General features: G+C 36.2%; 49 protein-coding genes, 2 tRNA genes and 2 pseudogenes. 24 read left to right on the top strand and 29 right to left on the bottom strand.

Translation table 11 applies throughout. The features are described 5' to 3' along the window. Positions 1–492: hypothetical protein (locus tag ABMA79_RS05120; RefSeq protein ID WP_393090798.1), on the bottom strand; the 492-nt coding region annotated here is incomplete at its 3' end. Positions 493–680: 188 nt separating this feature from the next. Between ABMA79_RS05120 and ABMA79_RS05115 the strand changes: the two genes are divergently transcribed. Together ABMA79_RS05115 and ABMA79_RS05110 are read left to right on the top strand one after the other, a co-directional pair. Next, positions 681–1,406, top strand: coding sequence for a YebC/PmpR family DNA-binding transcriptional regulator (locus ABMA79_RS05115; RefSeq protein ID WP_021266654.1), 726 nt, complete (start codon positions 681–683; stop codon positions 1,404–1,406). Beyond that, the gene (locus tag ABMA79_RS05110) at positions 1,407–1,811 is read left to right on the top strand and encodes a hypothetical protein (protein ID WP_393090796.1); all 405 of its coding nucleotides are present in this window, start codon (positions 1,407–1,409) and stop codon (positions 1,809–1,811) included. Positions 1,812–1,860: 49 nt separating this feature from the next. Here ABMA79_RS05110 and ABMA79_RS05105 read toward each other — a convergent pair whose 3' ends face one another. Next, positions 1,861–2,694 carry a hypothetical protein gene (locus ABMA79_RS05105; RefSeq protein ID WP_393090793.1) on the bottom strand — a complete coding sequence of 278 codons (834 nt, stop codon included), beginning with the start codon at positions 2,692–2,694 and terminating at the stop codon, positions 1,861–1,863. Positions 2,695–2,711: 17 nt separating this feature from the next. Continuing rightward, entirely contained in the window at positions 2,712–3,620 is a 909-nt protein-coding gene (locus ABMA79_RS05100; RefSeq protein WP_393090791.1) for a hypothetical protein, read from the bottom strand. 168 nt (positions 3,621–3,788) lie between these two features. Between ABMA79_RS05100 and ABMA79_RS05095 the strand changes: the two genes are divergently transcribed. From ABMA79_RS05095 to ABMA79_RS05085, 3 genes are read left to right on the top strand one after another with little or no spacing between them, the layout of a single operon-like run. Continuing rightward, positions 3,789–5,711, top strand: coding sequence for a hypothetical protein (locus ABMA79_RS05095; protein ID WP_393090788.1), 1,923 nt, complete (start codon positions 3,789–3,791; stop codon positions 5,709–5,711). Further along, complete coding sequence (locus ABMA79_RS05090) at positions 5,711–6,811, top strand: hypothetical protein (protein ID WP_393090786.1); 1,101 nt, start codon at positions 5,711–5,713, stop codon at positions 6,809–6,811. Before ABMA79_RS05095 ends, ABMA79_RS05090 begins: the two co-directional genes overlap by 1 nt. Beyond that, positions 6,808–7,302, top strand: a complete 495-nt coding sequence (locus ABMA79_RS05085; protein WP_393090783.1) for a hypothetical protein — start codon at positions 6,808–6,810, stop codon at positions 7,300–7,302. The genes ABMA79_RS05090 and ABMA79_RS05085 overlap by 4 nt, the downstream gene beginning before the upstream one ends. A 3-nt stretch (positions 7,303–7,305) precedes the next feature. Here the strand turns inward: ABMA79_RS05085 and ABMA79_RS05080 are convergent, their stop codons facing one another. Beyond that, a complete protein-coding gene (locus tag ABMA79_RS05080) occupies positions 7,306–8,667 on the bottom strand; it encodes a sensor histidine kinase (RefSeq protein WP_393090781.1) in 1,362 nt (453 codons plus the stop codon). 230 nt (positions 8,668–8,897) lie between these two features. Between ABMA79_RS05080 and ABMA79_RS05075 the strand changes: the two genes are divergently transcribed. Beyond that, positions 8,898–9,398 (top strand): TlpA family protein disulfide reductase, encoded by a 501-nt coding sequence (locus ABMA79_RS05075; RefSeq protein WP_393090778.1) that lies wholly within the window; start codon positions 8,898–8,900, stop codon positions 9,396–9,398. 22 nt (positions 9,399–9,420) lie between these two features. Here the strand turns inward: ABMA79_RS05075 and ABMA79_RS05070 are convergent, their stop codons facing one another. Then, positions 9,421–9,966: a TetR/AcrR family transcriptional regulator gene (locus ABMA79_RS05070; RefSeq protein ID WP_393090776.1), complete on the bottom strand. Its 546-nt coding sequence runs from the start codon at positions 9,964–9,966 to the stop codon at positions 9,421–9,423. Between the two features lie 808 nt (positions 9,967–10,774). On the opposite strand from ABMA79_RS05070, the gene ABMA79_RS05065 reads away from it, so the two are divergent. The 3 genes from ABMA79_RS05065 (at position 10,775) to ABMA79_RS05055 (ending at position 13,422) form a co-directional block, all read left to right on the top strand. Then, entirely contained in the window at positions 10,775–11,338 is a 564-nt protein-coding gene (locus ABMA79_RS05065) for a hypothetical protein (protein WP_393090773.1), read from the top strand. Between the two features lie 8 nt (positions 11,339–11,346). Beyond that, positions 11,347–12,453, top strand: coding sequence for a hypothetical protein (locus ABMA79_RS05060; protein ID WP_393090770.1), 1,107 nt, complete (start codon positions 11,347–11,349; stop codon positions 12,451–12,453). A 174-nt stretch (positions 12,454–12,627) separates the two neighbouring features. Continuing rightward, positions 12,628–13,422 (top strand): hypothetical protein, encoded by a 795-nt coding sequence (locus ABMA79_RS05055; protein WP_393090768.1) that lies wholly within the window; start codon positions 12,628–12,630, stop codon positions 13,420–13,422. 41 nt (positions 13,423–13,463) lie between these two features. On the opposite strand, the gene ABMA79_RS05050 is transcribed toward ABMA79_RS05055, so the two are convergent. From ABMA79_RS05050 to ABMA79_RS05005, 10 genes and pseudogenes are all read right to left on the bottom strand, one after another. Continuing rightward, complete coding sequence (locus ABMA79_RS05050; protein WP_393055896.1) at positions 13,464–13,865, bottom strand: c-type cytochrome; 402 nt, start codon at positions 13,863–13,865, stop codon at positions 13,464–13,466. Positions 13,866–13,874: 9 nt separating this feature from the next. Continuing rightward, positions 13,875–14,324 (bottom strand): universal stress protein, encoded by a 450-nt coding sequence (locus ABMA79_RS05045; protein WP_392860951.1) that lies wholly within the window; start codon positions 14,322–14,324, stop codon positions 13,875–13,877. A gap of 88 nt (positions 14,325–14,412) precedes the next feature. Then, entirely contained in the window at positions 14,413–15,087 is a 675-nt protein-coding gene (locus ABMA79_RS05040; protein ID WP_393090766.1) for a DUF2459 domain-containing protein, read from the bottom strand. 44 nt (positions 15,088–15,131) lie between these two features. Next, positions 15,132–15,656, bottom strand: a complete 525-nt coding sequence (locus ABMA79_RS05035) for a hypothetical protein (protein WP_393090763.1) — start codon at positions 15,654–15,656, stop codon at positions 15,132–15,134. Between the two features lie 190 nt (positions 15,657–15,846). After that, positions 15,847–17,028: a hypothetical protein gene (locus ABMA79_RS05030; protein ID WP_393090760.1), complete on the bottom strand. Its 1,182-nt coding sequence runs from the start codon at positions 17,026–17,028 to the stop codon at positions 15,847–15,849. A 133-nt stretch (positions 17,029–17,161) separates the two neighbouring features. Beyond that, a pseudogene (locus ABMA79_RS05025) lies at positions 17,162–17,209 on the bottom strand (hypothetical protein); the annotation flags it as partial. A gap of 151 nt (positions 17,210–17,360) precedes the next feature. Beyond that, positions 17,361–17,498 (bottom strand): annotated as a pseudogene (locus ABMA79_RS05020) (VOC family protein); the annotation flags it as partial. A gap of 18 nt (positions 17,499–17,516) precedes the next feature. Next, entirely contained in the window at positions 17,517–18,635 is a 1,119-nt protein-coding gene (locus ABMA79_RS05015; RefSeq protein ID WP_393090757.1) for a Fic family protein, read from the bottom strand. A gap of 276 nt (positions 18,636–18,911) precedes the next feature. Next, a tRNA-Cys gene (locus ABMA79_RS05010) sits at positions 18,912–18,988 on the bottom strand. A gap of 130 nt (positions 18,989–19,118) precedes the next feature. Continuing rightward, positions 19,119–19,424, bottom strand: a complete 306-nt coding sequence (locus tag ABMA79_RS05005) for an HU family DNA-binding protein (RefSeq protein ID WP_021266755.1) — start codon at positions 19,422–19,424, stop codon at positions 19,119–19,121. A 283-nt stretch (positions 19,425–19,707) separates the two neighbouring features. Here ABMA79_RS05005 and ABMA79_RS05000 point away from each other — a divergent pair, with 283 nt between their 5' ends. Beyond that, entirely contained in the window at positions 19,708–21,417 is a 1,710-nt protein-coding gene (locus ABMA79_RS05000; RefSeq protein WP_393090756.1) for a hypothetical protein, read from the top strand. A gap of 2 nt (positions 21,418–21,419) precedes the next feature. Here the strand turns inward: ABMA79_RS05000 and ABMA79_RS04995 are convergent, their stop codons facing one another. From ABMA79_RS04995 to queA, 7 genes are all read right to left on the bottom strand, one after another. Next, positions 21,420–22,109 (bottom strand): hypothetical protein, encoded by a 690-nt coding sequence (locus ABMA79_RS04995; protein ID WP_392860969.1) that lies wholly within the window; start codon positions 22,107–22,109, stop codon positions 21,420–21,422. Next, complete coding sequence (secF, locus tag ABMA79_RS04990) at positions 22,096–23,022, bottom strand: protein translocase subunit SecF (protein WP_392860970.1); 927 nt, start codon at positions 23,020–23,022, stop codon at positions 22,096–22,098. The genes ABMA79_RS04995 and secF overlap by 14 nt, the downstream gene beginning before the upstream one ends. Before the next feature lie 15 nt (positions 23,023–23,037). Next, on the bottom strand, positions 23,038–24,747 hold the full coding sequence (secD, locus tag ABMA79_RS04985) for a protein translocase subunit SecD (RefSeq protein ID WP_392860971.1): 1,710 nt from the start codon (positions 24,745–24,747) through the stop codon (positions 23,038–23,040). A 122-nt stretch (positions 24,748–24,869) separates the two neighbouring features. After that, positions 24,870–25,193 carry a twin-arginine translocase TatA/TatE family subunit gene (locus ABMA79_RS04980; RefSeq protein ID WP_392860973.1) on the bottom strand — a complete coding sequence of 108 codons (324 nt, stop codon included), beginning with the start codon at positions 25,191–25,193 and terminating at the stop codon, positions 24,870–24,872. Between the two features lie 2 nt (positions 25,194–25,195). Next, entirely contained in the window at positions 25,196–25,534 is a 339-nt protein-coding gene (yajC, locus tag ABMA79_RS04975) for a preprotein translocase subunit YajC (RefSeq protein ID WP_021267106.1), read from the bottom strand. A 26-nt stretch (positions 25,535–25,560) separates the two neighbouring features. Continuing rightward, positions 25,561–26,679 carry a tRNA guanosine(34) transglycosylase Tgt gene (tgt, locus tag ABMA79_RS04970; protein ID WP_392860975.1) on the bottom strand — a complete coding sequence of 373 codons (1,119 nt, stop codon included), beginning with the start codon at positions 26,677–26,679 and terminating at the stop codon, positions 25,561–25,563. Positions 26,680–26,685: 6 nt separating this feature from the next. Beyond that, positions 26,686–27,741 carry a tRNA preQ1(34) S-adenosylmethionine ribosyltransferase-isomerase QueA gene (queA, locus tag ABMA79_RS04965; protein ID WP_392860977.1) on the bottom strand — a complete coding sequence of 352 codons (1,056 nt, stop codon included), beginning with the start codon at positions 27,739–27,741 and terminating at the stop codon, positions 26,686–26,688. 123 nt (positions 27,742–27,864) lie between these two features. Here queA and ABMA79_RS04960 point away from each other — a divergent pair, with 123 nt between their 5' ends. The 6 genes from ABMA79_RS04960 (at position 27,865) to ABMA79_RS04935 (ending at position 33,987) form a co-directional block, all read left to right on the top strand. After that, positions 27,865–28,908, top strand: a complete 1,044-nt coding sequence (locus tag ABMA79_RS04960; protein ID WP_393090754.1) for a trypsin-like serine peptidase — start codon at positions 27,865–27,867, stop codon at positions 28,906–28,908. Continuing rightward, positions 28,871–29,485, top strand: coding sequence for a 3'-5' exonuclease (locus ABMA79_RS04955; protein ID WP_392860981.1), 615 nt, complete (start codon positions 28,871–28,873; stop codon positions 29,483–29,485). Before ABMA79_RS04960 ends, ABMA79_RS04955 begins: the two co-directional genes overlap by 38 nt. Positions 29,486–29,561: 76 nt before the next feature. After that, positions 29,562–29,816, top strand: a complete 255-nt coding sequence (locus ABMA79_RS04950) for a hypothetical protein (protein ID WP_392860983.1) — start codon at positions 29,562–29,564, stop codon at positions 29,814–29,816. A 72-nt stretch (positions 29,817–29,888) separates the two neighbouring features. Beyond that, the gene (locus ABMA79_RS04945) at positions 29,889–31,403 is read left to right on the top strand and encodes a hypothetical protein (protein WP_393090752.1); all 1,515 of its coding nucleotides are present in this window, start codon (positions 29,889–29,891) and stop codon (positions 31,401–31,403) included. A 37-nt stretch (positions 31,404–31,440) separates the two neighbouring features. Continuing rightward, positions 31,441–32,835: an L-serine ammonia-lyase gene (locus tag ABMA79_RS04940; protein ID WP_393090750.1), complete on the top strand. Its 1,395-nt coding sequence runs from the start codon at positions 31,441–31,443 to the stop codon at positions 32,833–32,835. A gap of 111 nt (positions 32,836–32,946) precedes the next feature. Next, entirely contained in the window at positions 32,947–33,987 is a 1,041-nt protein-coding gene (locus ABMA79_RS04935) for a hypothetical protein (RefSeq protein ID WP_392860988.1), read from the top strand. Positions 33,988–34,023: 36 nt separating this feature from the next. Here ABMA79_RS04935 and ABMA79_RS04930 read toward each other — a convergent pair whose 3' ends face one another. From ABMA79_RS04930 to ABMA79_RS04910, 5 genes are all read right to left on the bottom strand, one after another. Then, entirely contained in the window at positions 34,024–35,391 is a 1,368-nt protein-coding gene (locus tag ABMA79_RS04930; RefSeq protein WP_393090748.1) for a hypothetical protein, read from the bottom strand. Next, on the bottom strand, positions 35,378–36,040 hold the full coding sequence (locus tag ABMA79_RS04925) for an ATP-binding cassette domain-containing protein (protein WP_393090745.1): 663 nt from the start codon (positions 36,038–36,040) through the stop codon (positions 35,378–35,380). Before ABMA79_RS04925 ends, ABMA79_RS04930 begins: the two co-directional genes overlap by 14 nt. Positions 36,041–36,141: 101 nt before the next feature. Continuing rightward, positions 36,142–36,564, bottom strand: coding sequence for a thioesterase family protein (locus ABMA79_RS04920; protein ID WP_393090742.1), 423 nt, complete (start codon positions 36,562–36,564; stop codon positions 36,142–36,144). Positions 36,565–36,613: 49 nt separating this feature from the next. Next, a complete protein-coding gene (locus tag ABMA79_RS04915) occupies positions 36,614–37,219 on the bottom strand; it encodes a hypothetical protein (protein WP_393090740.1) in 606 nt (201 codons plus the stop codon). A gap of 154 nt (positions 37,220–37,373) precedes the next feature. Then, on the bottom strand, positions 37,374–38,291 hold the full coding sequence (locus ABMA79_RS04910; protein ID WP_393090737.1) for an alpha/beta hydrolase fold domain-containing protein: 918 nt from the start codon (positions 38,289–38,291) through the stop codon (positions 37,374–37,376). A gap of 123 nt (positions 38,292–38,414) precedes the next feature. Here ABMA79_RS04910 and ABMA79_RS04905 point away from each other — a divergent pair, with 123 nt between their 5' ends. The 7 genes from ABMA79_RS04905 (at position 38,415) to ABMA79_RS04875 (ending at position 41,586) form a co-directional block, all read left to right on the top strand. Next, the gene (locus tag ABMA79_RS04905) at positions 38,415–38,678 is read left to right on the top strand and encodes a hypothetical protein (protein WP_392861000.1); all 264 of its coding nucleotides are present in this window, start codon (positions 38,415–38,417) and stop codon (positions 38,676–38,678) included. 108 nt (positions 38,679–38,786) lie between these two features. Beyond that, a complete protein-coding gene (locus ABMA79_RS04900; protein ID WP_392861002.1) occupies positions 38,787–39,008 on the top strand; it encodes a hypothetical protein in 222 nt (73 codons plus the stop codon). Positions 39,009–39,040: 32 nt separating this feature from the next. Then, a complete protein-coding gene (locus tag ABMA79_RS04895; protein ID WP_393090734.1) occupies positions 39,041–39,334 on the top strand; it encodes a hypothetical protein in 294 nt (97 codons plus the stop codon). Positions 39,335–39,438: 104 nt separating this feature from the next. Further along, positions 39,439–39,915: a glutathione peroxidase gene (locus ABMA79_RS04890; RefSeq protein WP_393055929.1), complete on the top strand. Its 477-nt coding sequence runs from the start codon at positions 39,439–39,441 to the stop codon at positions 39,913–39,915. Then, positions 39,915–40,355, top strand: coding sequence for a MarR family winged helix-turn-helix transcriptional regulator (locus tag ABMA79_RS04885; protein ID WP_392861008.1), 441 nt, complete (start codon positions 39,915–39,917; stop codon positions 40,353–40,355). Before ABMA79_RS04890 ends, ABMA79_RS04885 begins: the two co-directional genes overlap by 1 nt. After that, the gene (locus ABMA79_RS04880) at positions 40,345–40,986 is read left to right on the top strand and encodes an NAD(P)H-dependent oxidoreductase (RefSeq protein ID WP_392861010.1); all 642 of its coding nucleotides are present in this window, start codon (positions 40,345–40,347) and stop codon (positions 40,984–40,986) included. The genes ABMA79_RS04885 and ABMA79_RS04880 overlap by 11 nt, the downstream gene beginning before the upstream one ends. 60 nt (positions 40,987–41,046) lie before the next feature. Then, complete coding sequence (locus ABMA79_RS04875; protein WP_393090731.1) at positions 41,047–41,586, top strand: zinc-dependent peptidase; 540 nt, start codon at positions 41,047–41,049, stop codon at positions 41,584–41,586. On the opposite strand, the gene ABMA79_RS04870 is transcribed toward ABMA79_RS04875, so the two are convergent. Then, positions 41,583–42,251, bottom strand: a complete 669-nt coding sequence (locus ABMA79_RS04870) for a hypothetical protein (protein WP_393090729.1) — start codon at positions 42,249–42,251, stop codon at positions 41,583–41,585. The genes ABMA79_RS04875 and ABMA79_RS04870 overlap by 4 nt on opposite strands. A 112-nt stretch (positions 42,252–42,363) precedes the next feature. Between ABMA79_RS04870 and ABMA79_RS04865 the strand changes: the two genes are divergently transcribed. After that, a tRNA-Leu gene (locus ABMA79_RS04865) sits at positions 42,364–42,448 on the top strand. A gap of 196 nt (positions 42,449–42,644) precedes the next feature. Here ABMA79_RS04865 and ABMA79_RS04860 read toward each other — a convergent pair. Then, positions 42,645–43,268: a hypothetical protein gene (locus tag ABMA79_RS04860; protein WP_393090726.1), complete on the bottom strand. Its 624-nt coding sequence runs from the start codon at positions 43,266–43,268 to the stop codon at positions 42,645–42,647. Between the last annotated feature and the right edge of the window lie 288 nt (positions 43,269–43,556).

Raw genomic sequence — 43,556 nt, 5'->3', positions numbered from 1 at the left:
ATCAACTTCGTATTCTTGTGGAATTAACTCGTCTAGAGCATGAGTTGCTTCATGAACAAAGAAGTGCGCTACAAGGCCCAGCTCATCTTCAAGGCCAATGTAAATTGTTGGAGTCTCCATTGTGAAATCAAAGAGTGCTGAAGTTCTTTGAGATAGTCCTCGACGTTGCCTTTCAAATTGCGAGAGATTTTTGATCTTTAGCTCACCTCTTTCAAAAAGAGGCTTGATCTTATTGATAACATCCTTGCCCTTACTAGTCGTCGACACTAATGCGAACAAATCATCTAGTTGGTAATTTGTTTTATTTAAGTCGAAATTACGGTCTCCACGACTGATGGTACACTTTGTAACCTCTTGCTTTTGATTTTGAGAACGATGGCGATATGTAGGATTATGATCGATATCAGGGCCAAATCCCCCCATGCCTCCTAGGCCCCCAAACGAAGCAAAGAGATTCAAATTGATAAGTGTTAATGCAAAGTATTTACCCATAATATTCTTCCTTTGAGCACAGATTAACACCTAAAAAACACAGAGTGTCATATTTTGAATATACTTCATTGCTGACTATTACTTATACATATTTCAGATACTTAGCTTAAATAAACAGGCCTAAAACTAGACGAATTATGATGATTTGACTAAAACTATAGAGTAATAATTTAACGTAAGAGAGATTTATGGGAAGAAAATCAGCAAAAATTGCGGCCAAAAAAGGCGCAGCAGACAAGGCCCGTGGACAAGTATTCACGAGAGCACTAAAAGATGTATTCTTAGCTTCTAAAAGTGGAAGTGGCGATCCAGAAACAAACTTTCTTCTAAAGGTTGCGATTGATCGTTGTAAGAAGTTTAACGTTCCAAAAGACAATATCGACCGTGCGATCAAAAAAGGTCAAGGTGGAGATGGTGTCGGTTATACAGATATTAATTATGAAGGCTATGGCCCTGGTGGCGTTGCCGTATTCGTTGAAGCTTCAACAGATAATAATACAAGAACAGTAGCAAGTGTAAGAAGTTACTTCAATAAAGTTCAAGGATCACTTGGGCAAACTGGATCACTAGAGTTCGTTTTCAAAAGAGAAGCAAATTTCTTAGTTAATGAAGAAAATGTATCTGACCACGATGAATTTGAACTCGAAGTAATCGATGCTGGAGCAGAAGATATTACACTTGAAGATGGTGTATTTGAGATTATTGCACCAGTAGAGTCATTCGGAGATATCCAAAAGAAACTTCAAGAGATTGGAATCACACCTGAAGAAGCAAGGCTTGAGAGAGTTCCACTTAATCACAAAGCAATTGATGATGAAGACACATTAAAGCAATTTGAAAGGTTAATTGATCTACTTGAAGAAGATGACGATGTTGTTACTGTTTATCACAATCTAGAAGAAAGCGAGGAATAGATGAAGTATTTAGTTATAACACTCGTCGCACTAATGGCCAATGCTGGCGACTTCAAGGTTGAAAAAGATCTTGCAAAGAACTTATTTCTTTCTCTTGAGTTAACTGTAACACCTGATTGTAGTGGGAAAAAGTGTCTTATCGAGCTTGACCAAATCCTATGTACGGACATATTCAAAAGAACGAAGTGTACAGTTGGTGCATTTTCAAATGGTGATATTCTTGTAAAAACAGTAAAAGGAAATGAGGCCCAAGATATTTTTGATGCCTTATATGATATCAATGAAGCGACTTGTTCTTCGGATAGAAAAACTTGTGGAACTCACTTCTACAATGTAACTTGTGAAGAAAAATCAAGATTAGTTTTCAAATCATATAAATGTCGTTTAAGTGACCTTAGAAAGTAGAATATAGAAGGGATCCATAGGATCCCTTTTTTTATCAATGAAAATGTCACTAGAATCTAATTCCGGCCCCAATATAGAAATTATATCCACTTTGATCAATTTGTTGGGAAACGCCACTTTCATGTGACATCGGAGCGAGGACATAATCTCTTTGCTCAACACCTATTTGAAGAAAGAAATTATCCCAGAAGACGGCCTTGGCCTCAAGTGAGACACCATAAGAGTAACCACCAATATCATTAAAGTGGTTCTCTTCGTATTTTTCACCATTATAATATGTCTTCGTATCTGAATAGACGTGCACAAGTCCGACACTGGCCCCAGGGCTTATTTCAAAACGAAAGCTAGGTGTATCAACTAAACGAATCGCATATTTCATCCCAAGCTGAATATCATTTAATATTGTTACATTCTTTGCTTCATAGACATCATAGCGGTCATCTTCTAAAAGGCCACCTTCTGTTACGCCAACATGTCGACCAGACATATTATAGCGGCGGTAAGTATCAGCTAATTCAATACTAAAATTTTGTGTAACTAAGTATTCAATTGTGACTTTATGGCCTTCTTTAAATTTTAAGTTCTCTTCAAGGTAATGATTAAAGTCTTCATCATAAACGTCATAGACGGATTCACCATCTCGCGAAACATTATACGAGGTGTCCATTTCAGATCGATTGAGCTGTGAATAAGAAATAACAAATCGTTTTCGAATACCATCCAGTAATGACTCTTCATCTAGTTCAAGCTCTTTAATATCAATTGGCTTAAAGACAGCATCGCTATCCCCTACGATTTCATTTAAGTGAGCATGATTGATATTTAGGTTTTCCCCAAAAACATAAGAGCTAAATAATAAAACTGATAATAATACTTTCTTCATATATGGCCTATTTTAAATTAGTAAAATTCTGGAAGATCTAATTCTTCTTCTACATATTCATCATATTCTTGATCACCTTTCTTCGTATCAACTTCATACGACTTCCCAAAGAAGAATTCCTCCATATCAAAATGGTATTGGTAAGTTAACATGAATTGAGTCTCATCAACTTGGCGATTTCCCTTTCCATAATTTTCATCAAATTCATTGCGCTTAACTTTAAATCCAAAGGTATGCTTTGATTTCTCACTTGGCCTGTACTCAATACCGGCACCATATTCATTTCTTTGATAGGTATAACTAAATTTCTTATCTTCTGTTTTAAAGCTTCTTTCATCACCTTGCTTATAGTAGCCATAGGCCCTAGCACGCCCATCTCCTATTTTAAAGTGGATCTCCCCTGTTGCTTCTATATCTAAGTTAATTGAGTCTTGATTATACATTCGCTTATAAGAGCGTCCCAGGTTGCGCTCATCTTCTTCGTTAAACTGATGAATACTCCATGTATCACTGGCCTTAGCAACACCAGAGAGAATAATCGTTGCGCCATCATCGAGAACAAAAGCTTTTCTGATAACTAAGTGAGCATATTGAATACTGCCATGTTGACCGATCGATTGATGAAGTTTCTCATACCTCGCCCCTAAGGCCCTTAGAGCAATCTCAACTCCACCAAACTCTTCTCTTTGATATCTTTTCTCAAACTGCATCCAGTCCAATTCGGAGAGCTCTAACTCCCCATTACTATCGGCCCTAAAAGTAAGAGTAACAGGGCCTTCATCTAGACTTGCGTCTTTATACCAATTACCAAGATTTGTTTTCACTCCGGCCTCAACGCCGTATAAATCATTGGCCACAACAGAGGTTGTGCTTGAGCATAGAAATAGCGTACTTATAATCGTTAAGTTTCTTAGAGATTTCATCATATATTTAACTAAGCAAATAAAGTGCCAATAAATCATGCATATTTAACGTTATTTCTTCTAAAAACTGACTAAAGTCTAGACAAGGGGATTGTTATTTAAACAATTCAACTAGTAACTAACTCAATTTCAAAGGGAAATAATGGCATATACTTTGCTCTCTATATAGCTATGTCTAGAAGTATATATAGAGCAATATTAACGACATTGATGGGCCTATCACTTGTTACACAAGCAGACCCCTATACTGAAATCTTACTTGGTAAAGATGTCGATAATTTATCGATCTACGAATACTATAAAAGGCATCACATCCAAGATAAGGAATCTCTTGTTGTTATTGGCTCACACTATATCGATAGTGACATGCCTATTGCAGGAACTGGTTTTACGGTACAAAGTGAAGGCCAAAAGTTCATCATCACAAATTCTCACTTAGTAGATGGTGATAATAAGTTTTTCATCTACCGTGGGGAGCTACACCCTATTGAAGAAAATAAAACCCTCTCTTGTGCCAACCATGATATTGCCATCATAGAAGTCAACAATACAATACAAGAGACCTTTGGTATTTATAACTCAAAGAATAATAGTCTTTATACTCATGGAATGAATAACTCTCCAAGGAGTCTAATTAAAGACGAGTTTACTTTTGGAGAAAAGAAATCAACAAATTATAATAATAGGCCACTGTTTGAAAATTTAAAGACTGGTGAAACACTTTCATATGTACAAATTGGTAATATGTACGACCTTTCTTGTAATTTTTATCCAAGCTCTCCTGAGCCTTATAAAGGTAACGCACTATTTGTTCCCATTTCTGAAGCAATTAAGGCCATAACGACAGAACCAGTTCCTTACAAGCAAAATCATCACAATCAAATTGGTACAATGAACTCAATTATGGATTTGATCTCTCACAATAAGTGTACAATTAACTTAGACTCAAAAGAAAAGGATCATGAAAAGAGTCGTCAATCATTCATCAGTCATTCGATTATAACTCCATCAAGTATCGTTCCAGGTATGAGTGGTTCTCCTCTATTACAAAATAATGATTTAAATCAAAGTAAATATGAAATCGTTGGTATTGCAACTTCCTATGATCGTATCATGCAAAAATCAATTTTTTCTTCTCATTCAAATATCAAAGAGTGTCTTAATAACTATATTCAAGGTAAGCGTGGCCACTTAGATAATGTTCGATTTAAGTACTCAAAAGACTATCAATCAACTTATCGACAAAAATCGTCACAAAACCTCATCGAAGAAATACCAAATTCACATGGTAAGGCAAATGGGGACTTAACAGATTCTCAAATTAAGGAACTCTATGACCTATACCTAACGAAGAAAGAAATAAAGATAGATAATGATAACAAACTCAATCTTAAGACAATTGAAGTCATAAAAAGCTTCAAGAATGACAGCAAAGATCAAACCATCATCAGAGGTGGAAACGGATATGGAAATGGAGGAGGCCCAATTGCGACAAGCTCTATAAATTTTAGAGAAAGAATAAATATCCCAACAGGAATTGCAATCAACAAAAAGCTTGTTATCGGCTTCAAATGTCAGGGGCAATCAGACAAGGAAGCTCATGATTATATTTTTGCAAATTGGGAAGGTCTCTCTTATAGCGAAATTAACCAATGTGAAGAAATAGATAAGAATGACTCTATCGACACGGTTTCTCTCTTAAAGAAAAGATTAAAAAGTAGCAAGAATAGCAACAAAGCTGAAAACACGGAAGAGACCTTCTCAATAAGATCATCTCTTAAAATTAAAAAAGATACGATTCTACTTACTTTTAAGGGGAAATATCATAAGAAGAAATTTCGAAAGACTGTTAAAATTAATAATGCGCTCCAAGACTTTAGTCCAAGGTTAGAAATAAGGCTCGATGATCAGTATTCGATCATTGCAGATATAAAGGAATTATTCTTCACAGATATGTTAAGTATTTCAAGACGTAGTAGAAACCAAAGACTTGCTGATGCTATACATAGAGACTCTAAGGCCAGAGTATTCTATAGTCTGAAAAAAACAGATAGTACAAAAGGAAGCATTCCACTTATAAATACTTGGGACTAATGAGAAACTTGATAAAGCCTTCACATTTGATTGACGCCGACATCGGCCAGTTAACAAAGCTTTTCTTTGAAGTTGAATACCAGAGTGAAGACTTCAACTATATTCAGATCATGATGGCATACTACCTTAATGACTTAGCAAAGCTTAAGCGTATGCAAGATACACTTACAAAGGATTCGTTCTTCGATGTATTCTTGAAGGCCCGCATCGCAATATTAGAGAACAGATCATATCAAATTAAGAGCATCAATAACTTTAGAGACTCACCTTATCTAGGTGACCTCTTTTTTGCAATGGCACTTATCGCTGCTCAAAAAGAGGATCATTTAGCAGTCAAAGATAATTTTCTCATGGCCCATCATTCATATATGAAAATTGGAGCACAAAAGAAGGCCCTAAATGCACAAATGAATACCATTACAGCAGAAGGAAATATCGATATACGAAAGCGACTACTTTCAAATTATATTGAAGCTCTTGATATACTGATAAAGAGAGGGTCGTTCACAAGTGCTGCAAATATCTGTGTTAATATTGCAGATGAATTTCATAAAGTAGGTGCACAACGAAGCGCTTTTCGCTACCTCGAAAAAGCTCTTAAGCTTCTTGAGGATCAAAATAATACACTTCAATATGCTCAGGCCCTGACTCACCTTTGTGAGACTCAATTCTGTCTTAACCAGAAATTTAATGCAATGAAGACGCTTGAAGAGCTTCATCGTTATGAATTTAAAGAAATAAAAGAATCGACTAAAGCAATTGAAAACCTCTACCTCAATGGTAAGAATAAAATAAATAATGACTCTCTAACAACGGCCTGGAGAATCAGACTAAACAGGACGACAGCAGTGAATCTATTAGGAGAGATAAGCGATCAACTTATCCTCCTCCTTGCACATAGGCCTTATCACTTTAGCGAACTTATTGATGAATTGTATCCAAGTATAGATGAAATCGATGCAAAGAATCGCTTAACAACACTAATTTCAAGAATTAATAAAAAAGATGATGGATTAATTCAATTTGATCAAGAGGCGCAAACATATACCCTATCTAATAATGAAAAGATAGAGTTTGCCAGTAAGGAGTCAATCAAGTGATAAAGGCCCTTTTAAAAGAAGTAGATAAGGATCTATTAGAACACATTGATATAGAGAGTCTGTCACAAGAGCAACTAAAGACTACTCATGACCTATTAAAAGGTGAGAAGAATAATTTATTAAATCGTACGCTTTTCTATCTTCTTTCAGAGAAACTTTATCGTGAGGACTACTCGAAAATAATAGAAGCAGATGTGAATTCTTCAATGAAGGACCCCTTTTATAATTTCGTTTCAGAGTTAATTCAGAAAAAACCTAACCAGGGCCCGTCAAAAATAAAGGGAAAACTTAGTAAGAAAGAAAGTATACTTTTTAATGCTCTAGAAGAAGCAAGATTTAACAGACAAGAGCTTATTTTAATGATCTATGGAGAGGATTGCGACTATCTCAAGGCAGAAACAAGCTTTAAATCACTTCTTTACCGATTTAAAAAGAAGATAGATGGCGAAATAACTATTTCACCAGATGGAATCTATTCAATATCAATCTAGAAACTAATGTAGCAGATTATTTGACGTATCTTTTGTCACTAAATCATGATTAGAATTAACAACAGTAGTAGGAATAACAATTTTAAAAGTTGTGCCTTCATTTGAAGTAGTAAAGTCAATTGTTCCACCTAAGTAATCCACAGACTTTTTAACGATGTACATTCCAATTCCAGTACCAATTGACTTGTCTTCATTAAAGCGCACAAATTGCTCATAAACTTCAGACTTATCATTGCATGGAATCCCTACCCCATTGTCAGCAACCTTTATGTAGAGATTATTATAGTCATCATGCATTTCAACATTAACAAATGGCGCACTCTTATTAACATCATAGTATTTAACAGCATTAACTATAATATTACTTAAGATCTGAAAGACCCTTACTCTCTGAGAAGAGTGTCCACGTGAGAGATCAACATCGGTAGAGAATTTGATATTATTTTTCTCAATTAAGTACTCATTTGAAATAACAATATCTGAAATCATTGTTTCAAAATCAAGTTCTTCATCTTTATGGGTAGAGACATCTAATCTTGCTAAATCTAAAAGGCTTGAAATGAGCTCGGCCAAATGCATGACTCGACTTCTAATCTTTTCGACTTTTATTTTTATCTCATCTTCATTAAATCGCTTTGTTTCGATATTTCTAATGATCAAGTCACATAAAATGCTAATTGTTGTTAATGGAGACCTTAAGTCATGTGATGTACGATAAGAAAATTGCAGAAGCTCTTCATTTGTTTGGGAGAGCTTTTTATTTGTACGATCAAGAACTAATAAATCAAAATAGTACATGGCCGCCATCGCCAAAATAAGCAGAACAATTGCAATAACACCAAAGCGGGAAATATTCTTAGAAATTTCATTTAATTGAGCTTCTTTATTCTCTAATATTCTAATAACTTCTTTAGCTGCAAGGTCTGCCTGGGTATCATCAACTCTTACTAAATTATCTCTTTGTTCGGCCGTAAGAGAAGCATCAAGGTTTTTTAATATCTCTAAATTATCTCGATATTCCTTGGCCGTTGAAAATAGATTATCAAGAGAGTTTAATTCCTCTTGTGATAGGTTATATTCTTTGGAGCGATTGTATGCGATTTCAATCTCATTGAACTTTGAGACGGCCTTTTTATAGTAGCTCTCATCATATCTAACGACATAATTTTTAAAATTATGAATTAAACCGTTATAACCAAAATTTCCAACAACAGACACAAAGAGATCAATGCGTTGATTTAACTCAACGACGGCCTTGCGATTCTTACTAGAGAAGTAATAAGCACAACTAATACTAAGAAGTATAAAGGCCAAAACAGATGCCAGGAATAACTTCTTCTTAAAAATATTAGTGTTTATCAACAATTCAACGACCTTAAAAAAAACAATCGTATAAATGATAGTTTAAGAATTAAGTGCTGTAAAATAAATCACATGAATTTGAAATATCAAACAAAAGATTATTAGGAGGAATTTTTGTTAGCACTATATGAGGATTAACTAGTGATTCTTCACTGACTTACTAAAGTTTTTATCTTTACGATACTGGATGACTATTTTGCGCTTCAGCCGTCTAATGATAAAATTAATAGCATATGAAAAAATATCTCTCTTTACAAAATTTAGCACTCATAATTGCATTAACTCTATTTGCCTTTAAGCAAGGCCCTAGTATCGCAAATAGCTTCAGACTAAAAGAAAAGAATATTTCAAAAAGACCTGTCAAAACAATTGAAGCTAACCCTAAGAGCATACAATTCCCACCAGACAAGAAGGTAGTTACATTCTTTTGGATGACAACATGTACTCCTTGTAAAATTGAAATGCTACGATTAAAGAAGTCAGTTGAAAGTGGAAAAATATCCAAAGGCTCAATCTATGCCGTCAATCCCTTTGAAAGCACTGCCCAGATAAAAAAGTTTCTAAGGAAAAACCCATACCCTTTTACTTTTGTAGAAGATAATGATTTGGGCTACGACTTAGGTATTCAGGTTACACCAACAACTATCTTCTTAGATAAAGGAGTCGTTAAATCTTTTACAACAGGAATTAGCTTTATGGGGATCTACAAAGCTGAGAGCTTTGTAGAAAAGTAGCTTATTACATTAATTTATAAGACTATTTGATGATATCCTCGATTGCAGATTTATATAGTGATTTATAATTCTTTCCAATGAACTCGGGTAAAAGAGACATCCCAATAGTAGTTGCAAAGATTTTGACCGCCTTGTCCTTTTCATTTGTGATACGATACTTACGTAATATGCTTTCAATCCAAGCCAAACGCTTAATATCTAGTTTTTTACAATATTTAAAAACTTCATCATCATTTCTTGCCCAATCTCTTATTGCTAGCTCAAGTCTAATTAACAAGGGAGGAACTTGACTATAAATCTCATGAAAAAAATCGCTAACTTTTCCATTACTAACTTCTGACAACTCAGAATAGTAGCTATTTAATAGCCTTTCAAACTCAAAATATAGCGCCAACTCATAATCTCTTTTAGATTTAAAGTACCAATAAAAACTCCCTTTTGAAGCGCCAATCTCTTTACAAAGATCAGAAATATTTAAAGCGAGGTAACCACTCTGGGCCAATATCCTCACGCCAATACCTATCCAATCGGATTGAGTGGCCTTGTAATTAGAATTTTTATTAACCATAAAACTTTCCTTGATGAGTCACTATACCCAATGGTACAGTGATTCATCAAGGATTAAATATGATTAAGAAATTTCATTATTATTCGGGTTCAATTATTTTTCTCTTTATCGTTTTACATCTGATAAATCACCTCGTCTCCTTGGTAGGAATAGACCATCATATCGCATTTATGAATTCAATAAGAGGCATCTATTATAATCCCATAATAGAAGTGTCACTTATCATAATGATTATTGGTCAAATCATGACAGGCCTTATTCTTGTCTACACAAAGAACAAAAAGATTTTAAACATATGGGATAAGTTACAAATAATATCAGGAATATATCTTGCACTATTTTTCGTTATCCACATTAGTGCAATATTAATTGGTCGCCATTTTCTGAAACTTGACACCAATATATACTTTGCCATGGCCGGTCTAAATACATACCCACACTCTTTATTTTTTGTTCCATATTATTTTTTTGCCATAATGTGTTTTTTTGTCCACCTTGCTACGATACATTACTCAAAAACGAGGGTGATTCTAGGCTTAACGAAGGCGAGTCAATCTAAAGTGATCATTCTAACTGGGTTTATTTTTTCGTCTCTAATAATTTATGGACTGACAGATGGACTTAAGGGAAAGGAATTTCCTAACGAATATAAAATACTCGTCAACAAATGAATAAGAACACATAAGCAATTGTAATTAAATAAAATTAGAAAAAAACACAATTGAGTTACACAACTTTACTTTGACAGACTGCTTAGAAATCCGTACTAAATAATTCTCCAAGCAAAACTTTTTTCTTGGAGAACCAAATGAAGAATTCCCTACTTCTACTTATTTCACTTGTATTTACATCTAACACATCATTCGCATCTTATGACGGATACGATGATTACTATGGCGAAGACATTAACACAGTTGTCGAAACGATAACTTCTTGTCACTACGGTAATTTCAACAAAAAACTTGTCGTTAAAAAAGTGTACTCAGATGTATCTGGAGAAGCTCTATTTAACGAAATTTCAATTGATGGTAAAGCACTTGAAAAAATTGACTACAAATTCGAAAGTAAGAACTTTGTCGATCCATTAACTAATCTAACAAAAACAGGATATCTTCTAGAACTAAGTCATCAGTCGGTCGACAATTCTTCGACACTGAGTCTAATTGCTTCAAGCTTAGATGCTCACCTCTACAACCCAGATTGGGAGAGCTATGACCTTAGAGGAACACTTAAAATCTCATCAATTTACAATAAAGAAACAACTTATGTTACTCGTTGTAGCATCGAATCAGAAGTTCGCTACGGGACACCAGAAGAAATTGACGTACTTTTTGAAAACTTTGATTACGATTCTTATAACGACAGAAGATAGTAATCACAATGCTTAAATATATCATTCTAACGATATTTATCACATCAATGTCGAGGGCCACGGTCCTCGACAAAGATGCCTTCCTCAACTGGGTCAAATCAAATGACTTTCAAACACTTACACAAGTTATTGAAAGTATCCCGGAGGAAGACTATCAAAATATGACATTGGCCTATAAGTCAGGGGCGCTTCTACCAGCAGCACCAAATAAGCTAAGGCCTGTGATTTGGAATGAGAAAAATTCATTTGTTATTACCTTTTCAACATTTGAAGCAGATCAACACGAAGAAGATTCAATTGAGGCCATCGCTTGGAATCAAGAAGAGCTTCGCTATGAGCTTCTCGTCCTTGATCTAGAGAATAAGAAATGGCTTATCAATCAAGCGAAGTGTCTAGAGTGTCACGGACAGCGCCCAAAGCCACTATGGGGAGAATATCCGACATGGAACGGTTTTATTGGCCAACGAAATGACTTAATGGATATTAGAGATCGTAAATATGTGAGTAACTTTTTAAAGAGTTCAGAATCTCGCGGCGAGGCAATAAGAAGAAAGATTAAACGCGAAGGTGCTCCATTCCCATTCAGAGTTGCCACGAAAGAATACTTTGACCACAGAGAACACTCGCAGGCCGACCACAGGCCAAATATGCGCCTTGGACAAGTATTTGCCAGACATCATGCCCTTTCTCTTTTTAATGATCTAAAAAAGGCCCTAACACAAGAAGAGCTTAAAAAGCTCTTTTCAATAATCCAATCCAAGAAATACTGGCTCAAAGACAAAAAGCTAGAGTTCTATTTTAACAAAGCAGGCCTTACTCTATCTGATCTGGACATTGCTCAAGTTGCTAATCAAGAAATAAAGACGACATGGGAGCATATCTATTTTGATGGAGATGCAGAGATTCTAGAGTACCTTACATGGCAATATTTAAATGATTCAAAAATGACCCTAGAAAATGAAGTTTCATTAGAGAAAAAGTATCCTTTTCACTTCCAAAATAATCTGGATGTAAAAGAGACAATCAGCCTATTCGATACAATTACTAAATGGATACAGCTTGATTTTGAAATGACAGACAGAAACAAGAAGAGAAAGCGCCATCGTGTTGAATAAGTTAATTGAAAGCAATGTGTTTTCATTAACTTAGCTCTTATCATCACCATTAAGTAAGAAATAAATTCACGATTTTCAAAAACGTCACCTCATGTAAATGAGATAAATTCTGATATCCATTACCTTGCCTCCATAACAAAAAACAAAATAAACAAATAAAAATGGAGATGAGAAATGAAAAAATTAGCACTTACTTTATCGCTACTACTGGCAACTCAAACTTTTGCCTTCAACTGTAAAAATGAACTAGCAAGAGATATTCAAATTAGAACTAAATCAACAAGCTATCTTCCATCAAAAATCCCTGGAGAGATGATTAAAGAATGTTTCTCAAAGCAGAAGAATTTAAAAGAGAATCTTATTTATTGTGGTTTTGCTGCCTATATCCCGGGAGCGATTATTGGAGTCTCACTAGGTGCTGGTTTACCAATTCTTGCACCAATTTTTGCAGGATTCGTTCTTGTGATGGAAAATGGAAATAAAGATAAGAATGGAATCTCAGGAATTGATCACAAGCGCCAACTTAAATTAAGTAAGCGTCTCTACAGTGTACTTTCAGGTAACACAAGAGACCTATGGTTAATTAAGAATTATCTTCCGGCCTATAAGCATGTTTCAAATGAAGACTTAATGTCTATTCTTACTAAGATGGATGAAGATGGAAGTCTTTGTAATGAGCAAGGTTTTCGTGATAGAGTTCACAAAATATCGGAAGCAGGACTTAGAGAACTTGAAAGAAAAAGTGTCGAGGTAGGAGTTAAGCTTAATTGGATGGATCTTCTAACAATTGATGGTGTTGATTCAGTTTTAACAAAAGAATACAAAGAATGGTTTTTATACCGTTACACTTACTTTGATTATACGACTTTTGGACAAGTAATCGATAAGAAGGAACTCAAAAAGGTACTAAAAGAAGAATTTAAGGCTCTAGGTTATCGTCCTAGACACCAAGGTCACTCAAATAGATAATTAAACTAATATATTGGCCCCTATTTAAACAGGGGCCTTTCTTATTTCTTAGCAAGCGAATAAATATAATTCTCAAGGTCTTTAATTTCATTTTCAGTTAAAACATTCTTCCATCCAGGCATCTTCTGTTTATAACTAGAAACCAGTAGGTAGAAATTAAAATTAGGGATTTCTTTAGATAATTCTTGAAGATCAACCTTATCAACACCCCTACCATTTTCACCGTGACACTGAGAACACTTATTCATATAAATACGCCTGCCTCTAAGAACTGATTCGGCACTATAAATACGTGTCACAGGAGTCTTATCTTCACTCTCGGCCACTGGAACAACTCCATGCCTCATGCTCTTATTCTCAAAATGCTGGCGAGATTCAGTGTTAACGCTTGAGCATGAAGAGTAAGCTAGAAATAGCGTAAAAAGTAATACCAAATTCCTCACAATCACCTCTTATTTAACTTCACGTAAGATCATAAGACGACAAGGGGCATGGCCCACCATATACTCGGCAAACGAACTTGAAAATAGCGCAGCTATTCCATGCTTACCTCTTGTTTCAATGATCATTTCATCAATTTTATTTTCTTCGGCATACTCTTTTAGAGCAACCTTTGCAGAACTAGCAAAGAGACATTTTCCAAATACCTTTCCCTTATAGTCTTCCGCGACGATTTCATTAGAAAGCCCCAATAAGAGATCTGAAACTGATTTTTCGATATCTCCCATTTGCCCTTCAAGCGGGTAAGAAGCGAAGTAGAAAGTATCTGCATAGACCTGAGTTTCAAATCCGTGCACGAGATGAACCTCATCCCAACGATTCCAGTCGAAATCTTTTAATTGATTCTTATAGGCATTGATAGACTCATCAGTTATATCAACACAAATCATTAGCTTACTCATGGAACCTCCTTATGTTCTTATATCGATATTATCTCTTTATACAATAGTACTCGAATATGACATAGGTCACATTATGAATAAGAAGATCTTAATCTTTATTAATAAACCTTGAAACTGAGTATTTAAACGGAGTAAATACGGATGTCTTAATCCCCGCCTCAAAGAGAACTCTGGCCGTCCACATATTACAAGTATTAAACATATGGTAGCTTCCATTAGCTTCATAAAAGCTATCCTTAACTTGGGTAGAATTATAGTATCCCTTTACTTGAATTTTTATAGGACGTGATTTTTCTAACTTAAAAGAATCTTCTATAAAATTTAATATAATATTCAATTGCATTGGCGAGACTTTAACATCAGATAGTTTATAAGCATTCTTCGGTAAATTTTGATATTGAGTCACGTGCATGACAGATGAGCTAGGGAGAAATAAAGACGTTGTAAAAATAGGAAGCGTAAGATCTTTCATTTCTGGCACATTCAAAAAGAATTCACGATCCCCCCACCCAAATTCAACATAATTAAAATTCAATCCTTCCTCTACTATAAATGACCTCAACTGCGGACTTATTAGATGCATAGGAAGTAGTATGCCAGTGTGTATTGCTCCCTCCACAATATAAATACGATGAACGGCTTCACCTTGAACATCTCTTTGATGACCAATATAGAAACCTGCCACTGTCATCGCTAAATAGATAACAACAAATAGAGCTGGCGGAATTAGCAAATAGAATGGCCACTTCGTTTTAATTCTCATAAGTCTCAATTCTGATTAAGTATTTTCGTCCAAATGAGTACTAGCTATACTTTTAAGTACTCAAAGAAGGTGACAATATTCTTTCTTCCTTTTCCGTAGTCAATCATAGTGGTCTTTAAGACAGGACGACTTGTGACAGAAACTCTAGTTAAGGATTCATCTTCTTTAGATAAGTGTACTGCCATATCTTCACCAAAACCACTCCAACTCATTGGTGTCTTTGCCACAATCTCTCCCTTGTATTTTTCAGAAGATATTATATTGGCCTTCATTCGCATTAATGATCTAAGAGCTTTTTCGAAAGCAATTTCATACTCTTCTTCAATGCATAAAGTTTCAGTTTGTATAGGACTGACGTGAGCATTTACATTCAATCCAAGTTTCTTAATTTGGCTGCGATGTCTCGTCCCCAGTATCAGTGACATAAAGAATCCATAAAAAAGTCCAGTCTCAACGCCAAGATATATACCGGCCTCAATTGAAAGACGCTCACTAATAATTGAAACCATCCCCATAATAATTCCAAACGGAATCCCTGTAATAAAAAATAATTTAATGTAAAGCTTCACTCTCATATACCTCTATACTACTTAGCAGGTTAATTGAAACATCGATATAAGAACTCAGTAAATTCACTGAACATCTGGTTCCAGGTGTCTTTTCGTTAACCATGCGTAAAGAAAAAGCACATGGAACGATTACTTATAACACTTACTTACTCCTACTCTCTAAGATGAAAAATAAGAAAATAATCAATTACTAATTTTTAAAATACCAATAAGAAATAAACACATCACTACCTTTTTCAACGATAGTATTTACTTCGAGTCCAGTATCAGAAGCATCAGCATATATCTTACTTAAGTCATATGGATGGACCTTCACTTCTTTATTTGATTTCACAACAACGAAGAGCAATGTTTTCTCTATCGTCTGATTAAGCTCTAACGGTATTGATATACCACGAGAGTCACCAGAATTTATTTTTTCATAGATGACCTTAGTACCCGACTTATAAGTAAAAGAACCTCCTTGGATAGCAGGAGCCGAATCCAAGGTGTAATACTTCAACGTTTCGCTGTAATCATTATTCTTAAATGTTAGCTTATGCAAATCAACAGCTTTGCCATTTTTGATCTGTACAAACTTCCCTTGCTGATCCTCACCATCGATAAATATAAAATAGGTTCCATCAAATAAGTTTCGAAGCTCACCATCACTAATTTTCTGAGAAACAGTTTTCCATCGTTCAATTTCTTCTTCAACAAAGCTAATGTAGGCATTCTTTCCTTCAAACTTTTTTGGCAGTTTGACTACTCCATCTCCCCTTATATAAGTCATATAAAGCTCGGACTTATAATCTCCTTCGCGGTAAACAAGCTTCACATTAGCTTTATCATAAAGATGATTTAGCTTTAAATTAATCTGATTACTTTGAATGCTAAAACCAGCATCACCTAGTATTTTTTCTTCTAGGTATACTTCTATCTTAGCTTTTGAGGTATCAAGCGGATATTTTAGCTCTATGCTTTCTTGAAATGACTGGTTATTAAAGTAAACTATATTTGGAATTTCTTTAAAACCATTTTTAAGATTTAAACCAACATGTTTTTTATAGAAAACATAAGTTTTGCTTAAAATTACTTTATCACCTGTTTGCTTGAATAGCTCTACAACATTTTTCTCTTTTAAGGTGCTGACATCAAAGCTAGGCCTCTTGACTCTTTTTTTGTTTATCTTCCAAATGGCAGTTGCACCATCAAAATAGCCGTCACCAATATACTCACATGTAACAACATCAATCGTGTCTTCTTCATTACACACGATATTAACAAGTTGGAAGTCACTTAGTTTAACGGCATCAATATCTTTATGATTTGACTTAAGGTCACTTGCTCTAAGCGAAGCACACAAGAATATAAGAAATAGATATAGTTTCATACGTGTACTCATCGTCATATTATGACATAGAAATAAATATATTCAGGAACTTATGAATAAATCAAGTTATGAAGTACAACTAACTGAAATGAATACTAAGCTTCTAACTACTGCAAAATTACGATTAGATGATTTATTCTTTCCAAGGAGCATTCTGAATGACAACACGATAACCATCTGGATCGACAAATGTTTTTCCTTTCGTATCCTATGCTTTTTATATGATTTAGTTTTTCTAAGTATTCATTTTCGTCTGGATAATAGAATACCAAAAGATCTTCATTCGTTGGAGTCGGTGTAATTGGTGAGTTATTATCCACTGTATATTCTATATGATAGTTTTCTTCAGGATAACCAAACATCATTCCATCGAAAGAATCATGATCACTAAAGCCTCCTAAAACTTCCATTCTAAGAGCATTCACATAGAACTCTTTTATAAGTGATAAGCTTTTAGAAGGGCGTGCAATTCTTATTTTTTAGTTTTTTCATTTTATAATTTCCCGATTGAGACGATAACTTGTCGAGCGACCAGCTCCATCATTTTTTAGAATTAGTCCTTTTTCCAGTAAATCTTTTAAGTCTCTCTTTGCACTTTCTGGACTCGTTTTTGCCATTGCGACATACTTCTTATTCGTAAGTCCGCCTTGAAAATCATCAGGAAGATTTTCGAGTAATTTCCTCATCACCTTAAGCTGTCTCTCATTCAAGCTTATATTATTAATCACATCATAGAACTTTGAAATTGAAAGTGATTTATTAATATTTGAAAGCGAAGTATTTATACTTTTGGTAATCGTCTCAAGAAACCATATTAACCAATTTGTTAAATCGCCATCACCTCGTTGTGTTTCTTCTAAAATTTCATAGTACTTTTTACGATCTAATCTTATTTGAGAAGACAAGCTGTAATAACGATTTTGAGATTGTTCATCCTGAGCGATGGCCATATCAGTTATGCATCTAGAAATACGGCCATTACCATCTTCAAAAGGGTGAATCGTAACAAACCAGAAGTGAGCAATCGCTGCTCTTATATAACCATCAAGAGAGAGACTCTCTTCACTGCTAAACCAGTTTAAAAACTTCTGAACTTCTTTATTAACTTGAGCTGAAGGAGGTGCCTCATAATGTATGACTTCACTACCCATGCGACCTGATATTACACGCATAGGATTCTTACTAATCCTATATTTTCCTATCTCTTCATTTGATATATTATTTCGTGCATTTAAAAACAAAAGTTTATGCCATTCAAAGAGCCTATTTTTAGTAAGAGGTGATCTGAAATTAGTTGTTGCTTCCATAAGCATTTCAACGATACCTTCAGTATGTCTTGAAGGAGCCGGAAGACCTGCACGTGTGAGTCCAAGTCTTTTGGCCACACTTGATCTAACATCATTAGGATCTAAAACTTCTCCTTCAATTGAGGATGTCTCAATAACTTCTGAAGCTAGGATTTCCCCTAGATTATTTAAGTTAATTGAACCGACAGCAGAAAGAAGTTGTTGCTGAGTCTGTCTTGCATTTTGAAGATATGGAGTAATCGTATTCACATCCCAATTGAAGTTAGGCCAATTCGAATGCTGCCAAATGTAATTTTCCATAGTTACCTCATTTCTGACCTGATTAAATACTTTATTCGGGTCAGATATGACCTGATTATAGCTTTTATTCGGGTCAGAAGCAAGATGTCTAGGATATAAAAGGACAGACCGGATTTGCCCGACTCCTCCCATCCTGGTCGTCGCTGGATAGTTCGGCATTAAATACCATCGTGGTATTTAACGCCTCCCAAACCGGGAGAATACATGTTTAAATCGAGCTTATCTTCAGGTTAAAAAAGAAAACCCAGGACAAGCCTGGGTTTTTCTTTTTGAATTTGGAGGACGAGACCGGATTTGAACCGGTGAAAAACAGTTTTGCAAACTGCCCTATTAGACCACTCTAGCACCCGTCCGCAGAATGATTTTAGATTTCCTATAATATGGATATTTTTTAATAAGTCAATTTAAATGCTTAAAAATATTGACCTGCCACTAATGCGGCAGGCCTATACTTAAGTATTAAAAAAACAGGATGCGTGGCCGTTAAGCTTCGCGGATAACGTACTTGTCTTTACCCTCATCAACCATTTCTCTTAGTTCTTTACCAACTTTGAAAAATGGAACCTTTTTTGGTGGTACTTTTACTACCTTACCAGTCTTTGGGTTACGACCTTCGTACGCTTTATAATTACGGTTTGCGAAAGATCCGAAACCTCTGATTTCGATTCTTTCATCATTGAATAAAGCATTGATCATGTCATCAAAACAAATATTAACAACAGTCTCGGCCTGCTTGTGCGTTACATTTGCTTGCTTTTCGATTGCTGCAATTAAATCTGCTTTTGTCATTTTAATCTCCTCTCGATATGAGAACTCTTTCGAGCACAAACTCAATCCTATGATTTTTAGTTACTTCACTTATCGTCCAAGTCGCTAAAAACATTAGGAATATTTATTGTGCCACAAAAACTTTACTATCATTATACACTAGATTTTATTTCCCAATAGTATAACTACTTAAAATTACGTTTATTTTCACACAATTTCAATGAAATGTAAGAAATTAACCTAAAATTAAAGAAGTCAACGAAAACTGGCGATTAAGTAAGTAGAAAATTAAGGAAATAGGCCAATGAAGGTAATATATTTAATTGTATTCTTATTTATCACATCTTCCTGTGTTCCACAGGTTGCGCGTCCAGATGGATTCTTTGACGACATCAATAATATCGATACTTGTGAAGATCTATTCTTTCTTCTAAACGAAGGAAATGTATGTGCAAGTTCATGTGGTGAAGGAGAAGTCGTTGCAGACGAAGCACAATTAGAAGAAATCCTGGCCGACGAAAGTCTTGATGACTTTACTCGTGAAAATATTGAGGCCTCTGCTGGTGTTTGTATCACAGCACCAGAAGTAATTGCCCGTCCAAGTGACTCTGTTTTTATTGATGACGATTTTTGTATTTGTAAGAATCAAAAAGTTGCCTCGGTAACAAGTGGTGCCTCTTGTGCAGCAACTTGCCAAGAGAAGACGGCCACTGTCGCTACCCTATATGGAACGGTAACTGTTGGGCCAAAAATTAAAGACGACGCTAACCTACAAAATCTTTTTGGTTTTTGTAATAACTCGATTGATAACGGTGCTCAAAACCCACCATCTTGTCAGTTAGTTGCCACAGATATCGATGGACGCCGCTATACGGCCGACCTTAAAACATATCAGGGAACAAATATTTTTGAAGCAAACCTTGAGGCCACAACAGTAAATTTTGGCGAAGCTTATACTTTCCATATTGAAGAAACTGGAAGTGGTGTTGAGAATGCAAAAAGTGATTACGAGCAGTTTAAGTTATTTGAGCCAGGTGATGATGACGAGTACGAAGGTAACCTTAAGATCAAGCTTATCTCACAATACACTTGTATGATTCGTGCGACGGCCACAAGCTCAAATTACGATCCAAGCGATCAGATCTATCTTGATACTGTGAGAAAGCACTTCTACATGCCTGTTGACTACCCGACTCCTTATCTTCCGCCGGGTGTTTCAGATACTATCTTTTGTCACGACTATATTAAGACAGGGCAAAATGATGATGCTCCACAATTTCCACGTCTAGAACTAGTGCCAGATCACTTCTCTTTATGGGATGTAAATGATGTGCGCTTTATTGCAGATGGTGAAAATCGCAAGGTTGATTTCCTTATTAAAGATCGAATGATTGAAATGGGGGCCAACGTAAGCGGGACAAAATCGTACTTTGCACCTCTTGAAACTTGTGTGGCACCGAATGTTAGCGTTGAGGACGGAGGCTTCCCAGAGGCCTGTTCAGGAGCTGAATCAGGGCTAATTCAATCAGGGCTTGCTATGATTCCATTCTTTACTGACAATAGTGGGCGCGCAATTTGTCCAGGCTACACTGAGTACAACTCATCTAATATTGAATTCAAGGCCCTTGGTGAGATTATTGGAACTCCAACAGAAGGCCTATACTTTGCCAAAGGTCCACGTGAAGTAATTGATCTTGGTGATGGAAATAAGCAAGAGATTAAGCCTGCTGATGTTATGTTTATTAGAGAAGGTCAGCTAAAGAAGATCTGGTTTCATTTAACAAATGATGGAATCCACTACAAACCAACGAGCGATACACAATCGCAACCAACATACTTCTATTGGCCAGCGGACGAAGATGCGCCATATGTACAAAAACGAGGGTACCAGAAGCTTTATCAAGTGATGCACTCAAGTGAGCTTGCAAGCAGTGGTTACACAACATCAATTCCTACAACAATCAAGCCTCTTGATCGTAAGATGGGTTGTATTCCTGTAACGAGTGGTAACTAAAGCTAGAGAACTCTTTTAATGAAAACATCAACGCTTGGATCTAAGTAGTCTTTATAGATAAAATAAAGAACACCTGCTTTTAGGCCCGTTGAAAAAACAAAGAAGATTAGCGACTTTACGTAGCGAAAAACAAAGAACTCGTCTTTCTTAATAAATGCACGCTTAAGAAAAAAGCTAAGAATAAATAGGAATATAACAACTCCTAGAGCAAGCTTTAAAACATCCTTATCCTGTGTTAACTCGAATAAGTAGAGTAAGGCCTTATCATCTTTTACAATCCCAACAGCAAAGTTTACAAGCTTATCGCTATTAACAAAGAATTGCATGATTGGGTTTTGCGTGGCATTTTCGCGAATCATTTGGGCAACTTGAGCGTCAGGGACATTTTTAAATTGTGCATTAATCATCTTAATTGCACGTCTCATCATCTCAGGGTCGGCCTTACCATTTTTTAGACCGAGACCTTGTGTTGGCATATTTACGACATTAACGGCCTGGCCACCATTATTTTTGATTTCTTGGTTAAGAGTCTCAATTGACTCTTGAAGGTTTTCGATATCTTGAGAAGAAGTAGTCTTATCACGACTATCGTAATCTTCATCACCATACGCAAAAACCCCATGTGTACTAAGAAGTACACACAGGGCAATTAAGTATTTAATAAAATTTAATTTTGAATTAAGCGTTTGCATCTGCAGTTTTCGCCTGCTCCCCTCTAAATCTATCAAATAGAAGTACAACTGGTGCTGCAACGAAGTTAGATGAGTAAGTACCAACAACAACACCAAGAGTGATTGCCATAAAGAAATCACGGATTGCAAGACCACCTACGAAGAACATTGTTGCTGATACGAAAAGTGTCGTACCAGAAGTAAGGATTGTTCTTGAAAGTGTTTCGTTAATTGCATTATTGATGTGATCTTTGATATCACGTCCAACAAACTTTGCTTCATGCTCACGTACACGGTCATAAACGATAACGGTATCGTTAACTGAGTAACCGATAACGGCAAGGATTGCAGCAACAGTCTGTAGAGTAAACTCTGTTCCAGTTAGAGCAAATACACCTAGAATGATTGTTACATCGTGGAAAAGAGCAACAATTGCACCTGGCGAGTATTTGAAATCGAAACGTAGACCAACGTAGATCATAATTGCAAGTAGTGCCCAAAGCATTGCTAGGAAACCAGATTTTCTAAGCTCAGCTCCGGCCTTAGGACCAACGATATCAACTTTTCTGATCTCAACACCATCTTGTGCATACTTAGTCGTTAGTGTTTTTGAAACCTTTTCAGTAACTTCATTTAAGTTACCTTCGTTTGCACTAACTTTAAGAAGGTATTCATTCATTTGAGGCTCACCGATTGTTTGGATCGTTACCCCAGTGAAACCAGCTGACTTCATTTCACGACGAAGCTCATCTAGGTTTTCAGTTTTTTGGAACTTAACTTGAATCTCAGCACCACCACGGAAGTCTACCCCGTATTTCATTTTAGTACCGATAAGAACAAGTGAAGCAATAACTAGAATCGCAGAGATAAGACCTGCAATCCCGAATTTATTAACAAAATTGAATTTTGTATTACTTTTTATAATTTCAAACATCTTAAACTCCAATCCTTAAATGCTTAAGTCCTGCCCTTCTACTTTATTCATATAGAATTCAAAGAATAGCTTTGAAACAAAGTAAGAAGTGTAAACAGTTGCAAAAATACCAATTAATAATGTAACAGCGAAACCTCTAATTGGACCTGTACCAAAGTTCAGAAGACAGATACCAGCAAGAGCAGTCGTGATGTTTGCATCAATAATTGTCCAGAAAGCAGAGTTGAATCCGTTTTCAACAGCTTTATAAAAGCCGACATTATTTCGTATTTCCTCTCGAATACGCTCGTAAATAATGATATTGGCATCAATTGCCATACCAACAGTAAGAGCGATCCCTGCAATACCAGGAAGAGTTAGAGTTGCACCAAGTCCAACAAGCATAGCTAAAACAATTAGAACGTTAAGAGCTAGAGTTGTAACGGCGAATACACCAGAAATTCTATAGTAAACAAGAATGAAACCAAATACTAGAATACAACCAATGATTGCAGCAAACCTAGCTTTATCAATTGAGTCAGCACCAAGTGATGGACCAACTGTTCTTTGCTCAAGGAAATCAAGTTGTACAGGAAGAGCACCGGCACGAAGAACAAGAGCTAAGTCTTTTGCTTCTTTAAGTTGCTCATTATAACTTTTTCCACCTAGAGAAATCGTCGCGCGTCCTCCAGCAATCTTACCGTTGATACGTGGAGCTGAGTAAACGTTACCATCTAGTGTAATGGCCATTAAACGTCCAACATTTTCACCAGTAACTTCAGCGAAGATCTTTGCACCACGAGACTTAAAGTTAAGTCCTACTTCTGGGTTGTTATTATTTTGTGGATTGAATTGAACTCTAGCATCCTCAAGGTCTTCACCTGTCAGACGAGCAATTGATTCAATTAAGTATGGAACTAATTGAAGGATATCACCTTTTGCATTAGTTACTCTTTCAAATGCAAGAATATGACCCTTTGGAAGATCAGAAGCTACGATTTCATTTACCTTTGAAACGTAATCAGAAAACCTCTCACCTTTCTTATACTCAACGCCTTGCTCTTTTGCTTTTGATACCCAACCTTGAATTGTGATTGGAGCAATTTCAGAGTTTACCATTTTGAATTCTAGCTTAGCTGTTTTACCGATTAGCTCTTTTGCTCTTTCGATATCCTTAACACCTGGAAGCTGAACAACGATGCGGTCCTTACCTTGAGAGATAATCTCTGGCTCAGTTACACCAAATTCATCAATACGGTTACGAATAACTTCGATCGATCTTTTTACAGATTGATCTTCGATATCAGTCTTAACTTTCTTAGTTAGAGCAACAGAGATTGTACTACCAGTATCTTTAGTTACTCTTAGAAAACCATTGTATTGGTCATGAATAATATCCTTTAAAGTCTCAACATCAGTAGTTGAACCTAGGATAATTTCTTGGCGTGGATCTAGCTCATCAGATGAGTCTAGGTCACCAATTTCAAAACCGTTACCAGTTTTGTCCTTGAAGCTAAATTCTAAACGGCGCGCGTATCCTTTAACCTCGTCTTTGTAGACCTTTTTGAAGTCAATTCCTAAGATCATGTACAGACCACCTTGAAGGTCTAGTCCTAAGTTGATCTTAGACTTAACTGGAAAATTGTCAGTTTCTTTAAAATTAAATGCAGTAGGTACAATCGAAATACCTGAAATGATCGCTACGATAAGTAGAAATACGAAGCGATACCACCAGCCTCTTCTCATTAGATTCTCCTAATCCTTGGGTTTCTTTTGGTTTTCTCGAATAATAGAGTTAAATAAACTACAAAAATTATATGAGATTAACTACTTAAAAACAATATTAAGAGAATATTAATTTCAAAAACTTACGATTGCTTCGTTTTTTCCGACTTAATTGCTTGGTCTTTTTCTTCTTCAGAATTATTAGAATTCTTAATTTCGGCATCACCTTGCGCTGCAATGCTAGCTTCCGGTGACTCTGTGATTTGTGATGCCACAGATTCCTCTTTGTGAGAATTGGTCTCTGCAGCATCATTGACGTGATCCATTAAATCATCTTTGGCCTTTTGAAACTCGCGAAGTCCTTTTCCTAAACCTTTTGCCAGTTCAGGTAATTTTTTAGGTCCGATAAAAATCAGAGCAAAAACTAAAACAATAAGTAATTCACCAGCACCAAAGCCACCAAACATAATTACGCCTCTTTTTTATTAGAAAGGATACTTTCTTCAAGTCCACCAAGTTGTGAACGTAAGATTTTAATACGTGTACCTTCAGCAATTTCAAGGTCCACAACTTTTTCAGTCATCCCAACAATTGTACCAAAAATACCAGACTTTGTGTAAACACGGTTACCTTTTTCAAGTGTATCAAGCATTTTCTTTTCTTCTTCCATTTGTTTCTTTTGTGGTCTGAAAACAAGGAAATAAAAAATAGCAACAACAGCAATAATTGGAACAAAGTTCATCGCTGAATTAGCTGGAGCCGCAGCACCACCTTGAGCATAAGCATTAGATATAAAAAGTTGTAACATTTGTTTCTCCTAACTTTTATTTTAATTTATTGGCCTGAGGCCCATTTTCGTGAAGTGTATCTGTTATAAAATTCTTTGTAATAATCGTCAAACCTATCCGCTAGAATCGCTTCGCGTGCATCCTGAGTCATCTTAATCATGAAATAAAGATTGTGATAAGTGATCAAGTTACCAGAAAGAAACTCTCCAGTTGTATAGAGGTGTCTAATATAAGAACGTGAATACGTTTTACAAACTTTACAATCACAACTTGGATCAGGCGGAAGAGTGTCTTCTCTAAAGCGAAGATTCTTAATATTAAGTGGCCCATCGTGTGTTAAAAATTGTCCGTTACGTGCATTTCTTGTTGGAAGAACGCAGTCAAACATATCAATACCGGCACGAATTCCATTGAGAATATCAAGAGGCTTTCCAACACCCATTAGGTATCTTGGTTTTTGATCTGGCATTGTGTGAACAAAGTCATTTAGGAAATCAACCATCTCTTCATTCTTCTCACCAACAGAAAGTCCACCAAGAGCAAGTCCTGGAAAGTCCATTTCTTCTAAACGCTGCATACATTCCGTACGAAGATCTTTATGAAGTCCACCTTGAACAATACCAAATAGTTTTTGATAATCGCGAAGCTTATAGTCGATACAACGTTTGGCCCATCTAAGTGTCAACTCCATACTCTCGCGAAGAGTTTCTTTTGTTGCAGGAAGTTTTGGACACTCATCAAATGCCATAACAATATCAGAGCCTAGGCCCTTTTGAATCTCCATACTTTTTTCAGGAGAGATTAAGTGTTTTGAACCATCAATATGTGAAGAGAAAGTTACACCTTCTTCAGTAATTTTATTAATGTCTGAAAGAGAAAATACTTGGAAGCCACCAGAGTCAGTTAGAATTGGACGATCCCAATTCATAAACCCATGAAGTCCTCCACCAACTTTTTCAATAAGCTCATGCCCAGGTCTTAGGTATAAGTGATAAGTATTTCCAAGAATAATTTGAGCATTCATCTCATAAAGATCTTCTTGCCACATACACTTAACAGATGCACGAGTTCCAACTGGCATAAAGATAGGTGTTTTAATTTCACCATGCTCAGTTGTAATTGTTGTTGCGCGGGCCTTACCGCTATATCCTTCAACTTTAATCATATTCTCTTACCTTAAAATTAACATCGCATCACCATATGAAAAGAAACGATATCCCTCTTTAACTGCAATATTATAAATCTCTAATGTTTTCTCACGGCCAATTAGCGCACTCACAAGCATAAGTAGCGTTGATTTTGGTAAGTGAAAATTTGTCACTAAACCATCAATACTCTTCACATCAACACCAGGGTGCAAGAAGATTGAAGTATCCTTCATCTCTCCTGGAGTATAGTCATCCACTCCATTTTGCCAAATCGTTTCAAGAGTTCTTAAACTCGTTGTCCCAACAGCAAAACGCTTTTTTGCATTTTTTATTTTTTCGAAATTTACTTTATCAACAAAGTAATTTTCAGAGTGCATTTTATGATCTTCAAGATTATCAACCTTGACTGGCGCAAAAGTTCCAAGCCCGACATGTAAAGTTACCTTCGCAATGTCATGTCCTTGTCCCTTGATCTGCTCTAATAGTTCATCCGAAAAGTGAAGCCCTGCTGTTGGAGCAGCAACACTTCCAAGCTCATTTGCAAAAACCGTTTGATAATCTTTCTTATCTTGATCATCCGACTCTCCCCCGCGAATATAAGGAGGAATTGGAACGAGTGCATTTGCATTTAAGTAATCAATTAGATCATTTCCAACAATAGATGGCGCAATTAAGAACTCACCTTCAATATTGTCGACAATTGAAATTGTCAGTCCATTAGCGAAGATATATTTATCACCGGCCTTCTTTTTTCCACGGGCCTTAACAAGGGCGCGGTAATATCCGGCCTCATTAGGCTCAACTGTTAAAAAGAAAACCTCTGCATTTCCACCACTTTCTTTGTGACCTTTTAGACGACAAGGAAATACCTTGCTCTGATTAAGAACCAAAGTTGTCTCACTTGGGAGAAAATTAATCAGTTCATTAAATTTATGATGTGAGATTGTATCAGTTTCACAGTTATAAACTAATAATCTTGAGTGATGACGTCCTTCAATTGGGCGCTCCGCAATCTGCTCTTTAGGCAAGTCGTAGTCGTACGACGATAGCTGTAAATCCACATTATTTAATTGATTCATAGGTCCCGATAGTAGCGTGAAATTAGGTAATCGTCATCATGTAAGTTTTTCAAATCACAACTTTCTTATATTCAAATGTAAAGAAAACTGCAAAAACTTACAAAAAGCAAAAGAGAGGGAAATTTGAAGTTAAATCTTACAAAAATCGCATTATTTTCAGCGTTAATTTCAACAAATTCGATGGCCATTAATAAAGTTATTTATGGAAACGATAATAGAGTTGATGTGCACGAATCAAATAAAGGTTTTCTAGTTGATAGTGTTGCGGCAATGGTTCCAAGTTACGCTTTTTTAAAAGATGAAAAAGGAAAAGTTGCTGACACAAAGCTTCTAAGATTTCCTACTTTAAAATATCATAGAGGTTACCCTACATGTGGTGACATGAGATTTAGAGACCAGCCTACGATTGCAAGTTGTAGTGGATTCTTAATTGGAAAGAATCTTCTTATGACGGCCGGACACTGTATGATCTCTGGTGGAACAGAAGTTTCTGACCAAGTGACATCAAAGTGTAGAGATAATAAATGGGTATTCAATTATAACTCAACATCAGTAAACAAAGATGGACAATTAGAAATTAAAAAGAGTGACGTCTATAGCTGTAAGCGCGTTGTAGCGGCATCTTACACAGGTTCCCTAGACTACGCGGTCGTTGAACTTGAGCGTGAAGCGACAGATAAAAAGCCTCTAACTCTAAACATGTCAACAAATGCAACAGCAAAAGGTACAGATATTTATGTGGCCGGCTACCCTACTGGACTTCCTCTTAAGGTTGCAGATGGTGCCAAGGTTATCTCAAACCCAATTTACAGCAAAGAGATCATCACTGACCTCGATACATTTGCAGGTAACTCAGGATCTCCTGTTTTAAATAAGAAAGATGAGGTAATTGGAATTTTAGTTGCTGGTGAAATCGATTATGCCTTTGATTTTGACAAAGGTTGCTATAAAGTAAACGTATGTAAGAAGCAAGGTGGAAAGTGTGAACGTCAATCGTCTCCGCTTGGAGGCACTGGTGAAACTGTTACAAAAGTTGTCTCTGCTTACACTGATTACAAATTAAAAGAAGCTTTAGGGCCTTATATCTTTGAAGAAGGCGCTAAGAGCGAAGAAGAAGTGGAAGAAGTCATTGAAGAATACGAAGAAGAATACGAAGACGAATATTAAAGCTAGAATCACTAAAGAAGAAATCAACTCTTTCGAGATGATTGATTACACGGGCCAGATTCATCTAATTGATACAGAACAAAAGGCCCAAGATATTTCAAAAAGATTTCAAGAATTAAATCAAAAATACAATTGCACGGGCCTTGATACTGAATCGAGGCCTTCTTTTAAAAAGACCGATAATTTCCGAATAAGCCTTATTCAAGTTTCATTTGAAGATGAGTGCTTCCTTTTTCGTTTGAATAAGATCCAATGCCCAGACTACTTAGTAGATTACTTAGAGGACGAGAAGCTTATTAAGACAGGTGTTGCCGTTAAAGATGATTGTCGTGATCTTAAAAAGCAATACCATATCAATGCCAAAGGTGTTGTTGATGTTCAGGATCTCGCCAAGGCCCAAGGCTATATCACTCTTGGCCTGCAATCCCTTACAGGAATTCTTTTAGAGAAGAAGATTTCAAAGAAAGCAAAGCTTACAAATTGGGAAAATAACAAACTAACCGATGCCCAGATTCGCTATGCTGCAACTGACGCCTGGATTTCATTAAAGCTTTATCAGGCCCTAGAAGCCAAATAAGAATTTCTTTTCATAATCTTTCATCAAAGATTCATGATTTTTGATCATGATAGATCGTATGAAAGTCCTAAGGATATTGATTATATTGTTTTTCGCTTCTGGCGTTTATGCACAAAAATCAAAAAATCAGAGCGGTGCATATCGAATGGATAGCTTTGGAACAACTAATCCCTATGAAGAAGCAGCTATTCCTGATGATCGAAAAATTCGCCAGCCTTCCTCTGAAGAAATCTATAAGTACAAGTATGAACTTGAACAAAATCCCAAGTGGCAGGATATCGAAGAGAATTGTGGGGATCGTTGCATCTACCCAGACTCTCGTGGTAAATAATTTCAGCAACTTAAACTAGGTAAATTATTTCCTAAATAAATTCAAACTCATTCATTCTATAATTTAACGAGAATGAATGTTGTTAAGTGCGCAATAATATTAACATTCCTTGGCCTTACTCTTACCTCTTGTTCAGGAGGCGCAGAGGGTGCATCGGGAATTCAAGCAGCTCCTGTTGGTCAGGCGGCACCTACTGCTATCTCAACAGCACAAGCTGTCATTACAGGTGCTCTACCTCAAAATTCACCGGTCATTTCTTGGACCAATCCAGCAAGTTTAGATCATATTGAATACGCACTCGGTACTTCTGCAGGTGGTACAGAGCATACGACATGGACGGATATTGGAGTTGTCACAAATTACACTCACACGGCGCTGGTAGGTTTAACACAATGCCAAGCTTACTACCCTTCTGTGCGCGCAGTAAGTGCGACAGCGCAAATTTCAACAACACTAACAAGCACAAGTTTCTACTGGGACAACAGCGCTCCAACAGGTTTAGGTGTGCCAGATATTTCTGCAGATGATGCTACAGCAGGGTCATCAACAACGACAACATGGGGAGCAGCGACAGATAATTGCGTTCTTGATCACTACGAGATTGCAATTGGAACAACTGCTGGTGCAACTGATGTACAAACTTGGATCGATATTGGAAATGTCACATCCTATAAAATTCAAGATGGCGTAAATGGTGCAAGCTTCACTCTTACTGAAGCAACAAATTATTATATAACTTTAAAGGCGGTCGATGAGGCCGGTTTTGAAATAATTCAAAACTCAGCAGCATTCCAAGTTTTTAATCCGGCCACATCGTTACCAAATATGGTAGCGCGCTTAGATGCAAGTGATCTTAGTTCAATCTTAGATAGCGGCGGGCTTGATGCTTCAAATGGTGCCTTCAATGGTTCAGTTGAAGACTGGCTTGATACATCTGCAAGTGCCAACACTCATCACTTCTATCAAAATGGCGCTGCTCCAACTTTTGACGGAGTTGATAATCATGTTGTCTTTAATGGATCAAACCAGTACCTGACTGTTGCAAATCATGCGGAATTAAATACGGCCACTACTGATCAAAGAAATATCACAGCGTCTATTGAGACTTCGGCCGATATTACAAGCCTACAAATTATCTACGAAGAAGGCGGGGCCAGTCGTGGGATGAATATCTATATTCAAAGTGGAAATCTCTACTGTGGATTTTGGAATATTAACGATGACGGTGATGGCAGCCAGGCCTTCACTTCTGTCAGCGCGCCAATAGCAACAAATACCATTTACCACGTTACATGGGTATTTGATTACACCAACTATGCTGGTGCGGCCGGGCCTGACGGTGACCTTACTTGCTATGTCAACGGAAGTTCAATTGGATCAACAACATCAACTTCCCTTTTATACGCACACTCAGGGGCCATCTCCCTTGGTTCATACCTTAGTGATAGCTACACTCACACTGGCAACCTAAGTGGAAATGGCGGCTATTTTAATGGTGACGTCATGGAACTAATGCTCTTTAACGATCCCCCAGATGCAGCAACAGTGAACACAATTCATACATATCTTGAAGATAAGTGGAACTAGGCTAGCTCAAATCATAATCATCTGATATAAATTCCTCATGAATTTAAGTGTATTTGATATCTACTCAATCGGTATTGGGCCAAGTAGTTCCCATACGGTAGGGCCTATGAGGGCCGCTAAAGAATTTATGGATAAGCTCATCTCAATGGGCCTCTACAATGAGACACAAGTTGTCTCAACTGCACTCTATGGATCTCTTGCCTTAACAGGAAAAGGTCACGGTACAGACAAGGCCGTCATCCTAGGACTTAGTGGTTATACACCTGAAGATATCTGCCCTGATCAAATTGATCGCATCCTAGATCTTGCCCACGATAAAGAAGAACTTACATTCTTTGAGGGCAAAGAAAACGCGAAAACAATCTCATATATTCCACGAGAACATATCTTATTTCACCGCAAGCAAACGCTAGACTTCCATTCAAATGGAATGTGCTTTCAAGCGATTGATAAAGATGGAAAAGAGCTATTCAAAAAAATCTATTATTCAATCGGTGGTGGCTTTATTGTTGCTGAAGGTGAAAATAATGACGGCGATATTTTTTCTCAGCACACTAGCAAGGTTAAGTATCCATTCACTTGTGGTGATGAATTACTAGAGACTGCAAACAAGAATGAGATTTCGATTTGTGAGCTAATAAAGACAAACGAAACAACATGGCGAAGTGAAGAAGAGATTAACAAAGGGCTGCTAGAGATATGGCAGGCAATGGATAATTGTATCAATAGGGGCCTTAAGGCTGAAGGACAACTTCCAGGTGGCCTAAAAGTAAATAAACGCGCAAAGAAATTACATGAAGCGCTCTTAAAGAAAGATTGCGAAAAGAATCTTGATCCTCTAACGATTATGGACTGGGTAAATCTCTTTGCGATTTCAGTAAATGAAGAAAATGCCTCTGGTGGAAAAGTTGTGACGGCCCCAACAAATGGAGCGGCCGGAATTATTCCAGCAGTTATTAAATACTATCTTAAATTTGTTAAGGATGCCTCAATTGAAAAAGTCGTGGACTTCCTTTTAGTCGCAGGCTGTGTTGGTATTCTTTATAAAAAGAACGCATCGATTTCAGGTGCTGAAGTTGGATGCCAGGGTGAAGTTGGCGTTGCTTGTTCAATGGCCGCAGCAGGTCTTGCACAAGTTCTAGGCGGAACAAACGAGCAGATCGAAAACGCAGCAGAAATCGCTATGGAGCACAACCTAGGACTGACTTGTGACCCTATTGGAGGCCTTGTGCAAATTCCTTGTATCGAGAGAAATGCCATGGGTGCAGTTAAAGCAATTAATGCTGCCAGAATGGCCATGCGTGGAGACGGAAGTCACTACGTGAGTCTTGATAAGGTTATCAAAACCATGAAAGAAACTGGCGCCGATATGCAGACGAAGTACAAGGAAACAAGTCGTGGAGGACTCGCTGTTAACGTCACAGAGTGTTAATTCAGCTAGTTAGACACGCTACTTCTTTCACACGTCAAGATAAACACTTTCATTTTAGTGACTCACATCATACAAAGACCTACTTTTACATAGGAAATTTGGGAGAGAGTCATGAAAAAGATCTTAATTCCTCTAATGCTACTTACTCTGTTTACAGGTTGTAAGGAAGTTAAAGAGGCCATCAAAATGCCACAAAAAATGGATAAACTTGGTGAGACGACTGACGGTATGAGTGATACAACATCACAGCTATACTCACAGCTTCGTTCGGCACAGTCTTCAGTTGAAAGACGTGATGCTTTCGCACTTATCCTTAATGATAATATCGAAATGGGTCAAAAGCTTACAAATGCTGCAAAATTCTTTATGGCATTCGAGTACAACCTTTATACGGGAATTAAGCCTTACGATAACTTAGAAATTCGTGACATGCTTTTCTATGATGCAGTTGAAGAATTTTATAAGAATATGGCCTCTGTTTATGAAACAGATATTAAGGGTGAATTCAACGTTAAAAAAGCAATGAAGAAAGGTAAGATGACTCCTATCCATACAGGAAAGTGGTCACTTAAAAAACGTAACTATGAGCAATCTTTCTATGCTGTAGCTGCGGCCCTTCACAAGGTTCACCACCGTCAAACATTCAATGCAAAAAATAATGGTTTTGCAGAAATGTCGATGTACACACTTATGAAAGATGCACTTATCAAAGACTCTCAAGGTGCAACTCTAAGTAAGTCAGAGGAATATATCGTTGCAGGTCACAACCGTGAAATCTCAATTGCTCTATTAAAAGCACGTATTGACATCATCCTTGCACTTGCAATCAATGATTCAATGGATGCCGATGAAGCTTCATTTTGGCCAGGACTTCTTCACGTTGTATCAGGTGGAAAACTAGGAAAGCTAGAACTTCCTTCTACTTTTGAAACGTCAAATGCAGCAACGATGCATGAAGCGAATAAGAAGATCGAAGAAGCACTTAAGTGTTATGACTTCCTTCTATCAATTGGTGTTAAGCACGAGATCGATAAGAAAGTTAAAAATATCTTCGATAACGTTGATCTTCCAGAGCTAGATAATATCCAAGCTCAAAATGACAATATTCAAGAGTACAGAGAATATATTCATCAAATTCAAAAAATCGATTAATTCAAATAAAAGAAAAGGCCTCGTTTGAGGCCTTTTTTATTTTTTAAGATATGCTCTACTAATTATATCCCTCATCGCTTTCTTACACTCAGGCTCACTTGACTCTCCTAATGTATTAAAAAGCTCACTCTTATCCTTATCATTTTTTATTAAGTCTGAATCTAGAATAGATGCAATAGACCTTCCCTTACATTCCTTTGCGGCGAATAAAAGATTATGACTAAGAGTATGATCTTCGATTTTATACGCATTATTATTTAAGAGATAAGTTAGAAATTTCTGGCTATTCATAACCACCATAAAGTTTAATAAACTTCCTGGGTGACATTTCTTGTCTTCATTTAATTGACAGATATAACTATCATATTCAGAAACCTTACTAGGAAGAAGATGAAGGATAATATCCTTTCGATCAAACCTTGTCGCAAATTCAAAAATGACCTTTTCCTTCAGCCATTGGTACTGCTTATCATCAGGCATTCCACTATCATAATATTTAATAAACTTACTCGAATCTTTATCTTTTAAAAGTGTTATGAACTTAGCTTCTTTAATAAATCCAAATCCAGTATAAACGATATATGATTTATAATTTATGTGATTAAAGCTTGAGACAAAATAGAAAAGTAAAACAGTACCTATCGCAAGACTTGATGAGAGCTTTAAGTTAAGGATCAATTGCTTCTTTAAACTTGTTTGTAATAAGCGAAACTTCTTATGCTCATTATATGGCCTATCATCTTTATAAACTCTTACAAAAGTATAAATGATAAAAAATCCTAGAAAAAGTGGAAAAACCCAAACAGCTCTATCTTTAGAAATAAAAACACCTAAGAGAAGTATCGAAATATTAATAAATATAAAATTTAGAACTAAAAAAGGAATATTAGTTAAAGAAATAAGAGGATTTCTAAAAAGTCGATTAAATTGATGTCGCTCTTGAAAGGCAAAAGTTCTTACATTAAATGAATTAGCAAAAAAAATGAATAAAAGCATAGTAGATAATATAACCTTTTCATCATTCATATCGTTTTGAGAAGAATTTAATAAAAGAAAATCGGCCATGTAAAGACCTGCTATGATGCTATAAAAATAAGAGAAGAAAAATCCAAAAGCTTGAAGCAACATTTTGTGAAACAGACTAATTGGAAGAGTTAAATTATATAGACTCCCGGTCAATTTATAAGGCGATCTAATGGTCTGAGAGCGACTCTTATTTAAAACAATCGAAATAAAAATAACTGAAAATGCAGTAATTGGTAGAATATTTAGTTCAAATTTTGAATAAACAATCCAAGATAAAAATAGACAAAGAAGAAAGAATAGAGTTTTAAGAAAAAAGACATTCTTATTCTCTTTGATATTATTAACAATAAGATTTCCAAGAACACTATGCTGCTTCATAATCGACAATCCCATGAGACCTAATTGTAAGAACTCTGTTACTGTTTAATGTCGTATCTTCAGGTATATTTGTTGCCATCACAACACTTCGCCCAGATGCACACTCTTTTGATAAAAGCTCACCTAACAACTTACGTGCCTTTCGATCAAGAACGGCAGTTATCTCATCAATTAGGATAAGAGGTGTACCAGATGCGATGGCCGCAATGATTTGAACACGAACCTTCATTCCAGTAGAAAGCTCATGGATACACTTATCTCGATCGAGCTCAAAATCAGCGAGGAGACTTTTTTCTTTTTCGATATCATAATCAGGATAAAGAATTTGGTAATTATCTAAAATGAAACCAACACGAGAGTTTTCATCAAAATCAAAATCATGTGAGTTAAAGAACATTTTCTTAAAGATCTTTGAACGATTATGCGTTGGGGCCATATCAAAAACATTAACATGACCATTTAGCGGATTATATACACCTAGAACAAGATTGATAAGAGTACTTTTACCTGAACCATTCTTTCCAAGTAAAACGACAAATTCACCGGCGCCAACTTTTAAGGAAACATTCTTAAAAATAACTTCGCCATCAGGGAAAGTATAATCCAAATTCTTAAGCTCAACTAATGGACTATTTGAATTAGCGCCCATATCCCCTCCATTCAATTATAAATAATAATTGTACAGGTGGTTCAAGCAGATACAAAAATCAACTAATTAGCGTGAATAGACTTCCTCAAATTATAGGCAGTCTATTTCTTAAAGTGGTCAAGAAAGGCCTGAGGCGCCTTGGCAAGCTTTCGCTCTTCATAGTCAAAGAAGACTAGTCCATTTTTAGCGTAAGCAATAAGACGATCACCACAAGTGAACTTATATAGAAGGTCATAGCCGTATTCACTAATATCTTCGACAAACATTTCAGCTTCTAAAATGTCTCCGTGAAAAGCTTCTCCGCGGTACATGTAAGCAGCGTCAGCTTGAATGAGAGACTTCCCAAAACAATTTAGTTCATCATGGCCAAGGGACTTTAGAAAACGCAGACGGCCTTCATGACAAAGTGTTGCCACAGCATCATTTCCCATATGATTTCCATAATTGACGAAGTTAATTGTTAGCTCGATTTTTGTTTTAAAATCTGCTTCTCTTTGAGGTGTCGATAATTTTATACGTGCCATGGATAAATTTTAACTAATTAAACTTACTCACACAAGATATAAGAATTCATTATTGGGCCGAGGAGATATTGAGGCCTTTCTTGTTAGATAAGAATTTTGCTAATAATTCGTGTCTGTTATTAACAACCATTGCCTTAATAAGGATATCGTCATTGAGCCATCTAAAATCGCGATCTAAAGGCATACCTTTATCATAGTAGGCTAAAAAATCATCAGGCCGATTCTTGATAAAAACAAAAGCATATACAGGTTTGGCCATATGAAAGTATGACAACAACTGTTGCGTATTTGCAGATGAATAGCGGATATACCTAAGCATCGAAAGACAAAAGAAAGAAATGATAAGAGATAAGCAGCAGATCATAAAACTTCTTTCGAACCATTTCTTTAAGGCCTTACTTGGAAAGAGTAATTCTCCGAATAGCTCCTCAGGTTTATTAGAGAATCGAAGTTGATAAATCAATAAAGATGCCACAAGGATGAAGCTTATATTTGGAATATAGGGAATATAATCAAATAAGATAATTAGGATTAAAATTGTAAGGGAGATGAAAAAAAATAATGAAAATAGAGTAATTAATTTAAGAAGGCCCTTTAGAGAATATAACTCTCCTATTGCTAAATTACGTCTATAGAAACCCCATTGAGCCTTCATAAAACCCCTCTCAAGTTAGATTTTATCGTCACTCATGAAATCTTCTAAATACGCCTATTTACGCGACATTTGAGAGTTTCATACTTGAGGATATTGGCCAATTTAGTGGCCATATCCATAGAGCTTATTTGGAAGAGATTAGACTAACAGGAATCTACGAATCTTTAATCTCATTAAAGATATATTCCTTCGCGTAGCTTAGAAGTGCATCGTTTTCAAGAACATGATTGGACCATGCATGGAAGCCATGTGAAAATTCTTTGAATGTCACATCCACTCCTTCTCTAAGTAGCTTCTCATAGAACATTAAACTGTCATCATAGAGAACATCATACTTAGCGGCATAGATATAAGTCTTTGGTAATGATTCAAGTTCATCACTATAAAGTGGAAAGATCGCAGGGTCCTGCATATGAACTTCTCTATTTGAAATTGCATAATCCAAAAGTTTTAAGAGCATGGATTTCGATAATCCACTCTCTTCCCCACTTTCATACTTATTGGCCGAAGTTGTCTCAAAGTCACTTTGATAATGGCCTGTTAAAAGATGAAGGTCTGTAATTTTAAAACTCTTATCACCCAAGTTGTTATTGGCCAAGCTAAGTAGAGTCGCAAGGTTTGCACCAGCAGAGACACCTGTTAGCGTAAAAGACGTCACTCCTTTTAGATGAAGATCATTTAAAAGAGCTAGGCACCAACTTGTAATCTCAGGAATACTCGACTCTGGAGATAATGGATAATCTGGGCAGATGATATACGAAGACTCATTATGTTCACTAAAGAGTGCTTGGCAGAATTGGGCACTTGTATACTCATGCCCTGTCACATAACCACCTGAGTGAAGATGGATCGTACAATGAGATTGCGGTTGGCCCCACACTAAACAGGTCTGGTTCAGGAGTTTTTGAGTTGAGCAGCTCACGAGCTTCTTATACTCACCTTCAATAAGCTCCATGGCCCTTCTAAGCTCAGCAAGGGTGATGCGAGAAAAGCGTTTAATGCCCACATCAAAGAATGACTGCATTGAAGAAAGTCGTTTCTGATGAATGAATTCAGTAATTGATTTAGACAATGTGTAACCCATTACATTTACACGGAAAAGTATTTATTAAATAAAGTATATAAATAAAATTCCGATAGTTAAAATTAGTAAAACTATTTTCGCTATTTTAATCAAATAAAGGTAACAAGGCCAATGAAAGCATTCTCTTTAATTGTATTGATCTGTACACTCATGGCCTCAAATAGTTTTTCTTATATCATTGTGGATAATGAAATCCATTCACCAACGCCTATTGACGATACTCAAGCAAAGCTCTTCAAAATTGATGACGATGGAATGGGCCCAATTATTCCGAAAGAAATTGAACAAAGTCGATTCCCCGCAAGCATTCCAACTGAAGATGAAAATGGTCATATTCAAGATAGTGACGAAAAATATAAGAGACCTTACAAGTAAAAAACTATCAATCAATATCCACAATAATTACATAAAAAATCCAAAGTACAGTTTCATAATCAAACCAAAGAGCTAATAGAGCTATAACACAAAAAAAAGAGGTAAGATATGAAACTAATTCCCATGACTTTAATTGTTGTCCTACTGACTACGCCAGCGTTTGCACGTAAAGATAAGCAGAAGAAAATGTCTGAGAAGTCAGAAACTCATCAAATGATGAAAAAAGATAAGAAAGCAAAAATGAAGCATGACAGAGATCGTATGCCTGCTTCAAAAGAACGTAAGAAAGGTGTCTCATTAACTGATACTCACTTTCTCATATACGAATAAGAGTATTTTGATAGAGAGGAAAGAGGTTTAAAATGAAAGTCCTCACATATATCTTAATTACACTGACTCTCCTTGCATTCAGCATGGAGGTTTATGGTGAGCGCTATACGGCCATTATAGATGAGAACGACCCATCTGTTCAGAGGCTGATTCACGGTGAAGAAGAGCAGCGCGCAAGTCAAGAACGTAATCAGTCACGTGAAGAGAAAATGGAAGAAAAGAAAATGGAGCGTACACCTGCTTCGCAAGATCAAGATGAATATAGAGTGAATGAATACATGGAAAGACATGCCAGACCTCCTCTATTTGATCGTAAGTACAAATAAGATATTGAATTTACTTCAGTATCTTATTTTTTACAATTATATTGTACACAATATAATTTTGTAATATATAATACTCATATAAACTAATCCCCAGGAGATTATGTATGAGCATCTATGATTATAAAGCAGTTGATATTAGAGGAAATGAAAGATCTCTATCTGAATTTAAAGGAAAGAGTCTCCTTATTGTAAATACAGCAAGTAAATGTGGCTTTACACCTCAATATGAAGGACTACAAAAGCTCTATGATAAGTACCAAGGTAAGCTAGAGATCTTGGCCTTCCCATGTAACCAATTTGGAAAACAAGAGCCAGGAAGCTCAGAAGATATTCAGTCATTTTGCGACTTAACATTTAAAACTTCGTTTCCACTTTTTGAAAAAATTGATGTTAATGGAGACAACACTCACCCACTTTACCAATATCTTAAAGACGAGTTACCAGGACTATTGGGCAGTAAGAAAATCAAGTGGAATTTCACAAAATTTCTCGTTGATAGTGAAGGCCATCCAATAAAAAGATATGCCCCAATTGATAAGCCTGAAAGCTTAGAGAAAGATATTGAAAAGAGTTTCAAGTAATGAGTGAAGACATTCTATTAATCGACAATCAAGTATGTTTTAGTCTCTACAGACTGAGTAAGTTAATTACAAGTCAGTATAGGCCATATCTTGAAGAGATTAACCTCACCTACCCACAATACCTTGTCATGCTTGCCTTATGGGAAAATGACAAGATGAATATGTCTCAACTAGGTGAAAAGCTTTCCCTTGATAACGGGACTTTAACTCCATTAATTAAGCGCCTTATTGAAAAAGGAATGGTTGAGAAGAAACGTTGTCTTGAGGATGAAAGAATTGTCTACATTACAACCACGACAAGTGGGAAGAAATTAAAGAAAAAAGCAAAAACAATCCCGCAGAAGCTTCTATGTTCAAATAATGTTGATCTAAAAGAGATCCAAAAACTTAAAGCTGAAGCGGATAAGATATATAACCAGTGGAGCACACATGAAGAATGAAGAAATTATAAAAGCACTTAATTGGCGTTATGCTACAAAGATTTTTGATAAAACAAAGAAAATTTCAGATGAGGATTTACATGTATTAAATGAATCTTTAAGGCTTGCGGCCAGCTCATTTGGCCTACAACCTTGGAAGTTTATTTTAGTAAACGATCAGGAAACACGCGAAAAATTAAGAGAGCATTCTTGGGGACAATCTCAAGTAACTGATGCTTCTCACTATGTTGTACTTGCTTACCTAACAGAGCTAGACGAGGAATATGTTGAAAAATTTGTCCAATCAATTGCTCAGCAAAGAAATGTTGAACGTGAAAGTCTACAGGGTTACTTTGACGTCATGAAAGGTGCCCTTATTGATGGGCCTCGCTCAAAAACGATTCCAGAGTGGTCACAACGCCAAACTTATATTGCCATGGGACAGCTTCTAATGACAGCAGCGATTCAAGGAATTGATACTTGCGCTATCGAAGGGATTGTTCCTGAAGAGTACGACAAAATCTTAGGTCTTGAAGGTACAAAGTACAAAACTCTTGGAACAGTGGCACTTGGTTACAGGTCAGATGAGGACAAGTACAAGGATCTTGAAAAAGTCCGCTTTAGCTTCGATGAAGTATTTAAAGTAATCTAATTGTTATCTAATAACTAGCGGTCAATTCAATTGGCCGCTTTTTTATGTTATGCTGACATCATGATTATCGCCCCAGTTCTTATATTCTTTATTCTCCTATTTGGTTATTTTTTCTATAAGCACTATTCTCATAAAATACGAAGAAATCTTTTGAAAAAGAAATACGAGCAAAATCGATTATTTTGGAGAGACTTCCTTACATCGCAAACCTCTCTATTTAATGAGCTCACGAACTCAGAAAAAGATAAAATATTAAATTCTATCTTAGTTTTCTACAGTGAGAAAAAGTGGCACGAATCAATCGAAGAAGAGCAACGTATTCTGACTTCATACTACGCCTGCCTACCAATCTTTAAAAGAAAGACAAATTTCTACCCAGGCATAAAGTCCATCGATAGTGCGTGGCCATTTGAGAAATGGTTGAAGTTCAATGAGAAGCAATTTGAAATTGATTTTGGAAAGCTTGCCTTAAAAGAGATGAATGGTGATTTTTCCAAGCTCTCTCTGATGTACTTTGAAAGAGCACCAGAACTTGCGAGCTCAAGGCCTACGATCTACGAAAACCTTAATAAGTTTTACCGCTTTCACCTAAAAGACTAATAGAAGTCAGCATCATTTGAGCTATACGGGTGAATTCTCTTATAATTTTCTCCCTGCTCAATATGCGCCTTTATATTAATCAAGTTCCACTTAAAGGTATTGGTAACACTTCTCTTTGTTATAAAATTAAAGATCTGGTTCCAAAAAAAGTATTCAAATTTAGAGGGCGGACTCTCAAGCTCAAGACGGTCTATGTAGCCAGAGCGAAACGTTAGAGACGTCTTATTTTCATCAAGCTTCTTATAGAATTGCTCCACAAGAAACTCTCCCTTTTCATCGTAGTTCATAAAGTCCATAAACTCATTGAAGTTATAGGCCCTAATTTGCTTATAGTACTCTCCTTGAGCTTTCGTGACTTTGGTGGTCGTTTCATCCCAGAAAGTCCCCTTCTCGCTCTCTCGTCGATAACAGCGACGAGTAAAACCAATATCACTATCCTTTAAATTTGCATTCCAAGGACACTCAGAAATGGGGCAAGATACAATTTTGTAGAAATAAGTCGACCACTGGCGGGCATTTTCATTTTTAGAATTATAGTTCCACACCACATCAATAGGGGCCTCGATAACCACTGTATACTCAGCGTAATCAACGGGTTTCGTGTACTCTCGCGCAGATGCGGTAGATGATAGTGCAAACAGCACAAATAGAAGAAAAACTCTCATATCATAAGATTAAGGCACAATGCCACAGCGGGTCAATATCAAGCAAGATTTTTCGTTGCCAATTAAATTCTAAGTGATTAATATATCTAAAGAATTCAAGTGATTTCAATGTGCCTAGGTGGTGAAATTGGTAAACACGCACGGTTGAGGGCCGTGTGCCGCAAGGCTTGCTGGTTCAAGTCCAGTTCTAGGCACCATTTCCAAAACAAATTCTATACATAAAATAAAACCCAAATAAATACGGAATTAACACTCATTCTTTAGACATTACATATAGCATCATAGAAAACTTTAGTACTGCATTTGAAACAGCAATATTAAAGCTCAATCAACAAAACACAAAATAAGATAACTACTCTCTCTCTGATATTTCCAAGAGCTAGAAAACACAGATCAAACAGCTTTAATTATACTGTCTACAAATGTAGATCCTTTTTCGTATTTACTAGTTAGCTTTTTTAAACTATCAACAGCAGAAAGCATTTCATTGAAGTCTTTTATCCCATTTGTTACGCCTTCAATTGAAAAATCTTCTTTCTCTAGAGTTAGTTTAATGTCTTTGATTTTCTCAGGGGAAAATTTATCAACAACTCGCTTTACCGTGCTATTATATTCATCAAATATTGCAACTGTTTCCCTAATTACCTTACTGTCTCTTGAAATTTTATCGTCTTTCTTTTTCATTTGAATCATTAACCCTTCATGGTCGACTAAGTTTAAAGTCCAATCACTAAGATTAAGACTAATATTATCTCTTATTCTATCAAGGGCACTCATAAGAATATCTATACAAAACCTAGATACAACATAAATTAAAGTATAGGCTATAGGCATCACAACAGTCATTGCACCACTATTTATATACATCGTCACAGCTTCAACTCTAGCAACAAGATTATCTCCATACAAAAATATAAAAATCAATTCGTAATTTAAAAGCATAAAAAATGTAGAAAACACACCTATTACAGGATGCTTAAACCTTTCACTTAAACTATCTGTTATTTCATTTGTCATAATACCTCTCTCCACGAGGTCACATATCGGAAACATTAATGTAAAAATTAGAAGACGGAACTTTTATGTAATAAACCATGTCTACTTGTATATTGAAAACATAAGCAAGAGCGATTAAATTAAACAAAAGAAGTCGGGCATAATGCTCGTCATATGCACCTTTAAAGGAGGTCAAGTAATGACTAGAAAGCTTAAAGAGAAAGATATAGTAATTTCCAAAAGAGGATTTCAAACAGAAGTCGACACAGATCAAATCGGCCATACAGAAAACATTAACATAGAAGGGGG

This window comes from Halobacteriovorax sp. HFRX-2_2, assembly GCF_043196705.1.
Lineage (GTDB): Bacteria > Bdellovibrionota > Bacteriovoracia > Bacteriovoracales > Bacteriovoracaceae > Halobacteriovorax_A.
This window is presented reverse-complemented; position numbering and strand designations above follow the sequence as displayed.

Coding starts and splice junctions, on each gene's coding strand:
- ABMA79_RS05115 (WP_021266654.1), top strand. CDS start 681: ATGGGAAGAAAATCAGCAAAAATTGCGGCCAAAAAAGGCGCAGCAGAC.
- ABMA79_RS05110 (WP_393090796.1), top strand. CDS start 1,407: ATGAAGTATTTAGTTATAACACTCGTCGCACTAATGGCCAATGCTGGC.
- ABMA79_RS05105 (WP_393090793.1), bottom strand. CDS start 2,694: ATGAAGAAAGTATTATTATCAGTTTTATTATTTAGCTCTTATGTTTTT.
- ABMA79_RS05100 (WP_393090791.1), bottom strand. CDS start 3,620: ATGATGAAATCTCTAAGAAACTTAACGATTATAAGTACGCTATTTCTA.
- ABMA79_RS05095 (WP_393090788.1), top strand. CDS start 3,789: ATGTCTAGAAGTATATATAGAGCAATATTAACGACATTGATGGGCCTA.
- ABMA79_RS05090 (WP_393090786.1), top strand. CDS start 5,711: ATGAGAAACTTGATAAAGCCTTCACATTTGATTGACGCCGACATCGGC.
- ABMA79_RS05075 (WP_393090778.1), top strand. CDS start 8,898: ATGAAAAAATATCTCTCTTTACAAAATTTAGCACTCATAATTGCATTA.
- ABMA79_RS05070 (WP_393090776.1), bottom strand. CDS start 9,966: ATGGTTAATAAAAATTCTAATTACAAGGCCACTCAATCCGATTGGATA.
- ABMA79_RS05065 (WP_393090773.1), top strand. CDS start 10,775: ATGAAGAATTCCCTACTTCTACTTATTTCACTTGTATTTACATCTAAC.
- ABMA79_RS05060 (WP_393090770.1), top strand. CDS start 11,347: ATGCTTAAATATATCATTCTAACGATATTTATCACATCAATGTCGAGG.
- ABMA79_RS05055 (WP_393090768.1), top strand. CDS start 12,628: ATGAAAAAATTAGCACTTACTTTATCGCTACTACTGGCAACTCAAACT.
- ABMA79_RS05045 (WP_392860951.1), bottom strand. CDS start 14,324: ATGAGTAAGCTAATGATTTGTGTTGATATAACTGATGAGTCTATCAAT.
- ABMA79_RS05040 (WP_393090766.1), bottom strand. CDS start 15,087: ATGAGAATTAAAACGAAGTGGCCATTCTATTTGCTAATTCCGCCAGCT.
- ABMA79_RS05030 (WP_393090760.1), bottom strand. CDS start 17,028: ATGAAACTATATCTATTTCTTATATTCTTGTGTGCTTCGCTTAGAGCA.
- ABMA79_RS05015 (WP_393090757.1), bottom strand. CDS start 18,635: ATGGAAAATTACATTTGGCAGCATTCGAATTGGCCTAACTTCAATTGG.
- ABMA79_RS05005 (WP_021266755.1), bottom strand. CDS start 19,424: ATGACAAAAGCAGATTTAATTGCAGCAATCGAAAAGCAAGCAAATGTA.
- ABMA79_RS05000 (WP_393090756.1), top strand. CDS start 19,708: ATGAAGGTAATATATTTAATTGTATTCTTATTTATCACATCTTCCTGT.
- ABMA79_RS04995 (WP_392860969.1), bottom strand. CDS start 22,109: ATGCAAACGCTTAATTCAAAATTAAATTTTATTAAATACTTAATTGCC.
- secF (WP_392860970.1), bottom strand. CDS start 23,022: ATGTTTGAAATTATAAAAAGTAATACAAAATTCAATTTTGTTAATAAA.
- secD (WP_392860971.1), bottom strand. CDS start 24,747: ATGAGAAGAGGCTGGTGGTATCGCTTCGTATTTCTACTTATCGTAGCG.
- ABMA79_RS04980 (WP_392860973.1), bottom strand. CDS start 25,193: ATGTTTGGTGGCTTTGGTGCTGGTGAATTACTTATTGTTTTAGTTTTT.
- yajC (WP_021267106.1), bottom strand. CDS start 25,534: ATGTTACAACTTTTTATATCTAATGCTTATGCTCAAGGTGGTGCTGCG.
- tgt (WP_392860975.1), bottom strand. CDS start 26,679: ATGATTAAAGTTGAAGGATATAGCGGTAAGGCCCGCGCAACAACAATT.
- queA (WP_392860977.1), bottom strand. CDS start 27,741: ATGAATCAATTAAATAATGTGGATTTACAGCTATCGTCGTACGACTAC.
- ABMA79_RS04945 (WP_393090752.1), top strand. CDS start 29,889: ATGAATGTTGTTAAGTGCGCAATAATATTAACATTCCTTGGCCTTACT.
- ABMA79_RS04940 (WP_393090750.1), top strand. CDS start 31,441: ATGAATTTAAGTGTATTTGATATCTACTCAATCGGTATTGGGCCAAGT.
- ABMA79_RS04935 (WP_392860988.1), top strand. CDS start 32,947: ATGAAAAAGATCTTAATTCCTCTAATGCTACTTACTCTGTTTACAGGT.
- ABMA79_RS04930 (WP_393090748.1), bottom strand. CDS start 35,391: ATGAAGCAGCATAGTGTTCTTGGAAATCTTATTGTTAATAATATCAAA.
- ABMA79_RS04925 (WP_393090745.1), bottom strand. CDS start 36,040: ATGGGCGCTAATTCAAATAGTCCATTAGTTGAGCTTAAGAATTTGGAT.
- ABMA79_RS04920 (WP_393090742.1), bottom strand. CDS start 36,564: ATGGCACGTATAAAATTATCGACACCTCAAAGAGAAGCAGATTTTAAA.
- ABMA79_RS04915 (WP_393090740.1), bottom strand. CDS start 37,219: ATGAAGGCTCAATGGGGTTTCTATAGACGTAATTTAGCAATAGGAGAG.
- ABMA79_RS04905 (WP_392861000.1), top strand. CDS start 38,415: ATGAAAGCATTCTCTTTAATTGTATTGATCTGTACACTCATGGCCTCA.
- ABMA79_RS04900 (WP_392861002.1), top strand. CDS start 38,787: ATGAAACTAATTCCCATGACTTTAATTGTTGTCCTACTGACTACGCCA.
- ABMA79_RS04895 (WP_393090734.1), top strand. CDS start 39,041: ATGAAAGTCCTCACATATATCTTAATTACACTGACTCTCCTTGCATTC.
- ABMA79_RS04890 (WP_393055929.1), top strand. CDS start 39,439: ATGAGCATCTATGATTATAAAGCAGTTGATATTAGAGGAAATGAAAGA.
- ABMA79_RS04885 (WP_392861008.1), top strand. CDS start 39,915: ATGAGTGAAGACATTCTATTAATCGACAATCAAGTATGTTTTAGTCTC.
- ABMA79_RS04880 (WP_392861010.1), top strand. CDS start 40,345: ATGAAGAATGAAGAAATTATAAAAGCACTTAATTGGCGTTATGCTACA.
- ABMA79_RS04875 (WP_393090731.1), top strand. CDS start 41,047: ATGATTATCGCCCCAGTTCTTATATTCTTTATTCTCCTATTTGGTTAT.
- ABMA79_RS04870 (WP_393090729.1), bottom strand. CDS start 42,251: ATGAGAGTTTTTCTTCTATTTGTGCTGTTTGCACTATCATCTACCGCA.
- ABMA79_RS04860 (WP_393090726.1), bottom strand. CDS start 43,268: ATGACAAATGAAATAACAGATAGTTTAAGTGAAAGGTTTAAGCATCCT.